A 50,140-nucleotide genomic window follows, 5' to 3' on the forward strand; every position below is an offset into this window, starting at 1 on the left:
CTACTGGGACCAAGGCAAGCACTGGTCCGCCGGCTGGGGACGCTTCGTAAACGGCTCCGACCTGGGCACCCTCAAGTTCGGCGATGCCACCGACGACAACAAGGCCGACCTGTTCGTTCACACCACGGACGGCAGAGTCGCCGTGCGCACCAACCGCGGAAACTACTGGGACAGCGGCAAGGTCATGATCACTCTCTGAAACTGCAGACCTGAGGGCGTCGAATGATCGACTGCTCCTCTGGAGTGCTAGAGCAGGACGCCTCTTCCTCCCCGCCCACCGATGGGACGCGGGAGGTCGGGGCGTCCTGCTCCGGCCATATCGACAGACTGACTGAGGCAGGATCTCTGAGAAGCGTTCTTTTATCTGTTTTGCCAGATTTTCTGGGTATATCGAGGGACCCCCGGGCCGGGATTTGGATGACTTCCAGGTACTACAGCCGGAGATCTTGAGGGCCGGTGATCGGCGGGATTGGCTGGTGGTGGGCCTAGTTCGGAGGCGGTCCGGTAGCGGGTCTCCGCGGCGTCGGTAGTGGCTGACCATGGCGCGGGTCTGGTGGAGGCGGCGCCATAACTCGCAGGTCAGGACGGTCTCGACGGGATGGTGGGGGTTGAGGTGGGTGGCGGCCAGGCAGTGCCGGATGGTATGGACCGAAGGCCGCAAGAGCGGGCCGGGGATCAGCCAGCGGCCTCGCTCTCGTCGGTGCCCGGCGCTTTTCCCTGATCGGGCGCCTGCTCCCGGCCGGAATCCAGCTGGGATTCGAGGGTCTGGCCGGGTTCGGGGATGGCGGCGCGCTGGACGCTGAGGAACGCGGTGGACAGCATGCAGGCGGTGACGTGACGCTGACAGGGGCCCACTTGCGGACCTGGTACTGGGCCAGGTGACAAGCTGCTTGTTGATCTCGTTGTCCTCCTCGATCTGCCAGCGGCCGCCCGCCCGGGCAATGACATCCGAGACCGTGCTGCCGACGGGGGCGTGGACGAGGAAGCAGGCGATCTCGCGGTGGAGCCGGCCGTCCTTGCCGCCCCGGTTGGGGTGCACAGACCGCCGCAGTACCAGCCAGTGCGTGAAGCCGTCGGCCGGGTCCTCGTCCTTCACGGTCACGGCGAAGGCCGTCCAGTCGTAGAGACGCTCGCCCTTGGCGCCGCCGCAGGAGCGGCGATCCCACTTGGTCGCGGACTTTCGCATAGTGGAGCAGGTCATCGGCGCGCTTCACGGCGGGCTGGCGCGGCTTGCCCGGCGAGCCGTCGATCGGCAGGCCAACGGGGACGCCGAACACGTACGGCACCTTCCGCCCGTCGCACCAGACCCGCAGCTGCGGATCCCGGCCGTAGCCAGCGTCAGCCAGCACCCAGGAGAACGGCATGCGAGCGGCCTGGGCCTGCTCGAGCATGGCGATGGCCAACTCGGGCTTGGTGGCAAACGTGACATCGTCTGGAACTCCGCGCCTCACGGCACCGCTCGCGCTCGGCCGTCCACTCCTCGGGCAAGTACAACCGCCGGTCGATGAAGGCGTGCCCGGCCTGAGTGGCGTAGGTGAGCATCACCATGGTCGGTCTGGCAGTTGCGCACATCTCCGGTCAGACCGCAGTGCTGGAAGGCCACGCCGACCGACTTGGTGCCCTTCTTCTGGGCCTGGGTGTCGTCGATGACCAGCGCCGCGTCCGGGCCCCGCCCAGGTGCGTCACGGCGTAATCGCGGACCGCGTCACGCAGCTGGTCCGCCTCCCAGACCGAGCCGCTGAGCAGCCACTGCATCCGGTCGGCGGTCACATGCCCGGCCCGTTCCGACAGCGTCCAGCCCAGGCTCCGTCACAAGATCTCCGGCTGTAGTACCAGCCAGGCCGGCTGGACGGCTTCATCTCCAAGACCGGCCTCATCTCGCGTCACCATGACGTCACCCCGAAACGAAAACCTCAGTTAAATACCTACGACTCAATCGACTTCTGGTGAAATTCGCGGAGCTGCGCCACTTTGAGATCGAAGTGCCTTTCGCCCCTGTCGTGCGGCAGGGGGAGTTTTCGGGTTTTTCCGTTGCGCAGCAGGAATGATACTCGGCGAAGGTCGTAGAAGTGGGCATTCTCCGTAATGACTTGGATTTCCGCAACTTCGCTCCAGGGTATATATGTCCGCCTTAGTGGTGTTTGAATGTGAACACCGTGCGCGTAGACATGCAGCCGATTAAAGATCAGGTAAGAAGGGATGATAATGAGCAAGCTTCCGAAAATGAGCCCGGATAGGACCCAATTGTCTGTCAGCGTCCCTGCGGACTCCCACTGCACAGCGGTCACCGCGAGTACCGCCACCCCTGTGGCGACGGGGGCCCACCACTGATCTTTCCCTGGCGGCACGAAAGTTAGCTCTGGTTTATCGTTCATGAGAGGATCTTTCATGAGTCGGGTTTTATAAGCGCGCTTTCGGCATCATGGTTGGAGCGTACCCGGCAACTACTATGATGGCGTATACGCGATTTCTGAAGCTTTACCCCTGCCGCTCGAGCAATGCCGAGCGACAGGGGAAAATGTGCATGTTGGAATAGTGGCGTAGCGACCTTAGTTAGCTTTCATAAAGCTGAAGTGACTTATTGACCTAGGTGAGTCGCATCCAATTCATGTTGACTTGATTACATCAGGGCAATTGCGTCCACTTCGAGACTACAGCTACTTTATCGCCACTATCGGCAACGCTCAATTGAAGAGCGAGGGCCGTCGATTACGTGAAAGCCCCCTTGGTTAGTCGAAAATGCTGATGATCGGGGATACGAGATCATGGGCGGCATCTGAGAGCTGCCGCGTAATGTCGCTGTTAAGGAGACCTCGTGCAGACCTTCCCAGGCCGAAGGCAGCTAGCCCTAGTGCATTGCTTAGTACGGAGTCCGCGAACTCCTTACTGTTTATTCCGTACTCGATACCTGTGGCTACAAGGCTGATCGCGCCCGCCAGGAGAGACAAGCCGCCCAATCCAGCTGCTACGCCAGCAAAGATCGGCGCTGCAGGGGCTGTGACAACAAAGCACAGGCTGAGAGCAGCAAGGCCTCCAGAGATACCTGCGGCGAATCCAAGTTTGATGCTGACACCGTTGGAGAAGTCCGCCCACCAGGCAGCATCCTCGTACCAATCCTCGTCCTCCTTATCCCCCTTGCTGCCATTATCATTGACCTGATCGTGAGTGGGATTGTCGGATGGGTTGCGGTTGTTCTCCCGCGCTTCTACCGAATCCAGGTATGCTTGTCGGGCAGCTTCGGCTGCCTTCTGCCTCCGCAGGTCAGCTACTATCTGCCGGGCTTCGCTTGCAGCTGTTGCCGCTTCCTTCGCGTCTTGGCCGGCTGCGAGCGCGGACTGACGGGCGTCCTTCGCTGCCGCCTGAGCACTGTAGGAGGACGCCAATGCCGCGTGAGCAGCATCGGTGGCCTTGTTCGCAGAGTAGTAAGCAGCACGGGCTGCGCTACGCGCCGTCGCTGCTGCGCTTTTGGCTTGGTTCGCCGATCCCTGTGCTGCGGCGGCGGAGGCATCGGCCGCATTTGCATTCGCCCGAGCCTCCTCAGCGTGGCCGGAGGCCCGTTCTGCCGAAGCCTGCGCCTTGTCTGCCCAGTCGGCTGCCTCACCAGCTTCTTCGCGGGCTTCGGCTGCGGCCTTCGACGCCAGTTCCGCATCTTCCTGTGCCTTGGCGGCGATCTTCGCTGCAGCGGCGATCGATCCGCGGATCGCCGCGATATGCGTGGCGGAGTCGTGGTCAAGCTGGGCGGTCTTGTGCTGGACGACGTCGATGAACTGGCGATGCATCCATGTCGGCCCTTCCAGGGCAACCGAGGCGGCAGCCTTGGTGTAAGCACCGCCGTTGGCGCGGAGCGTTGCGATGGCAACACTGTCGTCTTCGTGCACCGCTTTGGGGTAGGTCTTGTCGAAAAATTCCTTGAGCGCATGAGGGGTGTTCACATCCAGCGCATCGGTCGCTGCGGCATGGACGGCGCTGCCGGGGTCGTTGTCGAGTATATGACCGATCTGGACGCGATAGTCGTCAGCGCCGGCTTCGGCGATCCCGTCGGTGAGGAATTGACGGATCGCGTTCGCGTTATCGCTCTCCAGCGCCAGCTGCGCGGCCTTTGCTACTGCAGGAACAGAGACTTGGGCCATATAAAGGGCGGTCTCGCGGTCGTCTTGCCCCTGGGCAATGGATCGATCGGTGTCGATCCAGGCATGCACGTCGGCGTCTGAGCCGGACAGCGCGTACTGAGCCGCGCACTTCGTCCAGCCGCCCTTGGCCTCGAGCAGGCCCACGGCTGCCTTGCGACCCAATGTGGCGGCCAGCGACAAATCTCCCGCTGCGAGCGCCTGCTCAGCTCGGGAGATGATGCCTTGGAGAGCAGCCTCGGTTTGCTCGGCCTGGAGGAGCTTGTCAGCAAGCTGAGCCAGTTGGTCGGCTTCAATCTCGGCCAGTTGCTTTGCCTCTTCCATCCCCTGAAGCTTGTCTTCCTCCAGAAGCGTCGTCTCCGCGTCTCGTGCTGCCTGCTCCACAGTGATGGCTTCTTCGACGGCCTTGGTGGCGTTGTCGGCCGCCTCGATGGCTGCAGCGGCGCGAGCCGTGGACGTGTTGGCATAGTCGATTGCCTTACCTGCATTGACAACTGCTTCATCGGCAGCGTCTGCCGCATTCTCCGCATGCCCAGCGGCGGAATTGGCCGCATCACGCGCGACGCGTGCTGCGGCCGCGGCCTTGTTGGCCAACCTCTGCGCGTTGACGGCAGCGCTGCTGGCCCGGTTCGCAGCGGTGGAGGCAATGCTGGCCTGGCGCCGGGCTTCTGCGGCCTCCTGCTGAGCGACGCCGGCAGCTGCCGCGGCGTCGGCGGAGGCGGAGGCGGCAACTGCCGCATTCTGAGCAGCGGAAGCGGCTTCAGAACCAGCAGTGACGGCTGCTTCTGCGGCGGCGGCGGCTTTGCCAGCAGCGGCCGCGATCGTACGAGCCTTACCCGCCGCGTCACGGGCCGCACGGGCGGCGTCTTTCGCCGCCTTAGTGTGAGCGGCGTCCTTGGAGGCGGCAATGGCGGCGTTATAGGCCCGGGCGGCGGCGCGTCCGGCGGTCGCGGCTGCCTGGGAAGCCGCAGTTGCAGCCCAGGCAGCACGCCGTGATGCGGTGACAGCCGTGTGCGAGGCTCTGATGGCGTTTCGCGCGGCGTCCGCCGCGCCCTTGGCAGCACTGGCCGCCTTGCGGGCCGCAGCACCGGACTTCTTCACGTCCTCCTGGGCGGCCTCCGCTTCAGCCGCTGCTTTCTCGGCGGCCTCTTTCGCCTTTTCGGCGGCAACCTTGGCCCGCTCAGAAGCTTCGACAGCGAGGTCAGTCTCGGCTTTGGCCCGCTGGCCTTCCCGTTCGACCACAGCGACAAGTTCTTCGATAGTGCCTGACTCTTGGTCACGGGCACGGGCTATGTGCTGACCGGTCTCAAGGAACCAACGGACGTCTTCTGTCGTGCCGTCGAGGGCGCGGCTGGCGTACTTTCGCACCTCAGGGCCCGCGCTTACCAGCATGACAGATACCTCGACCTGCATGTCCTCTGCGCGAGCGCTGTACTGACCGCTGGTTAGAAAGTCCGACAGGACCTGCATCGTCCCAGATTCCAGGGCCGCGGAACCTTCTCGCTGGACTGCCTTACCACCGGTGGACATGATGACGGCCGTGGCCACACTCAAATCTTCTGTGATCGCTGGCTTGAAGCCTTCGGAGAGGAAGTTCGCGATGGCACTGTCGCCTCCTTCAAGCGCAGCGACAGCCTCCCGGCGCATTCCCTTGCCGGCACGTGCAAGATAAGTGGCAATGGCAACGTTGTTGTCCTCAGCGATCACCTTCGGCAGCTCATCAGCAAGAAAAGTGGTGATGTCGGCGCCAGTGCCACTAAGGGCGAATGCTGCGGCGGCCTTGGTGGCTCTACCGCCCGTCAGCCATGCCTTGACTACCTTCGCGCGCTCGGTATCCGGAAATGCAAGGGAGTTGGGCGCTTCACTTTTCGCGGCTTGAGCCACGCGCGGGAAAGCTATGGGTGAGGCTGCTGCAGCAGTAGTAACTGCCAGCATGCTGAGGAAACGGCGCCGACTCAAAAAAGTCGTCTGAATGGTCACTGAGTGTTCTCCTCGAATCCGCCCAAGAGGGCATGCCGGAGTGGTAGGCATCTAACGACTTTCCCTGAAGGCAGGTCGCAGTGCATCGAGCTGCCTTAGGAGTTACCTGATGCATCTTCAGGCCACAAGGATAATGACACATGCGAGCCTTCAAGGGAAAGAGCGAGACGGTTGCGCGGTGATACCATTTCGTAATGGGGTCGTGACTGCCTCGTAATTTGCAGCCGAACCTGAGCTCCGCCTGGCGTGACGCACGCCACAAGAGTGCGCTTTTGTTTTGCGCGGGGTGGCAAAAATGCATATGCTGATCCGGCAGGGATGCCAACTGCGCACATCTGCACAAGTGTTGACCGCTTCCTCAAAGGGGATTGAAGGCCATGCAGGCCCTGCATCCATCAGCAGCATGTCCTTGCGTGTCGCCTCCTCGCATGGAGAAGCGACCTGTATCTCTCATCTAACGGAGACGAGAAACCTCATGAGGTTGCTTTCTCGAGCGCTGGTCCCTGGCTTGGCCGCCGGCGCTGTCACCCTCCTGGTACTCAATGTCGGCGCGTCGCCGACACCAAGGAGTGTATCTGCATCAATTCCAGTTGCCGACAGTTCTCCGGGCTATGCGGTGGAGGACTTCGTGTACCCCCAGGCCGATAAAATACTCCAGGATCGGGGTATTATCCTCAAGCGGGGAGATGGGCACATCGTTCTCGCCGAGTGTGGGAGCCAGGAGGGGCTCTTGAGGGTGAGGGCACGTGACCTGGAAGATACCTGCTTCCGCGTAACGGGAAACAAGGGTTATCTCAGTTTGGAGATTCCGTCGGTTCACCTCATTAAGGGAAACGACTACCAGACCACGGTCAACATGACGGTCGATGAGGAAGAAAAGACCTACGACATCATCGAGAACGACTGGACCGCAGTTGGCGAGCCCACTGATCCGGACAGGCGTGAACACATGCTCGTAGAGATCGTCACTTCTCTTTAGTGAGGTTTTCTCAGTGAAGGTCATTTCCAGTGCCCGTTGAGGACAAGGGCGGCGCGTGCGATGTCACCGATCCGGCTGGGGCAAGCGTGACGTACTTCAGTGTCTTCCAGCGCACCTTGAGCTCGGCGGCGGCCCGCTCGCCCAGGGACCGGACGCCGCACTGAAGCGCGTTGTAGGTGCGGTTGTCGGCGTGTAGATGGTCTGCGCTGTGCCCGGCGGGCTTCTTGACGGGGGTGTGGATGCCGATGCCGGCGCCTTCGTAACCGGAGTCGGCGAGGGTGCGCAGGCCCTGGCGGGCCGCCGGGTAGAGCGCGGGAAGGCCGTGGGCGCGGGCGGCGGTCAGGTCGTGGGTGGAGCCGGGCTCGGTGTCGGATGTCCACAGCGGGGTGCCGTCCGGGGCGCCGAGGAACTGCACGTTTGCGCCGAAGCGCTTGTGCTTGCCGGAGTACCAGGCGTCGATCTCCTTGCCCTTCACACTCAGCGCGGTCCCGGCGAGTCGGTCCGTGGCGATCAGGGTGCCGTCCAGGATCACGTGGCTCATCCCCTCATGGCGGTAGCGTTCCAGCACCTCGTGCAGGTTGGGAGCCTGTGCGGCCAGGACGTCGGTGCCTTCGCGCGGGTAGCGGTAGCCGGTGGCCTGGGAGATACCGGCATCCCGGGCCAGGCAGTGCACGCAGCCGCGTGTGCGGAACCAGCGCAGCACCAGCACCACCTGGCGGAAGGTGCCCAGCGCCCGCGAGCCCTTGGGGGTGCCGATCCGGCGCCGGTGCGCGGCCAGCAGCCGCGACAGGTACTCCACCACGTGGAGCGGGACCTCGAACGTGGCAGCATAGATGACCAACGTGAAGCCTCTGGTTCAGCTGACGATCTTGTGGAGAGAACCGTCCTACCAGGGGCTTTACGTCTGCCTACAACCGGGGTCCGCCTGCCGTTCCATCCCCAACCGCCAGGAACACCCCGCAACGCGAAGATCATTTCGCTGTAGGGTCGGGGGCTGGCGCGGTGGCGGAGTGCTTCCGCTCCGTTTCCAGCCCCCGCCGCTTCGAACCGTGCATGCGGTTCTCCCGCACACGGCTCACCGACGCCGTTCACCGGAGGCATTCGGTCTCTCCCGCCAGGGCTTGCCAGCCCTGGGTGCCACGACGGTTCCGTACGGGCTGATCAGGCCGAGCCGATTCGGAGACGAGACCGTCAGCACCCACCACCCGAAGTTCCGGCTACGCCGGTGCTTCTTGCTGATGAAGTGCGCGACTCGCTCCTCCGCGTATCGTCCGATCTTGCTGAAGCGACGGGCAGAATGGCCATACCTGAAGTACGCCATCCAGCCGCGGAGGAACAGATTCAGATCCTCCACGATCGCTTCGGGATGCAGCGGTAGCCAGCGCCGGGCGGTGATCTCCCGGATCCGGTCCCTGGCGTGCTGCATCGCCCGGTTCGAGGGCCAGCGGGCAAGGAACTCGACGCGTCGGCGTCCGTGCAGCCCCCGGGAACGTACCTGGCGATGGTGGAATCCGAGGAAGTCAAAGCCTTCCCCGCCCACCCCCAGGTGCACGATCCGGGTCTTGGCCGCCTTCGGCTTCAGCCCCAGTTCCCCCAGCAGTCCGACCAGTTGGGCCAGTGCCCGCTCAGCCTGACTGCGGGAGAAGCACATCACGACCAGGTCATCGGCATAGCGGACCAGGGTCCCGTCGTGCTCGTCCCACGCCCGGTCCAACCGGTGCAGATAGACGTTGCACATCAGCGGTGAGATCACACCGCCCTGCGGAGTCCCGGTCACCGGCCGTCGCACCTGCCCGTCCTCCATCACCCCGGCGCGCACGATCTGCCGCAGGAGCTTGAGAACAGACTGGTCGCAGACGCGTTCTTCGACCGCCGACATCAACTTCTCGTGCGGGATCGCCGAGAAGCACTCGGCGATGTCCGTCTCCACCACCCACCGCCTGCCCCGATGGTGCTCATCGATGAGCACCTGCAAGGCGTCATGCGCCGAACGTTTCGGGCGGAACCCGAAGCTGCACGCCAGCATGTCGGCCTCGAAGACCGGCTCGAGCACGATCTTCATCGCGGCCTGCACGTGCGGTCACGAACCGTCGGGATGGACAGCGGCCTTCGCTCGTCCTTCACCCCCGGCTTGGGGATGAACACCCGGCGGGCAGGAGAGGGCCGATACTGCCCCCGCCTCAACTCGTCGGCCAGCTCGCCGAGGAGACGGTCGATGCCGTATTCCTCGATGCCGGCCAGGGTGGTGCGGTCGATGCCCGGTGCGCCGTTGTTGGCACGCACCATGGCCCACGCACGCCGGAGAACATCCCTGCGGTGGATCTTGTCTCCCAGCGCGTGGAACCGCCGTCCGGGATCGGCCTTGGCCGACCGGTAAAGCGCATGCTGCAAGGCACGGACCGTATCCGAGGGAGAACATCCCCCGACGGCGGGACTAGCCACGTGGGCACTCACCGAGCCCCTCCTTCACTTCATGACGCACCGACGAAGCAGTGGCCCTTCCCTCGCCGGGAGTTGTGTTGTCTCCCGGCTGCAAGCGGTACTACGGCCACCTCCGACGCCCACCCGGCCCGCGCCCACTTCCCGGGATTACCGGTTATAGGACACGCCGCTTCCGATGACGCCTGTCCGCAGGTCATCGGGCCAGGGAGGGCCTCCCCAGTTCCCGTCGCCACCTTCGATACGTTCCGCGCCCCATACGCCGGGGAGTCCTTCACGGCTGCCCGTCCAGGATCTTCACCGCTTCCATGGCCTTCGCCCCGATTTCGAGAGGCTCGGCACTCCCTCGTTCCACCCCGAAGAGTGGCTGAGTAACGACGCCGCAGGCTTCGCGTGATGCTACGGACCGTATCGTCGCTCCCCCTGTCACAGGGCCATTGACGCTGGGCTTCGACGCCGGACGTTTCCCTCCGACGCCGCCAGCCTGCTACCGGGCCTCCTGGCAGCTACCCGGACCGGACTTCCACCGGCAGGCGACGACAAGCTTCCGAACAGCAAGAACACCGCTACCTCACGGTGTCACCTCCTGTCCTGCTGGGCGCACGAGAAAGCCTCACTGCGATGAAGTCACGCACCGCATTGACACCTACCCTCGGCGCCGCGACCGTGGCTGGCGCCTTGGCGTGGACCCTGGTGGCCCAGGTGCAGCCCTTTGCCGCTGCCGCCGAACCCGTATCCGAGACGGAGCCCGGGTATGCCGTTGAGGATTTCAACTACCCGAGGGTCTCGGAGATCTAGCTAGGCCGAGCAGCTTCAAGGTCACCGGTGAGGAGGGCTTCCTGACCCTGGAACTCGAATCAGTGTTCGGCGTGCGGACCAACGACTACGAGAACACCAACCTCCAGATGACCGCTGAGGGGGACCGCGTCGAGTACGACCTCCCCGCGGACAGCTGGGAGGGTATCGGTGAGTCTGTGGACGGCCGGGAACACGTCCTGATCGAGATCAGAGTCAAAAAGTAACCTCTTCCCCTAGTTGAGTTGGTTCTGCTGCTCCCCAGGCTGGGGAGCAGCAGAACCGCGAAGCGGGCGGAGCCCGTGCGGCGGGGCGGGGGCGGGCGGCTCAGCATCGGGGTACGCCGCCGCCCTCGCGCAGCCCCTCCAGCGCGTCCAGTGCCCCGTCCAGGGTGCGGACCGGGACCAGGCGCAGGCCGTCCGGCAGCTCGGCGCGGGCCTGCGCGCACTCGGCCCGCGGCACCAGGAAGACGCTCGCCCCGTCGCGCGCGGCGGCCTGCGTCTTCAGCGGGACGCCGCCGACCGGCCCGACTGTGCCGTCGGCCTCGATGGTGCCGGTGCCCGCGATGGTGCGTCCCCCGGTGAGGTCCTCGCCCCCGGCCTTCTGGATGATGCCGAGCGCGAAGAGCAGTCCGGCGCTCGGCCCGCCGATCTCGTCCAGCCGCAAGGTGACGTCTACGTCGTCGCCCGCGCTGCCGAGCGTGTCGAAGGCGGCGGCCTCGGCGGCCGTCTGGGACTGGGTCATCGCGTCCTCGTTGTACTCGCGGATCTCCTCCGGCGAGTCGCCGACGGGGTAGACGACGTCGGTGGGCATGACCGCGCGGTCCCCGGCGAACCAGCCGGAGACGACATCGGTGAGGCGGACCGTGGCGTCCGGCGGGGTGGCCGCGATCGTCGTCATCAGCAGCTCGCCCCCGGCCACCGCACCCGCGCCGTCGGCGCCCTCCACCGCGATCACCGGTTCGCCCTCGTGTTCGCCGAGCACGTCGGCGGTGACGCCCGGCTGGGCCAGGGTGTAGGGCAGCGGGGCCAGGGCGGCGGCGGCGATCAGCGCGGCGAACGCCAGAGCGCACGCGGCGAGCACCGGGACCCGGCGGGCGGCGAGAGCAGTGAGCACCCGTGCAGGATAGAACACGGCGCCCGCCCCAGTCCGGCCCGGCCCCGGCGCGCGCCCTGCGGGCAGCCGGTGGCGGTCACCGCAGGGCGTCGGCCACCTCATGGGCGGCGCACACCACGCGGTCGCCGACCTTCTCCGGCACGGACTCGGACAGCATGACGACGCCGACGCTGCCCTCGATCCCGGCCACGCCCAGCAGCGGCGCGGCGGCACCGCTGGCGCCCGCCTCCAGCTCACCGTGGGTGAGGACGTAACCGGCGTCCGCCTCGGGGCCGGGGTGGCGGCCAGCGAGGATGGCGCGGCCCGCCGCACCCCGGTCCAGCCGGTGGCGGAAGCCGGGCCGGTAGGCGACGTGGTAGTCGGTCCAGCTGGGTTCGACCACGGCGACGGCCAGCGCCTCGGGGCCGTCCACGAGGGTGAGGTGCGCGGTGGCGCCGACCTCTTCGGCCAGCGCGCGCAGCGCGGGCAGCGCCGCCTCGCGCACCAGCGGGTGCACCTGGCGGCCCAGGCCCAGGACGCCGAGCCCGACGCGGGCCCGCCCGCCCAGGTCACGGCGGATGAGGGAGTGCTGCTCCAGGGTGGCGAGCAGCCGGTAGATGACCGTGCGGTTCACGCCGAGCTTGTGGGACAGCTCGGTGACGGTCAGTCCGTGGTCGGTATCGGCGAGGAGTTTGAGGACTCTGAGCCCTCTGTCGAGCGTCTGAGAGGTCTCCGCGGTCACGACGCCCCCCTTTCGGGTGAGAGCCGACGGCCGACCACACGTCTGGCGTGTACCGCCGCCCAGGTCCCGTGGACGACGATCGGAGGGAGGCCACCGGCTGCGCTGGCAGGGCCGCACCGGCTGCGCTCCGAGGCGACGCTGCCACGGGGCGTGTGCGTGTCCGAAACTTAGCGACCCGATCCGCTCTCCGGAAGACTCCGTCCAGAATCCGGGCATGCGGGTGCGGAATCTGGCCTCTTCCTTGCGCGGTTTCACACTGCTTGTCCGAAAGGCTTCGGTCCGGGGCGGGTCTCGTTCCGGTTAACGTGCGTCCGGCGGACCGGCGTCCTCAGGCCAGCTCGCGGGTCAGCGCATGCGGGTAGCCCACTCCCGTACCTTGGCGATGCGCTGCTGGAGCTGCCCGGCCGTCGCCTCGGCCGTCGGCGGTCCCCCGCACAGGCGGCGCAGCTCGGTGTGGACGACGCCATGCGGCTTGCCGCTCTGGTGCGCGTAGGCCCCCACCAGCGAGTTGAGCTGCCTGCGCATCTCCAGCATCTCCTTGTGGGTGACCACCGGACGCCGCTCGGCCGGGATCTCCGGCAGGTCGGCCTCCTCGTCCGGCCGCTTGCGGCTGTGCGCGATCTGCTTGGCCTGCCGCTTGTGGAGCAGCAGTTGCACCTGGTCGGGTTCCAGCAGGCCGGGGATGCCGAGGTAGTCCTGCTCCTCCTCGCTGCCCGGGTGGGCCTGCATGCCGAACTCGGCGCCGTCGTACATCACCCGATCGAAGACGGCGTCGGACTCCAGCGCCTCGAAGGGCAGCGCGTCCTGCTCGCCGGTGTCCTCGTCCTGCTGCCGCTCGGCCTCCTTCAGCAGGTCGGCCTCCTCGGCGTAGGGGTCCTCGTCGGCCGCCTTCTTCGGCTTGTCCAGGACGTGGTCGCGCTCGACCTCCATCTCGTGCGCGAAGCCCAGCAGCATCGGGATGGTGGGCAGGAACACCGACGCCGTCTCCCCGCGCCGCCGCGAGCGCACGAAGCGGCCGACGGCCTGGGCGAAGAACAGCGGCGTGGAGATCGTCGTCGCATACACCCCGACGGCCAGCCGTGGCACGTCCACGCCTTCGGAGACCATGCGTACCGCGACCATCCAGCGGTCCTGCGAGCCTTGGAAGTCCTCGATGCGCTGCGAGGCACCGGCGTCGTCGGACAGCACGAGGGTGGCCGCCGTCCCGGTAATCTCGCGGATCAGCTTGGCGTAGGCGCGGGCGGACTCCTGATCGCTGGCGATGACCAGGCCACCGGCGTCCGGGATCGCCTTGCGCACCTCCGTCAGGCGGCGGTCGGCCGCGCCGAGCACGCTGGGCATCCACTCACCGCGCGGGTCCAGCGCGGTGCGCCACGCCTGCGAGACGGCGTCCTTGGTCATCGGCTCCCCGAGCCGGGCGGCGATCTCGTCCCCCGCCTTGGTGCGCCAGCGCATCTGGCCGCTGTAGGACAGGAAGATGACCGGCCGCACGACGCCGTCGCCCAGCGCGTTGCCGTAGCCGTAGGTGTAGTCGGCCACCGAGCGGCGGATACCCGCGTTGTCCTCGGCGTACTCCACGAACGGGATCGGGTTGGTGTCCGAGCGGAACGGCGTCCCGGTCAGCGCCAGGCGGCGGGTGGCGGGCTCGAACGCCTCAAAGCACGCCTCGCCCCAGGACTTGGAGTCGCCCGCGTGGTGAATCTCGTCCAGGATCACCAGCGTCTTGCGCTGCTCGCAGCGGTTGCGGTGCAGCATCGGGCGCACCCCCACACCCGCGTACGTCACCGCGACCCCGTGGTACTCCCGGCCCAGCGGCCCCGCGCTGTACTCCGGGTCCAGCTTGATCCCTATCCGCGCCGCCGCCTCGGCCCACTGCTTCTTCAGGTGCTCGGTGGGCGCGACAACGGTGACCTGCTGCACGACGTGGTGGTGCAGCAGCCAGGAGGCGAGGGTGAGGGCGAACGTCGTCTTGCCCGCGCCCGGGGTGGCCACGGCGAGGAAGTCACGCGGCTGGGCCTCCAGGTAGCGGTCCATGGCGGCCTGCTGCCAGGCGCGCAGCTTGCCGGCCGTGCCCCAGGGAGCGCGGCCGGGAAAGGCCGGGGAGAGGTGGGTGGTGGTAGACACGGTCTCCGGTCGGGTTCGACGCCTGCGGGCAACCGCGCCAGCGTAACGGCTCCGGCCCGCACCCCAGCGCGGAGGGCCGAGTCCGGCGGTATCTCACACCGTGACCCCGCCCCTCAGCTCGACCCGAGGACGGCCGAGGTGGTCCGGGCGCCCGGATCAGTCGTGTCTACCAAGCCTGCGCAGGAGGTCAGGGTGCGCTCGGGCCTGCTGTGCGGCAATACGGAGAATGTCCGCGCACTCGGAGTCTCCCTGGTCGGAGTCCCGCAGACGGTCCAGCAACGGCCGCCAGCGGTCCGCCTGTTCTGCGGCCACAGCACAGACGACCGCAGCACGCTCTTCTTCGGCGAAGGCCCCTGCCTGCGGCACACCCGGTGTCTCGTCGTGCGCGTTCACCCCAGCAGCTTATCGAGGTGAGCAGCGGATCACAGCCACGCTCGTCGGCCCTGCCCCAGATACGCCGTGACCGCCCCCCACCACCGGGCTGGGCTCGCGCGCGGCAGAGTTCACTCCGTCACCACCGCCGCTGGGCGGATGGGGAGGCGGTTCACGGGGCGGCCGGTGGCGGCGCGGACGGCGGCGGCGATGGCGGCGGGGGCGGTGACGAGGGGGACGGCGCTGACGGACTTGGCGCCGAACGGGGCCACCACGTCGCGTTCTTCCACCAGCCGCACGATCCGCAGGTCCGGGGTGTCCAGGGCGGTGGGCAGGGGGTAGCCGGTGAGGTCGGGGCGGCGGACGACGCCCCTGGCGACCCGCAGGTGTTCGGTGAGCGCGGCGCCCAGGCCCTGGGTCAGCCCGGCCTCGATGCGGGCCCGGCACTGGGCGGGGTGCAGGACGCGGCCGACGTCCTGGGCCAGGGCGAGTTCGACGACGCGCACGGAGCCGAGTTCGACATCGACGTCCACCACGGCGCGGACGGCGGCGAAGGCGAGGCCGACGAAGGCGTCGCCCTGGCCGGTGTCGTCCAGCGGCTCGGTGGGGTGGGGGCGGCACTGGGCGGTGGCCCACAGCTCCTTGCCGTCGAGCGCTTCGGCGACGGTGGTGGAGAGCACGCCGTCGTAGGAGGTGATCTTGCCGTCGGCGATGGACAGCAGCTCGGTGGACATGCCGAAGGTGGCGGCGAGCGGCTGGAGCAGCTGGGTGCGGACCATCTTCGCGGCGCGCTCCACCGCGCCCGCCGAGACCCAGGTGTGCCGGCCACGGGCGCCGGGGCCAGCCGGGGGCTGGTCGGTGTCCACAGCGGCGATGTGCACCTCCTCGACGCCGAGGACGTCCTGCACGACCTGCCGGGCGAGGGTGGCGAAACCCTGGCCGGTCTCGACGGCGGCGCACAGCACGGTCGCGACGGGGCCATTGACCTTCACCGTGGCCGTGGACACCTCGTCAGCGCCCTCCGCGCCGAGCAGGTGCACCATGCCCAGCGCGTGGCCGACGCCGCGCCGGACCGCGCCCGGTTCGCCCGCGCCCTCGGGGCCGCCGGGCAGCAGCCACTCCTCCTCCGGGCTGTCCTTGGGCAGCGGCGGCAGCGGCGCCTCCCGTACCGCCGCCAGCAGTTCGCCGACGGGGGCCGGGCAGGTGACAGCCTGCCCGGTGGGCAGCAGGTCACCGGTGGCCATAACGTTGCGGGCACGCAACTCGGCTGGGTCCAGACCGAGTTGCGCCGCGAGCTTGTCCATCTGGCCCTCGTGGGCCGCGCACACCTGGAGCGCGCCCTCGCCCCGCACGTGCGCGGCGGGCGGATTGTTGGTGCGCACCACCCAGCCGTCCACCACGGCGTGCGGGACGACGTACGGTCCGGCGGCGAACGCGACGGCCGCGGCCAGCGCCTCGTGGGAGCCGTCGGCGTAGGCACCGCCGTCCATGAGGATCTGTGCCTCGACCTTGACGAGTTTGCCCTCGGAGTCGGCGTGGTGGCGGTAGCGCAGCAGCGTGGGGTGCCGGTGGCCGTGACCGAGGAAGGAGTCTTCGCGCCCGGCGGTGAGCTTGACGGGGCAGCCGGTGCGCAGGGCCAGCAGGCCGAGCGGGAGCTGCGAGCTGAGGTCCTCGCGGTCGGCCAGGGAGCCGGGCACGCCGGTGACGACGACCTTCACCTGTTCGGGCGGCAGCCCGAAGCAGGCGGCGGCCCGGTCCCGGTCGGTGTGCGGGTCGGTGGAGGCGGTGTACAGCTCGACGCCGCCGTCGGGACGGGGCACGGCCAGCCCGGCTTCGGCGCCGATGGGCGCCGGGTCCTGGCGGCCGACCCGGTACAGCCCCTCGACCACGACATCCCCGGTGGCGTCCGCGTCGCCGTAGCGCAGCGGCAGGTGGCGGAGGACGTTGCCGTCGGGGTGGATCGGCTCGGCCCCGAACGCCTGTTCCGGATCGGTGAGCGGGTCCAGCACCTCGTACTCGACGGCGATGGCGGCGACGGCCAGGCGCGCGGTGTCGGGGTGGTCGGCGGCGACGGCGGCGACGGCCTCGCCGTAGTGCCGCACCAGGTCGCGCGCGAACACCGGGCGGTCGGCGATGCCGCGCCCGTGGTTGGCCTCCCCGGGGACGTCGGCGTGCGTGACGACGGCGCGCACGCCCGGCATGGCGGCGGCCTGCTCGGTGTCGATGGCGACGATGCGGGCGTGCGGGTGCGGCGCGCGCAGCACCGCCGCCCACAGCAGGCCCTCGGCCCACAGGTCGGCGGCGTAGGGGAAGGTGCCCTGCGCCTTGGCCGTGGCGTCGGCGGGCGGCACGGAACTGCCCAGGCCGTGCGGGCGCTCGGGCGGGCGCGGGGGCAGCGGGGTGCCCTGGGCCGGGGTGGCGGTCACCGCCTCGCTGGACGTCACTGGGTGCCTCCCTCGTCGCCGGGACCGGCCTGGTGCGGGATGCGCGGGGTGCCCTCGCCCGCGTCCCGCGCCGCCTGGCTGGCCCGTTCGGCCCGCTCGGCGGCCACCTCGCGAACGGCGTCGAGCACGCCACGGTAGCCCGAGCAGCGGCACAGGTTGCCGCACAGCGCGGTGCGGACCTGGAGGCCGGTGGGGGCGTGGTTGCCCTCCAGCAGGTCGTGCACCGTCATCGCCATGCCGGGCAGGCAGAACCCGCACTGCACCCCGGTGTGTTCGGCCAGTGCCCGCTGCACGTCGGAGGGGTCGCCCGGTTCGGCCAGGCCCTCGACGGTGCGGATCTCGCTGCCCTCGGCCAGCGCGGCGGGCACCAGGCAGGAGGCGACGAGCCGTCCGTCCACCTGCACCGAGCAGGCGCCGCACTCGCCCTGCGAGCAGCCGTCCTTGGCCCCGGCCAGGCCGAGGCGTTCGCGCAGCACGTACAGCAGGGACTCGCCGATCCAGACGTCGGCCACGTGCCGCTCGGCGCCGTTGACGCGCAACGTGTAGGACGTGAGGGGGTGTTCGTCGTGCGGCGCGGGCTCCGGTGCCGCGTCGGGGGTGAGCGCCGGGGGCGACTCGGCCGACAGCGGCTCGGCGGCGGCCGGGTCGGCGGTGTCGGACTCGGCGCCGTCCGCGTCGGCGCCACCGGCTGCGGCACCGCGCGACGCGCCGGGCTCGTCCGGGGCGCCGGGCGCGGCCGGATCACCGGGGAAGCCCGGGTAGCCGGAGAAGGCCCGGCCACCGGAGGAGCCCGGAGAACCGGAGAGAGCCGGGTCACCCGGCCAGCCGGGGGCGCCGGGCAGGTCCCCGGGGGCGGGGGCGGCCGGGGCGGGAGGCGCGGCCAGGCCCGCAGGCGCGTCCGGTCCGGCGGGGGCCAGCGTCCAGGGCTCGCCTACCTCGGGCTCCACCACGCCCGCGTCCGCGTGCAGCCGTGCCTCGTGCGACCCGGCGAGGGCCGCGGCGGCGCCCTGGCCCAGCAGGCCCGGCCCGGCCGGGGCCGCCTGCTCCGGCGGCGCGGGCGGCTGCCCGAACGCCTCGGCCGCCGTGTAGCCGCCCTCCAGCGTCTCGTGGGTGAGCGGTTCGTCGGTGACGGCGGCGAACGGCAGCGTCCAGTGCCCGGTGTCGGTGGGATCGGTGGTGGCCGCCGGGGTGGGCGGCGGGATGACGGGCGGCTCCCAGCCCTGCCCGGTGCCGGGCGCGGCCAGCGGTTCCCGCTCCGGGTAACCGGTGCTGGGGGCCGGGGTGTCCGCGAGGTGCGGCGGGAGCTGTATGAAGGCGGTGGCGTCGCCGTCGTACTCGCCGCCCCAGCCGCCCTGCGGCGGCACGGAGTGCGGCGGCGCCGAGGGGTCCGCGTGCGGTTCGTTGCTCATGCGAGCGCCCTCCCCAGAGCGCGGCGGGCCAGGGCCGCGACGGTGCGGCGCAGGTGCTGGACGGCGGGCGGCAGGGCCGGGGCCTGCCCGGTGTCCGGGTCGGCCTCCGAGTCGGGGATGCAGGCCATCGCGACGTACTCGCCGAAGGCGGACAGCGCTTCGGGGGCCAGCGCGACGGCGCCACGGACGCGGACGGCCGACCAGTCGATGAGGGAGGCCACCCACTGTTCGGCCTCCAGCGGACGCAGCGGCATGGGGGCGACGGCGCCGATGGCGCACCGCACGCCGCGCCGCGCCGGGTCCAGTACGACGGCGGCCGAGGCGGTGGCGCGGGAGGGGCCGGTGCGTCCGGTCGCCTTGAGGAAGGTCTGCGGGGCGTGCAGCAGCGGCACCCGCAGGTGGCCGACGACCTCCCCGGGCCGCAGCATCTCCCGGCCGCTGAGGAGTTGGCTGACCGGCATCTCGCGCCGGGAGCCGCCGGGGCCCGCGACGATCAGGGTGGCCTCCAGCGCGGCCAGCACCGGCAGGGTGTCGCCGGCGGGGGCGGCGGTGACGACGTTGCCGCCGAGGGTGCCCGCGTTGCGGGTCTGCGGCGGCCCGGCGGCGCGGGCGGCGGCGGCCAGGGCGGGGAAGAGCGCGGCGAAGTCGGGGCGGCCCATGCGGGCGTGGGTGAGGCCGGCGCCGAGGATGCCGTGACCGTCCTGGTACTCCCAGCCCCGGATCTCGCTGATGCGGCCGAGCCCGACGAGCGCGGCCGGGCGCAGCTGACCGGCGTTGACGGCCGCCATCAGGTCGGTGCCGCCGGCGACGGGGATGGCGGCGGGCATGGCGGTGAGCGCCGCCACGGCCTCGTCAAGCGTGGCCGGAAGGGTGACGGATCGCGTCACCCCTGGACCATGCGGCGCATGCGGCGGTGCGTGCGTGCTCAATCCAGCTGCCCCTTCCCGGTCGCCCGGCTGCCCCAGCCGTACCGTACGTGCTCACAGCCCGGCGGTGGCAACTCTGGCACATTTCACGACGGGCTCTAAGAGGGGTGGAACCGTACGTCCGTTAAGCGGTCGTTCGTGCCTTTGATGCCTGCCGTCACGATGGCAGGAGGACGCGTGGGGGGCCGACGCATCCGGTCACTCTCACACGATCGTGGGGTTCCACTCGCTCGGGCGTCCGAGACGGCCGAACATGTCCGGCATAAGAGGAGTGCGGCCGGCGCTGCCGGAACCTGTCACCCGTGACGCTCCGTCAGCGGCGCCGGATTCCGGCAGCGCGACGGCCCCGCGCGGGCGCGCGGGGCCGTCGGGAGCCGGGGGGCGGTGCGGTGGGGTGCCGGGCGGGGCGGCGGGCGGGGCGTCCGCCGCCTGAGGGCGACTACTTCTTGCCGCCGTCCTTGCCGCCCTTGCCGCCTTGGTCGCCGCCACCGGTCATGGACTCGTAGATCTCCTTGCACAGCGGGCAGACCGGGTACTTCTTCGGGTCACGCCCGGGCACCCAGACCTTGCCGCACAGCGCCACCACGGGGGTGCCGTCGAGCGCGCTCGCCATGATCTTGTCCTTCTGGACATAGTGGGCGTAGCGCTCGTGGTCGCCATCGCCGTGTGACACCTGCGGGGTCGGCTCGACGAGGGTGCCGGTCCCCGTACCGCGCTCGGGCTCAAGAGTGCTCATGGAACCCAAGGGTACCGATCCGTCCGGGGTGCGGACCCGGTCCGGGAAGCGGTGCCGGGCGCCCCGGGGGCACGGTGCGCGATGCCCGGGAGCGTCAGTTCAGGCTCGGGTCGTCCGGGTAGGTGGCGACCAGGGCGAGCGCGCCGCGCTGCCGCCGCAGCACCGCGCGCCACAGCCGCTCCGGGTGCGGGGCGGAGATGTCGCCGGGCTCGGAGTCCACCACGTACCAGGCGCCCTCCTCCAGCTCGGTCTCCAGCTGGCCCGGGCCCCAGCCCGCGTATCCGGCGAAGATGCGCAGGAAACCCAGCTCGGCCGCGAGCACCTCGGGCGGCGCGTCCAGGTCCACCAGGCCGATGGAACCGTGCACCCGGCGCCAGCCGAGCGGCCCCTCGGTGCCGGGGATGAGGCCGACGCCGAGGGCCGCGTCCAGCGACACCGGCCCGCCCTGGAAGACGACGCCGGGCGCACCGGCGAGCGCGGCCCAGGGTTGCAGGATGTCGCCGACGCCGACGGGGGTGGGCCGGTTGAGGACGACGCCGATGGACCCCTCGTCGTCATGGTCCAGGAGCAGGACCACCGCGCGTTCGAAGTTCGGGTCGGTCAGCGCCGGGGTCGCGACGAGCAGCCGGCCGGTGTGCGAGGAGACCTCGGAGGACATGCCCCCATGATGGTCCACCCCGCCCACGGGCGGGCACCAAACCGGACACCTGGCCAGCGGCACAGGCCAGCCAGCACGCGACGGCGGTGCGCGGCGCACCGCCCGGGGCCGCGCGACGGCGGTCCACACCGGGTAAGGCATGCCGGGCGGTGTGCGCCGGGTCCGCGCGCCGAGTTCGCGCACCGGCAGTGCGCACCGGGTAGCGCACGCCCCGCAGTCCGCGCCGGGCGGTGTGGGCGACACGCCGCCGGGCAGGCACACAGCGTGGTGCCCGTGCGCGTTTTCTGGTGTCCGCCCGTACGGCGACTACCATTCGTGAGTCCCCTGCCCATGTTCAGAGATCGCGAGTTCCATGACCGGCACCGATGACGTTCTCCTCGTCCACGGCGGCACCCCGCTGCAAGGCGAGATCCGGGTTCGCGGCGCGAAGAACCTCGTGCCCAAGGCGATGGTGGCGGCTCTGCTCGGCAGCGAGCCGAGCCAGCTGCGCAACGTGCCCGACATCCGCGACGTGCGCGTGGTGCGCGGCCTGCTGGAGCTGCACGGTGTGACCGTGCACACCGGCGCCGAGTCCGACGAGCTGGTGATGGACCCCTCCCACGTGGAGAGCGCCAACGTTGCCGACATTGACGCGCACGCCGGTTCCTCCCGCATCCCGATCCTGCTGTGCGGCCCGCTGCTGCACCGGATCGGGCACGCCTTCATCCCGGGCCTGGGCGGCTGCGACATCGGCGGGCGCCCCATCGACTTCCACTTCGATGTGCTGCGGCAGTTCGGCGCGACGATCGAAAAGCGCCCGGAGGGCCAGTACCTGGAGGCGCCGCAGCGGCTGCGCGGCACGAAGATCCGGCTGCCGTACCCGTCCGTCGGCGCGACCGAGCAGGTGCTGCTGACGGCGGTGCTGGCCGAGGGCGTCACGGAGCTGTCCAACGCGGCCGTGGAGCCGGAGATCGAGGACCTCATCTGCGTGTTGCAGAAGATGGGCGCGATCATCTCCATGGACACCGACCGCACCTTGCGCATCACCGGCGTGGACAAGCTCGGCGGCTACCGCCACCGCGCGCTGCCGGACCGGCTGGAGGCGGCGTCCTGGGCGTGCGCGGCGCTCGCCACCGAGGGCAGCGTCTTCGTCCGGGGCGCGAGCCAGCGCGAGATGATGACCTTCCTCAACACCTACCGCAAGGTGGGCGGCAGCTTCGACGTCGAGGACGACGGCATCCGCTTCTGGCACCCTGGTGGCCCGCTGAAGACCATCGCGCTGGAGACCGACGTCCACCCCGGCTTCCAGACCGACTGGCAACAGCCGCTCGTCGTCGCGCTGACGCAGGCGTCCGGCCTGTCGATCGTGCACGAGACGGTGTACGAGTCGCGGCTGGGCTTCACCGAGGCGCTCAACCAGATGGGCGCGCACATCCAGCTGTACCGCGAGTGCCTGGGCGGCACGCCCTGCCGCTTCGGCCAGCGCAACTTCCTGCACTCCGCGGTCGTGTCAGGGCCGACGAAACTCCAGGCGGCGGAGCTGGTCATCCCCGACCTGCGGGGCGGCTTCTCCTACCTGATCGCCGCGCTGGCCGCGCAGGGCACCTCGCGCGTCCATGGCATCGAGCTCATCAACCGTGGCTACGAGAACTTCATGGAGAAGCTTCCCGGGCTCGGCGCGAAGGTGGAGCTGCCGTAAGAGGGCTGTCGGCCCGAAGGGGGTTGTCGGCCCGCCGCCTCGCGGCGGGCCGCGCGTCGCGGGTGCGAAAGGGCGGTTGGCGGACGGGTCCGCCAACCGCCCTTTCGGCGGGGGAAGGCCGTTACTGGCCCTTCGCCGCTTCCTTCAGCTTCGAGCCCGCGGAAACCTTGACGCTGTAACCGGCCGGGATCTCGATCGGGTCGCCGGTCTGCGGGTTGCGGGCGGTGCGAGCGGCACGGTGGGTGCGCTCGAAGGTCAGGAAACCCGGGATGGTGACCTTCTCGTCGCCCTTGGCGACGACCTCGCCGACGGTCTCGGCGAAGGCGGCCAGAACGGCGTCGGCGTCCTTGCGGCTCACCGAAGCGCGATCGGCCAGAGCGGCCACCAGCTCAGTGCGGTTCATGTGTGTTACTCCCGTGTTCTTCTTGCCGTTGAGGCGTGAGACGAAGCCGATGCTGCCAGGCCGCTCGGACAGTGCCGGGACCCGGGTCCTCATGCCGGACCCTCGCGCCCGGGACGCATCCTGCCCCCAGCGGTGGCGGGAATGCCAATCCGATGGCCCGTCGTCACAAGAAAAGCTCCGCTGTCCGTCAGGATGACGTTCCTCAGGCTTTGTCCGCCCGCAACCCTACGGGTGCCGAGCCCGCGCGACATTCCGCGACGCGCCGACCCGGCCGGTGCGTAACCCCCCTCACACCGGACCGCGTGCACGTTCGGACGTCGCCTACCTGGCGGAAGGGGGACCCACACCTGTCCCCGGGAGCGGCTCAGCCGGCGGCGCCGGAGCGGACGGCGGCCTCGTTGACCGCGTCGGCCACCGCGCCGGATACCTTCTCGTTGAAGACGCTGGGGATGATGTAGTTCGCGTTCAGCTCGTCCTGGCCCACCACGTCGGCCAGTGCACGAGCCGCCGCGAGCATCATCGCGTCGGTGACGGTGTGGGACTGGGCGTCCAGCAGGCCGCGGAAGACGCCGGGGAAGACCAGCACATTGTTGATCTGGTTGGGGAAGTCCGAGCGTCCGGTGGCGACGACGGCGGCGGTCTGGCGGGCGATGGCCGGGTCGATCTCCGGGTCCGGGTTGGCCAGCGCGAAGACGATCGCGCCCTCGGCCATGGTGGCCACGTCCTCGGCGGTGAGCACGTTGGGCGCGGAGACGCCGATGAAGACGTCGGCCCCGGACACGGCGTCCTTGAGCGTGCCGGTCACGCCGTCGGGGTTGGTGTTGTCGGCGATCCAGCGCAGCGCGGTGCCGCCGTCCACGCCGCGCAGGTCCTCCCGCTCGGCGTGCACGACGCCGTTGATGTCGCAGACGACGGCGTGCTTGACCCCGGCGGCCATGAGCAGCTTGAGGATCGCCGTACCGGCCGCGCCCGCGCCCGACATCACCACGCGCACGTCCTCGATCGCCTTGTCCACGACGCGCAGCGCGTTGTGCAGGGCGGCCAGGACGACGATGGCGGTGCCGTGCTGGTCGTCGTGGAAGACGGGGATGTCCAGCGCCTCGCGCAGCCGGGCCTCGATCTCGAAGCAGCGCGGCGCGGAGATGTCCTCCAGGTTGATGCCCGCGAAGCCGGGGGCGATGGCCTTGACGATCTCCACGATGGCGTCGGTGTCCTGGGTATCCAGGCACAGCGGCCAGGCGTCGATGCCCGCGAAGCGTTTGAACAGGGCCGCCTTGCCCTCCATGACCGGCAGCGCGGCGTGCGGGCCGATGTTGCCCAGGCCCAGCACGGCCGAGCCGTCGGTGACGACGGCGACGCTGTTGCGCTTGATGGTCAGCCGCCGCGCGTCCTCGGGGTTGGCGGCGATCTGGGTGCACACGCGGGCGACGCCGGGCGTGTAGACCATGGAGAGGTCGTCACGGTTGCGAATGGGGTGCTTGGAGGACATCTCGATCTTGCCGCCGAGGTGCATGAGGAAGGTACGGTCGGAGACCTTGCCCAGCGAGACGCCCTCGATCTGGCCGAGCTCGCGCACGATCGCGTTCGCGTGGTCGGTGGAGCTCGCGGCGATGGTGACGTCCATGCGGAGGCGCTCGTGCCCGGACGCCGTGACGTCGAGAGCGGTCACGTGCCCGCCCGAGGACTCCACGACGCTGGTGATCTGACTGACCCCCGAGCCGCCGACCGGGACCTCCAGCCGGACGGTCATCGAGTAGGAGACGCTGGGCGCCGTTGCCATGCCGACTTCCTCTGCTTTCCTTCAAGCACTTCGCGGGTGCGCGTTTGCCTCCGAATCGTCGCACCTACCGCTGGGTACGCGGTAAGACGAGCCGGGTTCGGAAAATTGTTTCCACCATACGAGAACCGGCGTCGCCGCGGATACCCGGGTGGCACCCCACACCGCCCCGGACATCAGGAAGCGGGTCTCCCCGCGCTGGGGAGACCCGCTTCCTGATGCGCTTGACGGCGCCGACCCGCCAGCTCGCCTCGCGGCAAGTGGTCGCTCGCGGCGACTAAGGTTGGGCCCGGGGGCATGGATCGGGCCGACGCCACGTCCCAGGCTAACAAACGCCCCACCGGGCCTTGTTCCCCCGGGATAGCAGTGCTCGACGGGGCGGGCGGTCAGTCCGCCGCGGGGCGGGGAGACAGGCTCAGCAGGACGGGGCGCGCCGGGCCGCTCACCAGTTCTTCGATGGTGAGCGGGTCAAGGGAGGCGTAGAAGGCTTCCTGCGCGGTGCGCAGCGCGTGGCGCAGGCGGCAGGAGCCGCGCAGGGGACACGGCGGATCGTCCTCGCAGCCGACCACATCCCCCGCGCCCTCCAGGTCCCGCACCAGGCGGCCCACCGAAGCGCGGCGCCCGGCCTCGGTGAGATAGAGACCGCCGCCCCGGCCGCGCCGGGCCTCCAGCACGCCGAGGTGCTGGAGGCGGGTGACGACCTTGGCCGCGTGGGTGTAGGGCGCTGCCACCGCGTCCGCCACCTCGCGGGTGGTCGGCGCGGAGTCCGCGTCCACCACCGCCAGCCGCATGGCGATGCGCAGCGCCAGGTCGGTGCCCTTGGTCAGTCGCACGAGACCATCGTAAGAGCTCCGCCAGCTCCGCCAGCTCCGGCAGGCCGGCCGGGCGGCCTGATGCGCATCTGGGAGTCCGCATTCCGCCAGGGGCTCTCGGCGGCCCGGAGCGGCCTGGGGAGGTCAGTCGCGGCCCAGCCACAGGTCGGGGCCGAAGACCTCGTAGTGGATGGCGGCGGGTGCCACCCCCTGCTCCAGCAGGGCGCCGCGCACCGACTTCAGGTAGGGCAGGGGGCCGCAGAGGTAGGCGGTCAGACCCGGGGGGAGGTCCAGCGCGGCCACGTCGGTGCGTCCCGCCCGGGCGCCGGGCACCGAGGCGTGGGCGTCCTCGTACCACAGGTGCAGGCTGGCGCCCGGGAGTTCGCTGGTCAGCCGGGTCAGCTCCGCCCGGTGGGCGTGGTCGGCGGGGGTGCGGTCCGCGTGTGCGACCAGGACCGGCCGGGTGGAGCCGGTGGCCGCCAGGTGGTCGAGCATGGCCAGCATCGGGGTGGCGCCGATTCCGGCCGAGGCCAGCAGCAGCGGGCCCTCGCCCTCGGGCAGGGTGAGCCCGCCGAAGGGGGCGGACACGGTGAGGGTGTCACCCGGCCGGACGTTCTCGTGCAGCCAGGAGGAGACCTCGCCCTGGGGCCTGGCGTCTTCCCCGCGCAGGCGCTTGACGGTGATGCGCCACTCGGGGTGGCCCGGGGCCTGGGAGAGGCTGTACTGGCGGATCTGCCGGGCCCCGTCCGGCAGCGTCGCCTGGACGCTGACGTACTGGCCCGGCAGGAAGGGCTCGACGGGGCCGCCGTCGGCGCGGCGCAGGGTGAGGGAGACCGCGTCGGGTGTCTCCGCGTGGCGTCCGCTCACCACCATGTCGCGCCACACCTCGCCCTCGGCGACGCCGCTCTCCTGGTAGAGCTGGGCTTCTGCCGCGATGAGGGCGTTGGCCATCAGCCAGTAGACCTCGTCCCAGGCCGCGGCCACCTCGGGCGTGACGGCCTCGCCCAGGACCTCGACGATCGCCGCGAACAGGTGCTCGTGGACGATCTTGTACTGCTCGGAGGTGACGCCCAGTGAGGCGTGTTTGTGGGCGATGCGGGCCATCATCGCGTCCGGGCGCTCGTCGGGCCGCTCGACCAGGAAGGTGGCGAAGGTGGCGATCGACCCGGCCAGGGCCTGCTTCTGGGTGCCGTCGGCCTGGTGGCCCCGGTTGAACAGGTCGCGCAGCAGCTCCGGGTGGGCGGCGAACATCCGGGGGTAGAAGCGCTCGGTGATCTCCCCGATGGCCCCGCCCACGACGGGCAGCGTGGCGCGGACGACCGGGAGGGACTGTTCGGAGAGCACGGCGACTCCAAAGAGGTAGATAGTATTCGTATTTACGGCGACACCCGCGCACGGGCAGACGACGATCAGGCCCACCGGCCTCGACCGGCTGCTGACCCGACCCTAGCAAAATACGTATCTGAGATACCACTTAAACGAAGTGGGGAGCGCCACAGCCACCGGCGGCCCGGTGGGGGCGTACCCGTGGGGACGTTTCTGGCGGGTGCTCAGCTCTCCCGCAGCAGGTCGGGCACGCCCGCCGCGTCCGGCAGGTCCCGGGGGCCGGAGAGGATCGTCAGCCGCTGCGTGGCCCGGGTCAGCGCGACGTAGAGCACCCGCAGCCCGGCGGGCGACTCGTCCGCGATCCCGGCCGGGGTCACCACCACCGTCGCGTCGTACTCCAGCCCCTTGGCCTCCAGACTGCCCAGGGCCACCACGCGCCCGCCCAGCCCGGCCAGCCAGCTCGCGGCCTCGGCGCGCTGGGCCATCGGCACCACGACGCCGACCGTGCCCTCGACCTCCGCCAGCAGCCGCCGCGCCTCCGCGCGCACGGAACCGGCGAGGTCACCGGCGTCCGCGACGGCGAACCGGGGCACCACGCCGGTGGAGCGCACCGCCTTCGGCGGCTGCGTGCCGGGCATGGCGAGCGTCAGCACCCGCGAGGCGAGGTCCGCGATCTCGGCCGGGTTGCGGTAGTTGACGGTCAGTTCGAAACGGCGGCGCGGGCGCGAGCCCAGGGCCTCGGCGCGCGCCTCGGCGGCCTCCTCGTGGTCAGACCACGAGGACTGCGCCGGGTCGCCCACGATCGTCCACGTCGCCTGGCGTCCACGGCGGCCGATCATGCGCCACTGCATCGGCGTCACGTCCTGCGCCTCGTCCACGATGACGTGCGCGTAGTCGCGGCGCTCCTCGGGCGCGACCTCGCGGCGCTCACGCCGGGTGGGGTCGCGGTCGGCGGCGGTGGTGACCTCGGCGAGCCCGGTGAACTGCTCCAGCGGATCGATCTCGGTCTTCTTCGGCCTGGCCACGGCGCCCAGCACGGCGTGCAGCTCGTCCAGCAAAGCGACGTCGTGCACGGACACCGGTCCCTGCCCGGCGTCATCCAGCCGGGACAGCGAGCGAGCCAGCCGCCGCACCTCACGCGGCTGGAGCACGCGGCGCGCGAAGCGGCCCAGCCGCCGCTCGTCGCGCATCGCGGCCAGCACCCGGCGCGGGGTCAGCTCGGGCCACCAGGCGGCGAGGAAGTCGGTGAAGGCGTCCTCCTCGCGCACGTCCTCGTCGAACGCCTCCCGGGCCTCGGCGGCCAGCTCCGGGTCCGAGCCGGGCGGGTAGCGCACCGGCCCTGTGGACTTGACCCACAGCGCGTCCAGCAGCAGCTTGCGGGCGCGCGGACGCAGCAGGTTGACGGGCGCGGTGCCGCCGAGCGCCGCGCCGCGGATCGCGCGCAGCTCCTCGGTGTCCAGCTCCACCCGCGCGCCGAACGCGACCACCCGCAGCCCGCGCGCGGCCACCGGATCGCCCGCCAGCTCCAGCGCCCCCCGGACCGCGCGGCGTAGCACCTTCGTCATACGCGCCGAGCCCTTGACGCGGGCGACGGGCTGCGGATCGTACGCGTCGGCCCGCGCGCCCTCGACCAGCGAGCCGAGCGCGCGGATGATCACCTGCCCCTCCTCACCCAGCGACGGCAGCACGCCCTCGGTGTAGGCGACGAGCAGCGGGGTCGGGCTGACCACGAGGATGCCGCCCGCGAAGCGGCGCCGGTCGCGGTAGAGCAGGTAGGCGGCGCGGTGCAGGGCGACGGCGGTCTTGCCGGTGCCGGGCCCGCCCTCGACCTCGGTGACGGCGGCGGCCGGGGCGCGGATCACCTCGTCCTGCTCGGCCTGGATGGAGGCCACGATGTCGCGCATGGTGTGGCCACGGGCCCGGCCCAGCGCGGCCATGAGTGCCCCGTCACCGACGGCGGGCAGCTCCGCGCCGTCCAGGTACGCGGTCAGCTCCGGGCGCAGCAGGTCGTCCTCGACACCGAGCACCTTGCGACCGCGCGAGCGGATCACGCGACGGCGCACGACGCGGCCGGGGTCGATCGGCGTGGCCCGGTAGAACGGCGCGGCGGCGGGCGCGCGCCAGTCGATGACCAGCGGCGTGTAGTCGGCGTCCAGCACACCGAGGCGGCCGATGTGCAGGGTCTCGGCGATGTCGGCGGTCTGGTCCGGTCGGATGGCGCCGTCAGCGGGTTCGACGGAGGTGTAGGCGCCGTCGGGGCCGCGCTCCCCCGTCTTGCCGTCCAGCAGGTCGATGCGGCCGAACAGGAAGTCCTCGTACTCGCTGTTCAGCCGGTTTAGGTGCACCCCGGCCCGGTAGACCTGCGCGTCCCGCTCGGCCAGCGCGCCGGGCGTGCCGACCTGGGCGCGCTGGCCCGCGTCGGCCATGAGGAACTCGGCCTCGTGGATCTTCTCCTCCAGGCGGCGGTAGACCGCGTCCAGGTGATCCTGCTCCGCGCCGATCTCCCGTTCGCGCACGCCTGTGTCCCGCGCCTCCAACGCAAGGGCCCCCTTCTGCTGTACCCAGGGCAGCCGTCTACCGTACGCCACGCTCACCCCCCGCGCACGCGCGCCCACCCGTGCCGGCACACACGGGTGTCTCGGGTTCACGTCCCGTCATACACCCGCACGCCCGGCAGGCGGTGGTCAGCCGCGACCGCCGGGCGTCAGGGGCGGGGGGTCACGCGCCGGTGTTGACGGTGACCAGGTGGTCGCCGTCGAGGGTGCGGACCTCGAAACGGGCGATCTCGGCCGGGGCGTAGGCGGCACCTCCGGTGAAGTAGTCCGACTCCTGCCAGCCGTAGCCGGTGGCGGACACCGCCCAGGTGGTGACCGTCTGCTCGGTGCCGTCCCGGCCGACGGCGACCAGGTCACAGCGTTCCGGGCCGCTCAGGCCGGTCAGCTTGACGGCGACCTGCGTGCCCCAGTCACGCGGGACGAGGGCGACGGTGGCGGCGACGTCGGTCGCGGGGTCGGAGGCGCTGACCTTCTGTCCGTCCTCGTAGACGGCTTGCGCGAGCGTGCCCCCGGGGGCCTGGTCCTGCCCGCCGAGCACGGCCGCGCCCGCCAGCGGGGCGGCGATGATCAGCGCGGCTGCGGCTGCCACTAGCGTCAGGCGCCTGCGGCGGTGGCGACGCCGGTCGGTGCCAGCCTCGTCCAGCAGGCGGTCCAGCAGCTTGGGGTCCGGGCGGGCGGTGAGCGCGCTGGCGTGCGGCGCGTCCTGGGCGAAGTCGGCCAGCACCGGGCCGAGCGGCAGCAGTTCCTGGAGCTCGTGGGCGCATGGGTCGCAGGCCGCGAGGTGTTCCTCGAAGCGCGCGGCGTCGGCTTCGTCGAGCGCCCCGATGGCGTAGGCACCGACGTCGGTGTGGTGCACGGGCGACGTCATGCCGTCACTCCTCTTTCCTCAAGCGAGAGCTTCAGCGAGCGCAGCGCGTAGAAGACCCGGGACCGCACCGTACCGGGCGGTACCTGGAGCACGCTGGCGGCCTCCCCCACCGTGCGGCCCTTGAAGTACGTCTCGATCAGCGCCTCGCGGTGCGCCTCGGTGAGGTCGCCCAGCGCTTCGGAAATCAGCATCATGCGCAGCGCGCGGTCGATCTCGTCAGCGGCGGGCAGCGCCTCCAGCGGCGCCCCGCCCTCGACGGACACCTCCTGCGGGCGGGCCCGGCGGCTGCGGTGCCCGTCGATGACGATGCGCCGGGCCACCGTCACCAGCCACGGCCGCACCGATCCGGTAGCGTGCCGCAGCTGCTCGGCGTTGCGCCAGGCGCGCAGCAGTGTCTCCTGTACGACATCCTCGGCGCGGTGGCGATCGCCGCCGACCAGCCGCAGCACGAACCCGTACAGCGGACCCGCGTGTTCGTCGTAGAGGGCACGTATAAGGGCGTCGTCCTGCGACGTTCTGTCGGCCACGGCGGCATCCTCACCCACACCCACACTCCACAACCGGTTCTTGGCAATCTCCGCGTTTGACGTGGTGTACGCGCCCCCAAGGCGTACCGTTCACCGGTTACCCAGCCCGGAGTCATTCCGGGGCGTCGGCGTCCAGGGCTAGGCGGTAGCCGCGTTTGACTACGGTGTGGATGAGTTTCGGGGCGCCCAGGGCGGCGCGGAGGCGGGCCATCGCGGTTTCCACGGCGTGTTCGTCGCGGCCGGAGCCGGGCAGGGCGCGCAGGAGGTCGGCGCGGGAGACCACCCAGCCGGGGCGCCGCGCCAGTGCGTCCAGGAGCGCCATGCCCGCCGGGGGGACGGGGCGCAGCTCGCCGTCCACGAGAACGGCGTGGCCCCGGATTTCCAGGCGCCGCCCGGCGACGGCCAGCACCGGCGCCCGCTTCGGCAGCCGCGTGCACAGCAGTTGCACCAGGGGGCCGAGGCGGAAGCGTTCGGGCGCTTCGGTGGGCACCCCGTGGGCGGCGAGCGGCGCGGCGGTGACCGGGCCGACGCAGGCGGCGTAGACGTCGTGCCGCAGGGCCTCCAGCAGTGCGTCGCCCAGCCCGCGTTCCCGGGCGCGGGTCAGCAGGGACAGTGCGGCGGGGGCGCTGGTGAAGGTGACGGCGTCCAGCGTGCGGGCGGTCACGGCGTCCACCATGCGGTCCAGGGGGCCGGGGTCCTCGGGGGGCAGCCAGCGGTAGACGGGCACGGGGATGACCTCGGCCCCGGCGTCGCGCAGCGTCTGGCTGAAGTCGGACAGGGGTTCGCCGTGCAGCTGGACGGCGATGCGGCGGCCCTTGACGCCTTCGGCCAGCAGCCGTTCGCGCACCTCGGCCAGCGATTCGGACGCCGGGGCCCAGCGTTCGCTCAGCCCGGCCGCCCGGATCGCGCCGCGCACCTTGGGGCCGCGCGCGAGGAGTTCGGCGCGGCCGAGCACGGCGAGCAGGTCCTCGCCCAGGGCCCAGCCGTGCGCGGCCTCCACCCAGCCGCGGAAGCCGATGGCGGTGGTGGCGATCACGGTGTCGGGTGGCGTAGCGAGGAGTCGCTGGGTGGCGCTGAGGAGTTCGGTGTCGTCGGCGAGCGGGAGGATGCGCAGGGCGGGCGCGTGCTGGACGGTGGCGCCGCGACGCTCCAGCAGGGCGATCAGCTCCTCCGCGCGCCGGGCGGCGGTGACGCCGACGGTGAAGCCGTCCAGCGGCCTGACCTCACCCGGGTTCCCCCGCCGGGTACGGGCGCCCGGCGTACCCGACGCGCCCGTCCCCCGCCCGCCCCCGCCGCGTCCGTCCCCGCCGCGCGGACGCTCGCCCGCACCGCCCAGCCCGGCCACGTCCGCCCCCACGCCGGGCACGTCCGCCCCCACGCCGGGCACGTCCGCCCCCACGCCGGGCACGTCCGCCCCCGCGCCGGGCACGTCCGCCCCCGCCCCGGGCACGTCCGCCGTCGGCGGTGTCGGCCCCGGCGGGCGGTGCTGCGGCGTGCTGTCGTGCTGTGGCATCGGTGGTCCTCGTCCCCGTCTGCGCGTTCAGACCGTGGCTCCGAGCCTGCCCCCGGCGGGTGACAGGCTCGGTTCCATCGGGTTTCCCCGGTGTTACGTACCGTTTCACGTGGTGTTTCACGCGCTGCGGCAGGTTTCCCGTATTCCTCGCGTCACACGTGGACGGGGGCGGGCTCGGGGGCGCTGGGTGTCGCCTCGGTGGCGTCGGCGGGGCGGGTGGGGCGGCGGCGGAGGTATACCGTCCAGGTGAGGGTGAAGCAGACGGCGTAGCAGGCGAGGAAGGCGACGAACGCGGCGGTGCCGGTGCCGCTGCTCTGGAAGGACTGGCGGAAGGCGAGGTTGATACCCAGGCCGCCCACGCCGCCGACGGCGCCGATGAGCCCGATCGCGGCGCCCGACAGCCGTCGCCCGTAGCTCGCCGCCGCCTCGCCGCTGAGCCCGAGCCGGTGTGCCTTGGCCTGGTAGATGCCCGGGATCATCTTGTACGTGGAGCCGTTGCCGATCCCGCTGAGCACGAACAGCGCGATGAAGCCGGTGAGGAACAGCGGCAGCGAGGTGCGGCCGGAGGCGAGGATGACGACGCCGGTGGCGGCGGCCATGGCGGCGAAGGTGACCAGCGTGATGCGGGCGCCGCCCCAGCGGTCGGCGAGCCAGCCGCCGAGGGGCCGGACGGCGGAGCCCAGCAGCGGTCCGATGAAGGTGAGCGAGGCGGCTTGCAGCGGGGTGCGGTCGTACTGGCTGGTGAGCACCAGTCCGAAGGCGAAGCTGTAGCCGATGAAGGAGCCGAAGGTGCCGACGTACAGCAGCGCCATGATCCAGGTGTGCCCGTCCCGGGCGGATTCCCGCAGCGAGGCCCAGGCGGCGCCGCTGTTCTCGGTCATCACGGCCAGATTGTCCATGTACCGCCAGGCGCACGCGGCGGCGAGCACGATGAGCGGCAGGTAGATCGCCAGCAGCAGCCGCGGTGATCCGGCGCCCGCGGTGGCGATGACGGCGAGCGCGACGAGCTGGATGACGGGCACACCGATGTTGCCGCCGCCCGCGTTGAGCCCGAGCGCCCAGCCCTTCTGCCGCAGCGGGAAGAACGCGTTGACGTTGGTCATGGAGGAGGCGAAGTTGCCGCCGCCGACGCCGGTGAGCAGCGCGACGAGCAGGAAGGTGGTGTAGGACGTGCCCGGTTCCATCACCACGTACGCGGCCAGCGTCGGCACCAGCAGCAGCGCCGCCGATATGACCGTCCAGTTGCGCCCGCCGAAGCGGGTGACGGCGAAGCTGTAGGGGACGCGCACGAGGGCGCCCACGAGGGTGGCCATGCCGACGAGGAAGAACTTCCCGGCGGCGTCGATGCCGTACTCGGGTCCCATGAACAGCACGAGCACGGACCACAGCGACCAGATGGAGAAGCCGATGTGCTCGGCCAGAACCGAGAACCACAGGTTGCGGCGTGCGGTGCGTTCGCCGGTGCGGCGCCAGAAGTCGGCGTCCTCCGGGTCCCAGTGCTCGATCCAGCGGCCGCCGCCTCGCGGGGTCGTCGTCCGGGCTGTCATGGTGCCTCCCTGGCCGGTGCGGTGTCAGGCCGAGGCTAGCCAGCGGGCGTTTCGGTGAGGTGCCCACAGGTGACGCGGGCGCAACCGTGGGCTCACCTAGCCGACAGCCGCGCGGTGAGCGGGCGGCGGCCAGCACGCCGGAGGCGTCGAACCCGAAACCGGCGTCCGTGGGACGCCGGTGCGGGAGCGCGGGTGCGGTGGGCAGCCGGGCGGAGTCGGACCAGCCGCAGGCGAGGCCGCGTCCGCCTCGGGCGGTGCGGCGTCCCGTGCTCCGCGCCGCGAGGTCGGGGCCGACCACGATGGGCCGGGCCCCGACCGCGCGTGCCGCCCAGCTGGCCTCGCGGCGGGGGTTGAGGAGCGAGGCCGTGGGCGTGGGGGGTGGCGGCTTTATCCGACCGGCTCTGGAGCACCGTGGTCCAGGTGCTCGGCGAGCCAGCCCTCGCAGGTGTGCAGGCGGTCCATGAGTTCGGGGCTGTCGGCACCGGCGACGACCGTCCAGCAGACGCTCGCCGCGCTGTGCCGCGGTCCTTCGCTCAGCTCACCGGGGGCGAGCACCGTGCGGTGTTCGCGGACCCAGTCGTAGGGCGGTGCGTCGGGGACGGCGATGACGTGGCCGGGGCGGGGCGTCATCGCGATGTCGCCGTGCACCGCGCGGGGTGCGGGCAGGGGCCGGGCGCGCAGGGGGAGCCCGGTGGCGAGCCGGAACCACGTCTCCTGCGGGTCGATGCCCCAGGTGCGGCGGATGAGCTGCGGGATGCGCGAGCCGCCGACGCGGCACGCCACCTCGCACAGCACCAACCGGTCGTCGGTGGTGTGGAAGACCTCCAGGTGGTAGGCGCCCACCTCGGGGGCGGGCAGCACGGTGAGCAGGGTGTCCAGGAAACGGCCGAGCCGAGTGGTCATCGGTTCGCGCGGGTGGAGCAGGGCTGAGCCGTTGTTGGCGCCGGAGAGCACTTCCAGGCAGCCGGTGTAGTAGCGGCCGGCGGAGACGAACCGGAAGCCGGGAGCGAGCACGGCGTCCACGTGGTAGACCTCGCCGTGCACGAACTCCTCGGCCATCAGGTCCTCCCGCCACGGACGCCGGGCGAACTCGGTCAGCGCGGCCTCGTCGCGCAGCACGGTCACATCCCGCGCCCCGCCCTGACCGACCGGCTTGACGACCACCGGGTAGTCCCGCTGCGCGACGAACTCCAGCAGGTCGCAGAAGGTGTGCAGGCGCGTGTAGGCGGGGACGGGCACGCCGTGCTGGGCGTAGTCCTTCATCAGCGCCTTGTCCCGGAAGACGCGGGCGCTGGCCTCACTCTGCCCCGGCACGTTCAGCCGGTCCCGTAGCCGCCCGGCCCGCTGGAGGTCGAACTCGTCGGCCGCCAGCACCTGGCCGAACCGCACCGGAGTGACGGGATCGGAGGCCATGCGCAGCGCGGCGAGCTCCGCGTACGGCACCACCGAGCACCCGTCAACCTCTTCGTAGTACGCGTAGCGCTCGGGGCCCGGCAGTGGGCGCTCGGTGAAGACCACCAGGTCGGCGGCCAGCTCCGGCAGCATCTCCGCGTAGTCGGTGCTCGCTCCCCCGTTGAGTACGAGCGTGGTCATGAGGTCTCCGTGGCGACTGGGCGGGCCGGGGCGTCAGTGCCGCGTTACCAGGCGGTGAAGCTGTCGTCGCCCGCGACGGTCGCCGTGGGCGCGGACACAGCGGCGGAAGCCAGCGGGGCCCCCACGACAGCCAGGGCGGCGATCATGGCCCCGGCGAAGATCCGAGTGAACCGCTTCACGATGTTCTCCTTCGTTCCAAGCAGTGCTGACAGCCTCAGCCGAAGGCCGTCACCCACGATATTTGTGGCATCGTCCCTGCGTGCCAAGGGATTGCCCCTGGCGTCATCTCGCCTGGCGCGTTGTCGCCCCCGTAAGCTGCGAGGCCCAAGAGGAGGCGGAGAGGGTGCGGGAAGAACCAGGGGACATAGACGAGGCCACCGCGCAGGTCTACCGGCTCCGCGTCACCCACGCCACCGAGCCGGCCGCGCGGATCGCCGTCCGGGCGGGCATGACCGCCGGGGACGTCGAGGCGGCGGAGCTGAGGCTCGCCGCACTGGGGCTGCTCCAGCCCGCGCCCGGCGGCGGCTGGGCGGCCGTCAGCCCGGAGACGGCGGCGGACACGCTGCTGGCCACCGCGCAAAAGGAGGTCCTGGAGCAGCAGACCGCCATCGCCACCACCCGCGCCCGGCTGCACGCGCTGTCCGGCGTCTACCTGGAGGCCCGTAGCCTGCGCTCGGACCGGGGCAGCATCGAGTTCATCGAGGGGCTGGACAACATCCGCTCGGTGATGGACGACCTGGCCCGGCACTGCTCACGTTCCGTGGACGCCTTCATCCCCGGCGGCCCGCTGCCGGACGACGCCATCCGCGCGGGCACGCGGCTGGACCGGGAGGCGCTGGGCCGGGGCGTGCGCATGCGCACCCTGCTCCAGCACTCCGCGCGCAAGCACACCCCGACCGCCCGCTACGCCGCGCGGATCACCGCCGCCGGTGCCCGGGTGCGCACCACCGGCGTCCTGCCCTCCCGCATGCTGATCACCGACGAGGACTCCGCGCTGCTGCCCGTCACCCCGGACAACCACGCCGCCGGTGTCGTCCTCGTCCGCGACCCGGCCATCCTGGGCTTCCTGCGCGAGCTGTTCGAACACCACTGGGACCGGGGGCTGGAGTTCACCGCCGAGGAACAGGCGGACGGCGCGGAGCCGACCCAGCTGGAGCGCGACGTGCTGCTGTTGCTGGCGGCGGGCAAGAAGAACGACGTCATCGCCCACCAACTGGGCCTGTCCCCCCGCTCGGTGAGCCGCATCGTCGCCCACCTGATGGACCGCCTCGGCGCCAACAGCCGCTTCCAGGCAGGCGTCCGCGCCGCGATGAACGGCTGGCTGTCCTAGCGGCTCCATGCCCAGCACCGCGCGCGGGGCGGGCGTGGTGGCTGCTGCAGGGGCGTCAGTCGAGGAGGATGACGGGGCAGCGGACGCCGCAGGCACGTGCCAGCTTGCCGTCGGCCGTGAGCAGCGGGCACCGGTACGCCTCGGCCGCCGCCACATAGGCGGCATCGTACGCGGTGAGGTTGCCTCGCAGCTCCCATACCCGGGCCACGAGCGTGCGCGTCAGCGGGACTTCGGGCGCGACGGCGGCAACCGCGTCCACCGCGTCCGAGGCGTGCCCCTGAGTGATCTTGCCTCCGAGGAGATTGCCCCGGATCACGGAGAGGATCTCAACCGTCCAGTGTTCCGGCATGACCCAGCGGCTGTCCGCGCGCAGTTCCCGGCGGGCGCGATCCCCCAGCGGCCCTTCGTCCAGCAGAGCAAGCCCCAGCGCGGAGGCATCCACCACGATCACCCGGCGTCCCCCGGCGCCCCGGCGGCCCGGTCACGCTCCGCCCGCGCCAGACGCAGGGGATCGACCACGTCCTCGGCCGCCAGGCGCGCCCCGTAGGCGCCACGGGAGAACCGGTCGAGCACGGCCAGGTTGTCCCGTCGCCGCGCCTCGTCGCTGAGCAGGTCGAACAAATACGATTGCAACGACTGTCCGCGTTCTTGGGCTATCGCGGCCAGCTTGTCCCGGAGCTCTTCGGGCACATCCCGAATCTGTAGGGCAACCATGCATGCATTATCGCATGCACGTAGGCGCGGGTGACAACCGGCGAAGCACGCGGCCGCCGACCGGAAGCACCACGCGGTCACGGGTGCGAACCAGGGCCGAGTCGGCGGCGTCAGCCCGGGGGGTCAGGGGCCGTCACGCGGCTCTGGGTGTCCGGTTCCACCACGTCCAGGTAGTCCTGGTGCCGCTTGATCCACTCGGCGACGAAGCCGCAGGTGGGGCGGACGTGCCCGCCCCGGGAGCGCACGTCCTCCAGCGCGGCGCGGGCGAGTGTGCTGCCGACGCCCTCGCCCTCGAACTCCTGCTCCACCTCGGTGTGGGTCAGCTCCCGGACCTGGCCGTGGTCCCGGTACTCCAGGAACCCGGCCACCAACCCCTCGGACTGCGCCTCGTACCGGCCCCGTCCGGCCACGTCCACCACATCGACGTCCATGTCCGCCCTCCCGTGCGCGCCTCGTCGCTTACCTGGGCACCTCCAGGCTACGCACGTCCGGGCGGGCGGCTGCGCGGGCACCACTTGACGGAATTGGCTAATGTGATTAGCTTTCTGGCTATGAGCAGAAACTCCCGGTCGGCAGCACCGAAGACGCGTTACCTCGACCACGGAGGCGGGCACCTCGCCTACGACGTCACCGGAAGCGGCCCGCTGGTGGTACTGGCGCCCGGGCTTGGCGACATCCGCACCACCTACCGCCACCTCGCGCCCCTCCTCGTGGACGCCGGTTACCGCGTCGCCACCGTGGACGTGCGCGGGCACGGCGAGTCGAGCACGGGCTGGCCCTCCCACACCCGCAGGGACGTCGCCGGAGACCTGGTGGCCCTCATCCGCCATCTGGGCGGTCCCGCCACCGTGGTCGGCGCCTCCTTCGCAGCCGGTGCCGCCACCATCGCCGCCGCCCGGCACGGGGACGACGTGAGCGCGATCGTGCACATCGGCCCCGGTGTCCGCGCGCCGCGCATCGGCGTGCGCGACCTCAGCCCGCGTCTGCTGCACGGCCTCGGCCTCATCCTCGGCGCCGCCGTGCTCCGTAGCGTTGCCCTGTGGCGGCGCTATCAGCACCTGGCCTACCCCGGCCCGCGCCCGGCCGACTTCGAGGCCGCCCTGCGTGCGCTCACCGCCAACCTGCGCGAGCCCGGCCGCATGGCCGCCGCCTCGGCGATGGCCCGGTCCTCCCCCGCCGAGGCCGCAGCCCACCTCCCCGGCGTCCGCCGCCCCACGCTCATCGTCATGGGCGGCGCCGACCCCGACTTCCCCGACCCGCGCCGTGAAGCCGACGAGATCGCCGCCGCCATGCCGCCAGGCATCGCGAGCGTCGCGATGATCGAGGGCTCTGGCCACTATCCGCACGCCCAGCACCCGCATGCCGTCGCCGCCGCGCTGCTGCCGTTCCTGAAGGAGCACACCGGTGCCTAGAGCGGGACTGACCCCGGACACCGTCATCGACCACGCCGTCCGGCTCATCGACGCCGCCGGGCCGGAGGCCGTCACCCTCGCCGCCGTCGCCGCACGCGCGGGCGTGGCGACGCCCTCCCTGTACAAGCACGTCGGCAGCCTCGCGCAGCTGCGGACGCTGGTGTCGGCGCGGGTGCTGGAAGAGGTCGCCCAGCGCACCGGGCGCGCGGTGCAGGGACGTTCGGGCGACGCCGCACTCGCCGCCTTCCTGCACGCGTACCGCTCCTACGTGCGCGACCACCCGCACCGGTACGCCGCGCTCCGGCAACAGCCCGACCCGGCGCTGGAATCGGCCGCCGGGCGCCTGCTCGACGTGCTCCTCGCGGTCCTGTACGGCTTCGGCCTGCACGGCTCCGACGCCATCCACGCCGCGCGCTGTCTGCGCTCGGCGGCGCACGGGTTCGCGGTGCTGGAAGCCTCCGGCGGCTTCGGCCTGCCCGAAGACCTCGACGCCAGCTACGCCGTCCTCGTCCAGACCCTCACCACAGGTCTGCCCCGCACACCCTGACGCCGCTCCCCCCCACCCACGCTCACTCCCCCCACCCCGCCGAACCAGCGCGCTGCGGGGTGGGCGCGCTACAGGGGGTGAGCCGGGCTGCCCCGCCAGGGGGTGGCGGATTCGGGGGTGAGGGTGAGGCCGTGGTGGGTGAGGGGTGGCTGGCCTGCGGTGCGCCAGGCGGTGTAGGCGGCGACGACCTCGTGCCACAGGTCGCGGGGGCCGTACGCGGTCACGGTGTCCGGCCGCCACCAGTCGGCGTAGTTGACCAGCGTCACGCTGGTGCCGCGCTCGTCCCAGAGCTGCGCCTGGCGTTGCGCGCCATCGCCCCGGTGGGCGCAGGCGACGTCGGGGACGGACAGGCCGATGCTGAAATCCTGGTGCCAGGGGCCGTCGAGCACCTGGGCCGGGTCCAGCGGGGACGCCGCCTTGCGGACGTCGGCGTCCCCGGCGTGGAGCGTCCGGGCGGGACGGTGGCCGCGTGCCCACATGTAGTGCGCCGTGCCGGTGAAGCGGCCGTGCGCGGTGCCGCCGGTGCCGCCGGTGCCGCCGGTGCCGCCGGTGCCGCCAGGCACGGTGAGGGCGAGGAGCGCGCCGGTGGCGTAACAGGTGCCGTACGGGGTGAGGACGCGCGCGCCGGGCGCGGCCTGCTCCACCCAGGCATACGGGACGCTCCGCAGGGCGGCGGTGGCAAGCACGCGGTCGAAGGGCGCCCGGTGCGGAACGCCGAGCAGGCCGTCACCGTGCACGAGGTAAGGCTGGTAACCGGCTGCGGTGAGGTTCTTCGCGCCCCAGTCGGCCAGCACCGGGTCGATCTCCACGCTGGTGACGTTCGCGTCCCCGACCCGTTCACACAGCAGGGCGGTGACGTAGCCGGACGCCGTACCCAGCTCCAGCACGCGGTGACCGGGTTCCAGCTCCAGCTGACACAGCAGCTCGCACACCGTGTCCGGGGCGGAGACCGACGAGGTGAAGGCACCCCGCGCCGGGCCGCCGTCCCCGTGCGTGCGCTGGTCGTCGAACTGCGTGACCAGGCTGTGGTGCGGATGCCACACCGCCCGGTACCAGGCGCCCGCGTCGGCGTCGCGATCCAGCACCGGGTAGTGGCCGTCAGGCTGGGCCGTCTGCGACCAGAAGCGCGGCGGCGCGAAGTGCGCGCGGTCCACGGCGTCGAACGCCTCCCGCACCCACCCGGCCCGGAACGCCCCCTTGGCCCCCAGCGCGGTGGCACTGACGGCCCGGAAATCCACGTTCACAGCCTTACTTCTTCTTCTCGGGGTTGTCACCGTCCGGGGACGGCGGTGCTGGCGGTGGCGTCCACGGCTTGTCCGACGGCTGCCCCCGGTGCTTCCCGCTCACGTCGCCTCCCACGCTGGTCCGGACACGGTGTTCCTCTGACATAGAGTCAGGCACGGTAAACGGCGACGCAAGGGCGCGTCGGACTCAGCCGCCAGCGTGCTCCACCGGAACCCACAGTTCCGCGTCGGCCCGGGTGCCGTCCTCCGCGACGCGGGCGCTGAGCATCTCCGGGCCGGGCCTGCTGCGGTACGGGTTGGACGGGAACCACTGGGTGAAGACATCCCGCCACAGGTGTTGCAACGCCTGCGGGAACGCTCCGGAGCTCTCAAACACCGCCCAGGTGCCGCCCGGCACCGGCAGGCTGTCCAGATCCGCGTCCGGTACCTCGGTGGCCGTCGCCACACCATGGTAGAAATCCAGCTCGGTGCCCTCTGCCCGGCTCGCGTCATGGGTGACGCTGACGTGGAGCAGCCCGCGCGGTTCCTGGTCTGACAGCTGGCTGATCCGGTGCACCGTGTCCTGCCCGATACCCCGGACGAACTCGACAATCGCCGGGTTCATCCCCTCGTGGACGAGCGGCACTCGCGCCGCCTTCCCCACCACCGCGAACGCGTCCTTCTCCACGATCCGGTATCGCATACTCGTGCTCCCTTCGACAACAAGGCGGAAGGACATCCGGGGCTGTGCGTGCAGCGCAGCGCCGTGGCGCCTGGCCTCTCCCGGGGTGACGCCGTGCACCGCGCGGAACGCGCGCGAGAACGCCTCCGCCGAGCTGTAGCCGTAGCGAACGGCGATCTCCAGCAGTGTCCGCTCCCCGGCCAGCACCTCGGCCCCGGCGACCGTCAGCCGACGACGCCGCAGGTACTCCGACAGCGGCATTCCGGCCAGCGCCGAGAACATGCGCCGGAAGTGGTACTCCGAGGTGAGCGCGATCCGCGCCAACTCGGCGCCCTCGACGGATTGATCGAGGTGTCGCTCGATGTACTCCAGCGCCTCGTTCAGCCGCTCCAGCATCCGGCTCTCCTTCCCTTACCGGCCACTCACGCTAGAAAGCGTCCGCCTCCCCGGACCCGACTATCCATGCCCGGTTCAGTCAGGTGCTCCGGGCCGCGCACAGCGAAGTCGCACCAGACGATCTTGCCGGGGTTGCGCGGGGAGACGCCCCACGTGTCCGCCAGCTCGCTGACGAGGAGCAGGCCGCGCCCGGACTCCCCGTCAGCGTCCGCCCCGGCGTCGGGGATGCGGGGTACGCCGTCGCCGCTGTCGTGGACTTCCAGCCGCAGCAAGCCGGCGTTATTCAGCCATACCTGGACGCGAAATCCACGCCCGGGCGGAACGCCGTGCAGGAACGCGTTCGTCGCCAACTCGCTCACGCACACGAGCACTTCGCCAGCGCGGTGCGCCACTTCCCATTCCAGGAGCGCTCGCGCGACGAACACCCTTGCGAGCGGTACGGACTGGCGTTCACGCGTGAAGAAACGTTCACGGAGCTGCACTAGCTCAATCTCACTGTTCACAGCGGGATCGTCGCGCTGGGTGACCTACCTTCGGCAGTGGGGCCACTCGTACATCTCGTTTGTACGGGTGGAAATCTGGTCAAGTACCCGTGTCCTGGGGGATGGAGAGCGACATGGACCAACGGAAGAAGAAGCGCAAGAAGAACTCCTCCGCGATGAAGCTCGTCGGCTCCCAACTGGCGTTGTTCCGCCACGCGGCGGGCTACACCCAGGAGGAGCTGTCCGAGATCAGCACCGCCGAGTACGACACGATCTGCTCCATCGAACAGGGTCGCCGGGCCTTGAAGTCCGACCTGGCCCGCGAGTTCGACGTCCTCCTGGACACCAAGGGCGCCCTGGAGTGCGCGGTAGAGAACATGCCGGAGATGGACCGGTACCCGATCTGGGCAGAGGAGTTCATCGACAGGGAGGAGGAAGCGATCTCCATCTGTTCCTGGCAGAACCAAGTTCTGCCAGGCTTGCTCCAGACCGAAACGTATGCACGGGCCACCTTCGAGAGCCGTGTTCCGGTGTTGGACGAGGAGTGGATTGAGGAGCAGGTCGTCGCACGGGTGGAACGTCAAGACATCCTTCGGCGGAAGGTCCCTCCAACCAGCAGTTTCATCATCTCGGAAGCTGTACTGCGAGACCGGCTCGGAGGTGACGAAGTATGGCGAGACGCGGTACGGCATCTCCGGCGCTGCGCCGACCTCCCCGGCATCACGGTCCAGGTGATGCCCCTGGGCCGTCACACCCACGCTGCCCTCGACGGGCCGTTTGTCCTGCTGGAGACGCCGGATCACGATCACATGGGCTACATGGAGACGCAGAGGGGAAGCCAGTTGGTCTCTGACCCTGATGAGGTCAGCATCTTGCAGCAGAAGTATGCGATGCTGCGAACCCAGGCTCTCAACCCTGAAGAAACGAAGAGCCTGTTGGACCGGTTGCTAGGAGAGTCATGAAGAGCGCCCGACCCACCACCGGCTCAGAGTCCCTTTCGTGGTTCAAGTCGAGCTACAGCGGAAGTGAGGGCGGTGACTGCGTCGAGATTGCCCACGGCGGCCACCATGTGTTCGTGCGGGATTCCAAGAACCTCGAAGGCCCGATCCTCGCGCTTCCCGCGGGCTCATGGGTTGCCTTCGCCCAGGGTGTAGCGAGCGGCTCGTGAACAGCCTGAGCTGGTTCAAGTCGTCCTACAGCGGCGACGAAGGCGGCGCATGCGTCGAAGTGGCCTACGAGTGGCGCAAGTCCACCTACAGCAGTGAGCAGGGCGGCGCTTGTGTCGAAGTGGCCGCGTGTCCGCAACGGGTGCACGTGCGGGATTCCAAGGCGGCAGCCGGACCCGTGCTGGACGTGGCGCCGGACGCCTGGGGCGCGTTCACCCGGTTCGTCACAGCTTGAATCCTCCCCTCCCTGAAGGGAGGGGATTCCTGGCTCAGGCTGCCTCCGGGAGCAGCGCTCCCGGAGGTCTTACGCCCTCGACACCAGCCGGGTTGAGACCAGCCCGGACGAGCATCACGCGGGCGGAGTTCTTGTCCCTGGGGGACACGGCTCCGCACGCGGTGCACGCATACGTTCGTTCAGAGAGGGGAAGTGCGTGCTTGGTTCTCGCACCGCACTCGGAACAGTCCATCGTCGTGTGGGCCGGATGCACCAGGTGCACGATCCGGCCGTGCTTGCGGGTCATCTCGGTCAGCGCGGTCTTGGTGGCGCCGATGGCGGCGTCGGCCGCCTTGCGGGCCATGGTGGACTTGGCCAGGAACTTCGGCTTGAAGTCCTCCACCGCGATCGCGTCGTGGTCGCGGACAACCGCCTTGGCCCACTTGCGGCCGGTGTCCTGCCGCTGCCGGGCAACCTTTGTGTGCAGCTTCGCCGTCTGCCGCTTGGCTTCGCGGTAGCCCTTTGAAGCTGCCTGTCCCTTCGCGGGCTTTCTGCGCGCCATCTGCTTCTGGTGCCGGGCCAGCTTCGCGGCGGCACTCTTCCCGTGCTGGGCGTGGGGGAGGTCGTGGGCGTCGCTGGTGGTGGTCGCGGTTTCCTTCACGCCCCAGTCCACGCCCAGCACACGGCCGGTCTCCGGCAGCGGCTCGATGGTGGTGGCGACGACGAACGACGCGTACCAGTGCCCCAGCGAGTCCTGGTAGACGCGCACGCTGGTGGGGTCGGCGGGAAGGTCGCGGGACCACACCACGGTCAGCGCGATGTTCCCGGCGAGGTGGAGGCGTCCGTCCTTCAGCCGGAAGCCGCGCCGCGTGTAGTTCAGGCTGGGCAGCGCGTCCCGCTTCCGCTTGGTCCGGGGCATCCCGGCGCGCTGCCGGACGGGAAGCTTCGCCTTGATGTCCTTGAGTGCCTTGGCGCGGGACTTGGCGAAGTCTCGGATGGCCTGCTGCTGCGGCACCGACGCACCCTCGCGCAGCCATCCCATGGCGGTGCGGGCCTCGGTCAGCATCTTGTCGAGCTGCGCCGGGCCGCACGTCGTCTTCTCGGCGGCGTCCCGGTTCAGGTGGTGGACTTTGCGGGACATGGCCACGCACTCGTTCCACACCCACCGGCAACGCGCCCACTCCGCTTCAAGACCGGCGAGCGCGGCCGACGACACACGCAGGCGGTAGGTGTACCGGGCGTACCCGGACTCCTCCGTCTGTCGTTTCACTGTCGTCATGACGTCAAACATACGGCACCTTTGCGTAGCGAGACAACTAGAATGGCGGCATGGATGAAGAGAAGCGCATCACTGTCCGGCTCCCCCTGGAGCTCCATGAGCGGCTCGCCGCGCTCGCGAAGCGAGACCGCAGGTCGGTCAACGGCGAGATCGTGCACCTCCTGGAGGTCACGCTCGCCAGTCACTCGGTGGACGCCGAATCGCCCTGACGGCGATTCGGCTTTCCCTGCCCTGCTCCGCAGGGGGCCGATTCCTCCCCGGCCTGAAGGCCGGGGCATCCTCGGAGGCATCCGGTGACGCGGGCGAGGGGGCGTGCGTTAGGCCCCCTCACCGCCGGAGACCCGGGTCGGCATCACGGGGACCGGGCGGGCTCCCCTGCCGACGGCCAGTAGCGCTGAGCTCGCCGCGTGACCCCTGCGAGAGTGCGGCGGCGGTGGAGACGGTACGGCCGGTGCGGCGGCGGACCTCTCCGTCCCAGGCGCCGGGTAGGCGCTCAGTGCGCGATGGCGTCGATGACGGCTCGGGCGCCCTGGGTGAGGAGGGTGTCGGCGACCAGTGCGCCGAGGGCGGCCGGGTCGGGGGCGGTGGCGGTGGCGGCCAGGGTCGTCGTGCCGTCGGGGGTGAAGACGCGGGCGGTGAGGGTGAGTGCGCCGTCGGACGCGGGCTGGGCGTACCCGGCGATCGGGCTGTTGCAGTGGCCGCGCAGGGCGTGCAGCAGCGTGCGTTCGGCCGTCACGGCGCGCGCGGTGTCGGCGTCGTTCAGCGGGGCGACGGCCGCCAGCGTGGCCGCGTCGTCCTCGCGGCACTGGAGTGCGAGCACCCCGGCGCCGACCGGCGGACACAGCGTCTCCACGGGGAGCACCTGGGCGATGCGGTGTTCGGCGCGGATGCGGCGCAGCCCGCAGACGGCGAGGACCAGCGCGTCCGCGCGGCCCTCGTCCAGCTTCTCCAGGCGACGGCCAGCGTTGCCGCGCAGCGGGACGCAGTGCACCTGGGGGTGGGAGGCGGCGAGCTGGGCGGCGCGGCGTACCGAGGAGGTGCCGACGCGGGTGCAGGTGGGCAGCTCGTCCAGCGTCAGCCCGCCGGGGTGGACGAGGGCGTCCCGCACGTCGTCCCGGCGCAGGAACGCGGCGAACCGCGTGCCCCCGGGGAGGGGCTGGTCACCGGGGACGTCTTTGAGGCAGTGCACGGCGACGTCGGCCTCCCCGGCGAGGAGTGCGGCGTCCACCTCGCGGGTGAACGCGGCCTTGCCGCCGAGGACGGCGAGATTGCCGGTCCAGCGGTCGCCGTAGGAGGTGACGGGGACGACCGTGGTGGCCAGCCGTGGGTGCCGTCCGGCCAGCTCGCGGCGCACCCGCTCCACCTGGGCGAGCGCCATCGGGGACGAACGGGTGGCGATGCGGATCAGCTCGGCGGAGGCCACGCTCGCACGATAAGCCGGACGCGCACGGCCCGCGCCGCCGGAGGCGGCGAACGGGTGGCGGACCGGAGCGCGGACCGTCGGCCCACGCACGCCGCCCGCCCGTGCGCCACCGCGGATCGCCGCGCGGCCAGGCGGGGTTCGGCGTAGCCTGCGACACGCGCGCGGCGACGCGCGGACGGCGACACGCGGCAGCGGGCGGAAGGGAGCAGGCGATGGCGCACGAGGTCAGGGGCGTGGTGGCCCGGGGCAAGGGGCGGCCGGTGTCGCTGGAGACGGTGTTGGTGCCCGATCCGGGGCCGGGCGAGGCGCTGGTGCGGGTGCGGGCGTGCGGGGTGTGCCACACCGACCTGCACTACCGCGAGGGCGGCATCACCGACGACTTTCCGTTCCTGTTGGGCCACGAGGCGGCGGGCGTGGTGGAGGCGGTCGGCGCTGGCGTGACCGGGGTCGCGCCGGGTGACTTCGTGGTGCTCAACTGGCGTGCGGTGTGCGGCCAGTGCCGGGCGTGCCGCCGGGGCCGCCCGTGGTACTGCTTCGACACGCACAACGCGACCCAGACGATGACGCTGGCCGACGGCACGGAGTTGACGCCCGCGCTGGGCATCGGGGCGTTCGCGGAGAAGACCCTCGTCGCGGCGGGCCAGTGCACGAAGGTGGACCCGGCCGCGTCCCCGGCCGCCGTGGGCCTGCTGGGCTGTGGGGTGATGGCGGGGCTCGGCGCGGCGCTGAACACCGGCGAGGTGGGGCGCGGGGACAGCGTGGCCGTCATCGGCTGCGGCGGTGTCGGCTCGGCGGCGGTGGCGGGCGCGCGGCTGGCGGGGGCGAGCACGGTCATCGCCGTGGACATCGAGGACCGCAAGCTCCAGTGGGCGCGCGGGCTGGGTGCCACCCACACCGTCAACTCCCGGGAGCGGGACCCGGTGGAGGCGGTGCGCGAGCTGACCGGCGGCCACGGGGCGGACGTCGTCATCGAGGCCGTGGGCCGCCCGGAGACCTACCAACAAGCGTTCTACGCCCGCGACCTGGCCGGAACCGTCGTCCTCGTCGGCGTCCCCACCCCCGAGATGCGGCTGGAACTGCCGCTGCTGGACGTGTTCGGGCGCGGCGGCGCGCTGAAGTCGTCCTGGTACGGCGACTGCCTGCCGTCCCGTGACTTCCCGATGCTCACCGACCTCTACCTCCAGGGCCGCCTCGATCTGGACGCCTTCGTCTCCGAGACCATCGCCCTGGACGACGTGGAGGAGGCGTTCGCGCGGATGGAACGCGGCGAGGTGCTGCGCTCGGTGGTGACGCTGCCGTGAGCCCCAACAGCCCCAAAGGCCCCGCGAGTCCCGCCAGCCCCGTGCGCATCGACCACACCGTCACCTCCGGCACGTTCAGCCTGGACGGGGAGACCTTCGAGGTGGACAACAACGTGTGGGTGATCGGCGACGACACCGAGTGCGTCGTCATCGACGCGCCGCACGACGCCGCCGCGATCCGCGCGGTGGTGGGCGGGCGGCGGGTGCTGGCCGTCCTGGCCACCCACGCCCACGACGACCACGTGCGCGTCGCCCCCGAGCTGGCGGACGCCGTGGGCGCGCCGGTGCTGCTGCACCCCGCCGACCTGCCGGTGTGGCGCCTGACCCACCCCGAGCGGACCCCGGACGCCGAACTGACCGACGGCCAGGTGATCCCGCTGGCCGGGGCGGAGCTGTGGGTGCTGCACACCCCGGGGCACGCGCCGGGCGCGTGCTGCTTCCACGTCCCGGCGCTCGGTGCCGTCTTCACCGGCGACACCCTGTTCCGGGGCGGCCCCGGCGCGACCGGCCGCTCGTTCTCGGACTTCGGCACGATCATCGCCTCGATCCGCGACCACCTGCTGACGCTGCCCCCGGACACCGCCGTCCACCCAGGACACGGCGAGTCCACCACCATCGGCGCCGAGGCACCGCACCTGGACGAGTGGATCACCCGGGGCCACTGACCGCGCGCCGCCCGGCTTCACCCGCGCACGGGCGGCCACGCATGCTGGTTCCGCGCCCAGGCTCACCTCGCGCACATCGCGGGATTGCGGTGCATACTTCGCGGTCACGTAAGGGCCGCCCGCGCGCTCAGCGACGCAGCCGACCGGAGCACTCCCCCGGGCCACGCGACGAGGACCGCTGCTGAGACCACCTCAGCTTGACGGAGCAAGCGCAGGCATTCCCTACTCGGGCGCGGCCAAGCGGGAAGGGGGAGGATCAGCGGGTCGCGCGGATGCCTCGCTTGCGTAATCCGCTGATGGTGCTCACCACGTCGGCCACGTCGTCGTTCTCTCACGACGAGTACGGCACTTGGTGGCACCACGCCTGCCGACGGTGGGCGGGCCGCGGACATTCCGCCCTGCGGCCCGGCCACCGTCTTTCCGGCTCCGAACACGCGATAACGCATCGGTTCCGATGCGTTATCGCAAGCACTGCAACCCTCCTGACGTGGCATAAGTCACACCCAATACCCGCCGGTTGTGAGTTTCTATCCGATTCCTGAATTAGGCGCACCGCCAAACCCCTGCTTTAATGGGGAACTTGAATACAGGAGACGAAGAGAACTGCCCATTCTCGACTCCTGCTGACCGCCGAACTTTAGGACTGTGATAAAGCCACGCAGCGCATTGCCGCGCATTCTGGGCATCACCGCCGCCCCTGACCATTGACGGATCATGACTCAAGGAACCAACCCCATGCGCCACACCAGACCCGTGCGCCTCGCCGCGCTGGCCGCGGCTCTCATCGCGAGCCCCTTCGTGCTGAGCGGCGCACCCGCGGCCGCCGTGACCGGCCCCGCCTCGGACGCCGCCGACACCACCCACACCTACACCGCTCAGCTCACCATGGGAGAGCACGACCGCGGCTGTTCCGGCGTGCTCGTAGCGCCGATGTGGCTCGCCACCTCCGCTAGCTGCTTCGCCGACGACCCCAACGGCGTTTCCGCGGGCAAGCCCGCCCAGGACACCACCGCCACCATTGGCCGCATCGACCTGACCACTGCCAAGGGTGCCGTCCGCGACGTGGTCGAACTCGTTCCCCGCGCCGACCGTGATCTCGTCCTTGCCCGGCTCGCCGAACCGGTGAACAGCATCACCCCCGTCCGGCTCGCCGATACCCCGCCCGCGGCTGGCGACACGCTCACCGTGGCAGGCTATGGCCGCACCAAGGACGAATGGGCGCCGCTGAAACTGCATACCGGCGCCTTCGCTGTCGACGCCGCCCCGGTCGGCACCGACCTGAACATCACGGGCAAGGACGGTGCGGCCGTCTGCCCAGGTGACACCGGCGGACCCGCCCTACGTACAGTCAACGGAGTAGCGGAACTCGTCGCCGTCAACAGCCGCTCCTGGCAGGGTGGTTGTTTCGGCGTCGACGCCACCAGCACCAGTGCCATCAACACCCGCACGGACGACATTGCCGACTGGATCGGCGCAACCGTCAACAGGCCGAGCACCACCGACTTCAACGACGATGGTGTGGACGACATCGGCCTGCTCTACGACTACGGAACCGCCGAGGACGGTCGTGGGCGCATGGGGTTGTGGCGGTTCACCGGCACCGGCACCGGTTTCGACGTCCCGGTGAAGAACTGGGACAGTTTCACGGACTCCGGCCACAGCTGGACCTGGGACAACAGCAAGCCCATCCCCGGTGACTTCAACGGCGACGGCAAAGACGACGTCGCCGTCCTCTACAACAGGGGGACCGCTGAGGACGGCCGTAGGCGCACCGCCCTGTGGGCCTTCACCAGCACCGGGGATGGCTTCAGCAACCCGGTCCGCGTCTGGGACTCTCTCACCGACTCCGGCCACAGCTGGACCTGGGACAACAGCAAACCC

Annotated in this window: 46 protein-coding genes and 4 pseudogenes; 14 read left to right on the forward strand and 36 right to left on the reverse strand. The window is 70.9% G+C overall.

Translation table 11 applies throughout. The features are described 5' to 3' along the window. Nucleotides 1-199, forward strand: a pseudogene (locus tag JJV70_RS22775) (fusidic acid esterase FusH); the annotation flags it as partial. A gap of 476 nt (nt 200-675) precedes the next feature. On the opposite strand, the gene JJV70_RS22780 reads toward JJV70_RS22775, so the two are convergent. The 5 genes and pseudogenes from JJV70_RS22780 to JJV70_RS13995 all read right to left on the reverse strand — a co-directional run bounded on the left by JJV70_RS22780 (nt 676) and on the right by JJV70_RS13995 (nt 6,107). Continuing rightward, a complete protein-coding gene (locus JJV70_RS22780; RefSeq protein WP_257573918.1) occupies nt 676-855 on the reverse strand; it encodes a hypothetical protein in 180 nt (59 codons plus the stop codon). A gap of 419 nt (nt 856-1,274) precedes the next feature. After that, nucleotides 1,275-1,451: pseudogene (locus JJV70_RS23500) on the reverse strand (transposase); the annotation flags it as partial. Then, a pseudogene (locus JJV70_RS23505) lies at nt 1,448-1,657 on the reverse strand (transposase); the annotation flags it as partial. The pseudogenes JJV70_RS23500 and JJV70_RS23505, both read right to left, overlap by 4 nt. A 268-nt stretch (nt 1,658-1,925) precedes the next feature. Next, nucleotides 1,926-2,375 (reverse strand): PH domain-containing protein, encoded by a 450-nt coding sequence (locus JJV70_RS13990; protein ID WP_219048205.1) that lies wholly within the window; start codon nt 2,373-2,375, stop codon nt 1,926-1,928. Between the two features lie 354 nt (nt 2,376-2,729). Next, nucleotides 2,730-6,107 (reverse strand): ALF repeat-containing protein, encoded by a 3,378-nt coding sequence (locus JJV70_RS13995; RefSeq protein ID WP_308294815.1) that lies wholly within the window; start codon nt 6,105-6,107, stop codon nt 2,730-2,732. A gap of 403 nt (nt 6,108-6,510) precedes the next feature. Between JJV70_RS13995 and JJV70_RS14000 the strand changes: the two genes are divergently transcribed. Then, complete coding sequence (locus tag JJV70_RS14000; RefSeq protein WP_306823459.1) at nt 6,511-7,086, forward strand: hypothetical protein; 576 nt, start codon at nt 6,511-6,513, stop codon at nt 7,084-7,086. A gap of 20 nt (nt 7,087-7,106) precedes the next feature. Here JJV70_RS14000 and JJV70_RS14005 read toward each other — a convergent pair. The 3 genes and pseudogenes from JJV70_RS14005 to JJV70_RS22795 all read right to left on the reverse strand — a co-directional run bounded on the left by JJV70_RS14005 (nt 7,107) and on the right by JJV70_RS22795 (nt 9,477). Then, nucleotides 7,107-7,927 (reverse strand): annotated as a pseudogene (locus JJV70_RS14005) (transposase family protein). A gap of 234 nt (nt 7,928-8,161) precedes the next feature. Then, nucleotides 8,162-9,148 (reverse strand): reverse transcriptase domain-containing protein, encoded by a 987-nt coding sequence (locus tag JJV70_RS22790; RefSeq protein WP_257573919.1) that lies wholly within the window; start codon nt 9,146-9,148, stop codon nt 8,162-8,164. Continuing rightward, on the reverse strand, nt 9,145-9,477 hold the full coding sequence (locus JJV70_RS22795) for a hypothetical protein (RefSeq protein WP_257573920.1): 333 nt from the start codon (nt 9,475-9,477) through the stop codon (nt 9,145-9,147). Before JJV70_RS22795 ends, JJV70_RS22790 begins: the two co-directional genes overlap by 4 nt. Nucleotides 9,478-10,394: 917 nt before the next feature. On the opposite strand from JJV70_RS22795, the gene JJV70_RS22800 reads away from it, so the two are divergent. Continuing rightward, nucleotides 10,395-10,547 carry a hypothetical protein gene (locus tag JJV70_RS22800; protein ID WP_257573921.1) on the forward strand — a complete coding sequence of 51 codons (153 nt, stop codon included), beginning with the start codon at nt 10,395-10,397 and terminating at the stop codon, nt 10,545-10,547. Between the two features lie 100 nt (nt 10,548-10,647). Here the strand turns inward: JJV70_RS22800 and JJV70_RS14025 are convergent, their stop codons facing one another. From JJV70_RS14025 to JJV70_RS14065, 9 genes are all read right to left on the reverse strand, one after another. Further along, nucleotides 10,648-11,436 carry a S16 family serine protease gene (locus tag JJV70_RS14025; protein ID WP_374227299.1) on the reverse strand — a complete coding sequence of 263 codons (789 nt, stop codon included), beginning with the start codon at nt 11,434-11,436 and terminating at the stop codon, nt 10,648-10,650. Between the two features lie 76 nt (nt 11,437-11,512). Next, nucleotides 11,513-12,157, reverse strand: coding sequence for an IclR family transcriptional regulator (locus JJV70_RS14030; RefSeq protein WP_219048207.1), 645 nt, complete (start codon nt 12,155-12,157; stop codon nt 11,513-11,515). 345 nt (nt 12,158-12,502) lie between these two features. Continuing rightward, nucleotides 12,503-14,281 (reverse strand): DEAD/DEAH box helicase, encoded by a 1,779-nt coding sequence (locus JJV70_RS14035; protein ID WP_219048208.1) that lies wholly within the window; start codon nt 14,279-14,281, stop codon nt 12,503-12,505. 156 nt (nt 14,282-14,437) lie between these two features. Next, nucleotides 14,438-14,674 (reverse strand): hypothetical protein, encoded by a 237-nt coding sequence (locus JJV70_RS14040; RefSeq protein WP_219048209.1) that lies wholly within the window; start codon nt 14,672-14,674, stop codon nt 14,438-14,440. Nucleotides 14,675-14,784: 110 nt separating this feature from the next. Next, nucleotides 14,785-17,097, reverse strand: coding sequence for a molybdopterin cofactor-binding domain-containing protein (locus JJV70_RS14045; RefSeq protein WP_219048210.1), 2,313 nt, complete (start codon nt 17,095-17,097; stop codon nt 14,785-14,787). After that, a complete protein-coding gene (locus JJV70_RS14050; RefSeq protein ID WP_219048211.1) occupies nt 17,094-18,506 on the reverse strand; it encodes a (2Fe-2S)-binding protein in 1,413 nt (470 codons plus the stop codon). The genes JJV70_RS14045 and JJV70_RS14050 overlap by 4 nt, the downstream gene beginning before the upstream one ends. After that, nucleotides 18,503-19,435, reverse strand: a complete 933-nt coding sequence (locus tag JJV70_RS14055) for an FAD binding domain-containing protein (RefSeq protein WP_219048212.1) — start codon at nt 19,433-19,435, stop codon at nt 18,503-18,505. Before JJV70_RS14055 ends, JJV70_RS14050 begins: the two co-directional genes overlap by 4 nt. Nucleotides 19,436-19,871: 436 nt before the next feature. Then, entirely contained in the window at nt 19,872-20,168 is a 297-nt protein-coding gene (locus JJV70_RS14060; protein WP_219048213.1) for a DUF3039 domain-containing protein, read from the reverse strand. Nucleotides 20,169-20,262: 94 nt separating this feature from the next. Next, on the reverse strand, nt 20,263-20,826 hold the full coding sequence (locus JJV70_RS14065; RefSeq protein WP_219048214.1) for a YqgE/AlgH family protein: 564 nt from the start codon (nt 20,824-20,826) through the stop codon (nt 20,263-20,265). Nucleotides 20,827-21,178: 352 nt separating this feature from the next. Between JJV70_RS14065 and murA the strand changes: the two genes are divergently transcribed. Beyond that, nucleotides 21,179-22,504, forward strand: coding sequence for a UDP-N-acetylglucosamine 1-carboxyvinyltransferase (murA, locus tag JJV70_RS14070; RefSeq protein ID WP_219048215.1), 1,326 nt, complete (start codon nt 21,179-21,181; stop codon nt 22,502-22,504). Between the two features lie 121 nt (nt 22,505-22,625). Here murA and JJV70_RS14075 read toward each other — a convergent pair whose 3' ends face one another. The 11 genes from JJV70_RS14075 to JJV70_RS22805 all read right to left on the reverse strand — a co-directional run bounded on the left by JJV70_RS14075 (nt 22,626) and on the right by JJV70_RS22805 (nt 35,604). Next, the gene (locus JJV70_RS14075; protein ID WP_219048216.1) at nt 22,626-22,907 is read right to left on the reverse strand and encodes an HU family DNA-binding protein; all 282 of its coding nucleotides are present in this window, start codon (nt 22,905-22,907) and stop codon (nt 22,626-22,628) included. 364 nt (nt 22,908-23,271) lie between these two features. Next, a complete protein-coding gene (locus tag JJV70_RS14080) occupies nt 23,272-24,687 on the reverse strand; it encodes an NAD-dependent malic enzyme (RefSeq protein ID WP_219048217.1) in 1,416 nt (471 codons plus the stop codon). A 383-nt stretch (nt 24,688-25,070) separates the two neighbouring features. After that, a complete protein-coding gene (locus JJV70_RS14085) occupies nt 25,071-25,517 on the reverse strand; it encodes an Rrf2 family transcriptional regulator (RefSeq protein WP_219048218.1) in 447 nt (148 codons plus the stop codon). A 123-nt stretch (nt 25,518-25,640) separates the two neighbouring features. Then, the gene (locus JJV70_RS14090) at nt 25,641-26,840 is read right to left on the reverse strand and encodes a globin domain-containing protein (RefSeq protein ID WP_219048219.1); all 1,200 of its coding nucleotides are present in this window, start codon (nt 26,838-26,840) and stop codon (nt 25,641-25,643) included. A 206-nt stretch (nt 26,841-27,046) separates the two neighbouring features. Beyond that, the gene (locus JJV70_RS14095; protein WP_257573922.1) at nt 27,047-29,359 is read right to left on the reverse strand and encodes a UvrD-helicase domain-containing protein; all 2,313 of its coding nucleotides are present in this window, start codon (nt 29,357-29,359) and stop codon (nt 27,047-27,049) included. A gap of 181 nt (nt 29,360-29,540) precedes the next feature. Next, nucleotides 29,541-30,245 carry an anti-sigma factor gene (locus JJV70_RS14100; protein WP_219048220.1) on the reverse strand — a complete coding sequence of 235 codons (705 nt, stop codon included), beginning with the start codon at nt 30,243-30,245 and terminating at the stop codon, nt 29,541-29,543. Further along, complete coding sequence (locus JJV70_RS14105) at nt 30,242-30,790, reverse strand: sigma-70 family RNA polymerase sigma factor (RefSeq protein WP_219048221.1); 549 nt, start codon at nt 30,788-30,790, stop codon at nt 30,242-30,244. Before JJV70_RS14105 ends, JJV70_RS14100 begins: the two co-directional genes overlap by 4 nt. Before the next feature lie 94 nt (nt 30,791-30,884). Further along, the gene (locus JJV70_RS14110) at nt 30,885-32,285 is read right to left on the reverse strand and encodes a uroporphyrinogen-III synthase (protein ID WP_257573924.1); all 1,401 of its coding nucleotides are present in this window, start codon (nt 32,283-32,285) and stop codon (nt 30,885-30,887) included. A 152-nt stretch (nt 32,286-32,437) separates the two neighbouring features. Further along, nucleotides 32,438-33,832 (reverse strand): NarK/NasA family nitrate transporter, encoded by a 1,395-nt coding sequence (locus JJV70_RS14115; RefSeq protein WP_219048222.1) that lies wholly within the window; start codon nt 33,830-33,832, stop codon nt 32,438-32,440. A gap of 387 nt (nt 33,833-34,219) precedes the next feature. Continuing rightward, a complete protein-coding gene (locus JJV70_RS14120; RefSeq protein WP_219048223.1) occupies nt 34,220-35,425 on the reverse strand; it encodes an acetyl-CoA carboxylase biotin carboxylase subunit family protein in 1,206 nt (401 codons plus the stop codon). Nucleotides 35,426-35,469: 44 nt separating this feature from the next. After that, nucleotides 35,470-35,604, reverse strand: a complete 135-nt coding sequence (locus JJV70_RS22805) for a hypothetical protein (RefSeq protein ID WP_257573925.1) — start codon at nt 35,602-35,604, stop codon at nt 35,470-35,472. Nucleotides 35,605-35,768: 164 nt separating this feature from the next. On the opposite strand from JJV70_RS22805, the gene JJV70_RS14125 reads away from it, so the two are divergent. Beyond that, nucleotides 35,769-36,755: a LuxR C-terminal-related transcriptional regulator gene (locus tag JJV70_RS14125; RefSeq protein WP_308294816.1), complete on the forward strand. Its 987-nt coding sequence runs from the start codon at nt 35,769-35,771 to the stop codon at nt 36,753-36,755. A 55-nt stretch (nt 36,756-36,810) separates the two neighbouring features. Here JJV70_RS14125 and JJV70_RS14130 read toward each other — a convergent pair whose 3' ends face one another. The 3 genes from JJV70_RS14130 to JJV70_RS14140 form a co-directional block, all read right to left on the reverse strand. Continuing rightward, nucleotides 36,811-37,206, reverse strand: coding sequence for a type II toxin-antitoxin system VapC family toxin (locus tag JJV70_RS14130; protein WP_219048225.1), 396 nt, complete (start codon nt 37,204-37,206; stop codon nt 36,811-36,813). Beyond that, nucleotides 37,203-37,445 (reverse strand): hypothetical protein, encoded by a 243-nt coding sequence (locus tag JJV70_RS14135; RefSeq protein WP_308294817.1) that lies wholly within the window; start codon nt 37,443-37,445, stop codon nt 37,203-37,205. The genes JJV70_RS14130 and JJV70_RS14135 overlap by 4 nt, the downstream gene beginning before the upstream one ends. 134 nt (nt 37,446-37,579) lie before the next feature. Continuing rightward, nucleotides 37,580-37,900 carry a GNAT family N-acetyltransferase gene (locus tag JJV70_RS14140; RefSeq protein ID WP_219048228.1) on the reverse strand — a complete coding sequence of 107 codons (321 nt, stop codon included), beginning with the start codon at nt 37,898-37,900 and terminating at the stop codon, nt 37,580-37,582. A gap of 120 nt (nt 37,901-38,020) precedes the next feature. On the opposite strand from JJV70_RS14140, the gene JJV70_RS14145 reads away from it, so the two are divergent. Together JJV70_RS14145 and JJV70_RS14150 are read left to right on the forward strand one after the other, a co-directional pair. Then, nucleotides 38,021-38,881 carry an alpha/beta fold hydrolase gene (locus JJV70_RS14145; RefSeq protein ID WP_219048229.1) on the forward strand — a complete coding sequence of 287 codons (861 nt, stop codon included), beginning with the start codon at nt 38,021-38,023 and terminating at the stop codon, nt 38,879-38,881. After that, nucleotides 38,874-39,428, forward strand: a complete 555-nt coding sequence (locus JJV70_RS14150; protein ID WP_219048230.1) for a TetR/AcrR family transcriptional regulator — start codon at nt 38,874-38,876, stop codon at nt 39,426-39,428. Before JJV70_RS14145 ends, JJV70_RS14150 begins: the two co-directional genes overlap by 8 nt. 68 nt (nt 39,429-39,496) lie before the next feature. On the opposite strand, the gene JJV70_RS14155 is transcribed toward JJV70_RS14150, so the two are convergent. From JJV70_RS14155 to JJV70_RS14165, 3 genes are all read right to left on the reverse strand, one after another. Further along, a complete protein-coding gene (locus tag JJV70_RS14155) occupies nt 39,497-40,672 on the reverse strand; it encodes a protein-L-isoaspartate O-methyltransferase (protein ID WP_219048232.1) in 1,176 nt (391 codons plus the stop codon). A 187-nt stretch (nt 40,673-40,859) separates the two neighbouring features. Further along, nucleotides 40,860-41,729, reverse strand: a complete 870-nt coding sequence (locus tag JJV70_RS14160; RefSeq protein WP_219048234.1) for an AraC family transcriptional regulator — start codon at nt 41,727-41,729, stop codon at nt 40,860-40,862. A 26-nt stretch (nt 41,730-41,755) separates the two neighbouring features. Beyond that, entirely contained in the window at nt 41,756-42,232 is a 477-nt protein-coding gene (locus JJV70_RS14165) for an ATP-binding protein (protein ID WP_219048235.1), read from the reverse strand. Nucleotides 42,233-42,345: 113 nt separating this feature from the next. On the opposite strand from JJV70_RS14165, the gene JJV70_RS14170 reads away from it, so the two are divergent. The 3 genes from JJV70_RS14170 to JJV70_RS14180 are packed head-to-tail and all read left to right on the forward strand — an operon-like array spanning nt 42,346 to nt 43,612. Next, entirely contained in the window at nt 42,346-43,173 is an 828-nt protein-coding gene (locus tag JJV70_RS14170; protein WP_257573926.1) for a DUF5753 domain-containing protein, read from the forward strand. Further along, the gene (locus tag JJV70_RS14175) at nt 43,170-43,379 is read left to right on the forward strand and encodes a DUF397 domain-containing protein (protein ID WP_219048237.1); all 210 of its coding nucleotides are present in this window, start codon (nt 43,170-43,172) and stop codon (nt 43,377-43,379) included. Before JJV70_RS14170 ends, JJV70_RS14175 begins: the two co-directional genes overlap by 4 nt. Continuing rightward, nucleotides 43,376-43,612, forward strand: a complete 237-nt coding sequence (locus tag JJV70_RS14180; protein WP_374227300.1) for a DUF397 domain-containing protein — start codon at nt 43,376-43,378, stop codon at nt 43,610-43,612. Before JJV70_RS14175 ends, JJV70_RS14180 begins: the two co-directional genes overlap by 4 nt. A 34-nt stretch (nt 43,613-43,646) precedes the next feature. Here the strand turns inward: JJV70_RS14180 and JJV70_RS14185 are convergent, their stop codons facing one another. Continuing rightward, complete coding sequence (locus tag JJV70_RS14185) at nt 43,647-44,870, reverse strand: RNA-guided endonuclease TnpB family protein (RefSeq protein ID WP_219048240.1); 1,224 nt, start codon at nt 44,868-44,870, stop codon at nt 43,647-43,649. A 50-nt stretch (nt 44,871-44,920) separates the two neighbouring features. On the opposite strand from JJV70_RS14185, the gene JJV70_RS14190 reads away from it, so the two are divergent. Further along, the gene (locus JJV70_RS14190) at nt 44,921-45,079 is read left to right on the forward strand and encodes an Arc family DNA-binding protein (protein ID WP_219048241.1); all 159 of its coding nucleotides are present in this window, start codon (nt 44,921-44,923) and stop codon (nt 45,077-45,079) included. Between the two features lie 284 nt (nt 45,080-45,363). Here JJV70_RS14190 and hemC read toward each other — a convergent pair whose 3' ends face one another. After that, nucleotides 45,364-46,293 (reverse strand): hydroxymethylbilane synthase, encoded by a 930-nt coding sequence (gene hemC / locus JJV70_RS14195; RefSeq protein WP_219048242.1) that lies wholly within the window; start codon nt 46,291-46,293, stop codon nt 45,364-45,366. 212 nt (nt 46,294-46,505) lie between these two features. Between hemC and JJV70_RS14200 the strand changes: the two genes are divergently transcribed. From JJV70_RS14200 to JJV70_RS14210, 3 genes are all read left to right on the forward strand, one after another. Further along, nucleotides 46,506-47,594, forward strand: a complete 1,089-nt coding sequence (locus tag JJV70_RS14200; protein ID WP_219048244.1) for an S-(hydroxymethyl)mycothiol dehydrogenase — start codon at nt 46,506-46,508, stop codon at nt 47,592-47,594. Further along, entirely contained in the window at nt 47,591-48,259 is a 669-nt protein-coding gene (locus tag JJV70_RS14205; protein ID WP_308294818.1) for an MBL fold metallo-hydrolase, read from the forward strand. The genes JJV70_RS14200 and JJV70_RS14205 overlap by 4 nt, the downstream gene beginning before the upstream one ends. A gap of 735 nt (nt 48,260-48,994) precedes the next feature. After that, on the forward strand, nt 48,995-50,140 hold a 1,146-nt coding region (locus JJV70_RS14210), incomplete at its 3' end, for a trypsin-like serine protease (RefSeq protein WP_219048245.1).

Source organism: Streptomyces sp. JJ66 (assembly GCF_019303495.1).
Taxonomy (GTDB): Bacteria; Actinomycetota; Actinomycetes; order Streptomycetales; family Streptomycetaceae; genus Streptomyces.

Excerpts from the sequence above, each read along its gene's own strand:
- JJV70_RS14185 (WP_219048240.1), bottom strand. The coding sequence starts at position 44,870 with ATGACGACAGTGAAACGACAGACGGAGGAGTCCGGGTACGCCCGGTAC.
- JJV70_RS22790 (WP_257573919.1), bottom strand. The coding sequence starts at position 9,148 with ATGAAGATCGTGCTCGAGCCGGTCTTCGAGGCCGACATGCTGGCGTGC.
- JJV70_RS14115 (WP_219048222.1), bottom strand. The coding sequence starts at position 33,832 with ATGACAGCCCGGACGACGACCCCGCGAGGCGGCGGCCGCTGGATCGAG.
- JJV70_RS14175 (WP_219048237.1), top strand. The coding sequence starts at position 43,170 with ATGAAGAGCGCCCGACCCACCACCGGCTCAGAGTCCCTTTCGTGGTTC.
- JJV70_RS14160 (WP_219048234.1), bottom strand. The coding sequence starts at position 41,729 with ATGCTGGAGCGGCTGAACGAGGCGCTGGAGTACATCGAGCGACACCTC.
- JJV70_RS14190 (WP_219048241.1), top strand. The coding sequence starts at position 44,921 with ATGGATGAAGAGAAGCGCATCACTGTCCGGCTCCCCCTGGAGCTCCAT.
- JJV70_RS14145 (WP_219048229.1), top strand. The coding sequence starts at position 38,021 with ATGAGCAGAAACTCCCGGTCGGCAGCACCGAAGACGCGTTACCTCGAC.
- JJV70_RS14065 (WP_219048214.1), bottom strand. The coding sequence starts at position 20,826 with ATGTCCTCCGAGGTCTCCTCGCACACCGGCCGGCTGCTCGTCGCGACC.
- JJV70_RS14200 (WP_219048244.1), top strand. The coding sequence starts at position 46,506 with ATGGCGCACGAGGTCAGGGGCGTGGTGGCCCGGGGCAAGGGGCGGCCG.
- JJV70_RS14110 (WP_257573924.1), bottom strand. The coding sequence starts at position 32,285 with ATGCCACAGCACGACAGCACGCCGCAGCACCGCCCGCCGGGGCCGACA.
- murA (WP_219048215.1), top strand. The coding sequence starts at position 21,179 with ATGACCGGCACCGATGACGTTCTCCTCGTCCACGGCGGCACCCCGCTG.
- JJV70_RS14120 (WP_219048223.1), bottom strand. The coding sequence starts at position 35,425 with ATGACCACGCTCGTACTCAACGGGGGAGCGAGCACCGACTACGCGGAG.
- JJV70_RS14100 (WP_219048220.1), bottom strand. The coding sequence starts at position 30,245 with ATGACGTCGCCCGTGCACCACACCGACGTCGGTGCCTACGCCATCGGG.
- JJV70_RS14170 (WP_257573926.1), top strand. The coding sequence starts at position 42,346 with ATGGACCAACGGAAGAAGAAGCGCAAGAAGAACTCCTCCGCGATGAAG.
- JJV70_RS13990 (WP_219048205.1), bottom strand. The coding sequence starts at position 2,375 with ATGAACGATAAACCAGAGCTAACTTTCGTGCCGCCAGGGAAAGATCAG.
- JJV70_RS14140 (WP_219048228.1), bottom strand. The coding sequence starts at position 37,900 with ATGGACGTCGATGTGGTGGACGTGGCCGGACGGGGCCGGTACGAGGCG.
- JJV70_RS14080 (WP_219048217.1), bottom strand. The coding sequence starts at position 24,687 with ATGGCAACGGCGCCCAGCGTCTCCTACTCGATGACCGTCCGGCTGGAG.
- JJV70_RS14060 (WP_219048213.1), bottom strand. The coding sequence starts at position 20,168 with ATGAGCACTCTTGAGCCCGAGCGCGGTACGGGGACCGGCACCCTCGTC.
- JJV70_RS14075 (WP_219048216.1), bottom strand. The coding sequence starts at position 22,907 with ATGAACCGCACTGAGCTGGTGGCCGCTCTGGCCGATCGCGCTTCGGTG.
- JJV70_RS14000 (WP_306823459.1), top strand. The coding sequence starts at position 6,511 with ATGTCCTTGCGTGTCGCCTCCTCGCATGGAGAAGCGACCTGTATCTCT.
- JJV70_RS14050 (WP_219048211.1), bottom strand. The coding sequence starts at position 18,506 with ATGAGCAACGAACCGCACGCGGACCCCTCGGCGCCGCCGCACTCCGTG.